General features: G+C 58.2%; 38 protein-coding genes, 3 tRNA genes, 2 pseudogenes and 1 riboswitch (1 of these 44 only partly in view). Of the genes and pseudogenes, 27 read left to right on the top strand and 16 right to left on the bottom strand.

The window, feature by feature from the left end:
* Both M3087_RS07315 and M3087_RS07310 read right to left on the bottom strand, forming a co-directional pair.
* Positions 1-137, bottom strand: partial view of a Fic family protein gene (locus M3087_RS07315; protein WP_249094718.1) — the 5' end (the start) only. The gene continues 673 nt to the left of window position 1, outside the view; the window shows 137 of its 810 coding nt (coding positions 1-137); it begins with the start codon at positions 135-137; the stop codon falls past the left edge of the window.
* A gap of 102 nt (positions 138-239) precedes the next feature.
* Positions 240-323, bottom strand: a tRNA-Leu gene (locus M3087_RS07310).
* 253 nt (positions 324-576) lie between these two features.
* Between M3087_RS07310 and M3087_RS07305 the strand changes: the two genes are divergently transcribed.
* Positions 577-1,686: a mannose-1-phosphate guanylyltransferase gene (locus tag M3087_RS07305; RefSeq protein ID WP_249094716.1), complete on the top strand. Its 1,110-nt coding sequence runs from the start codon at positions 577-579 to the stop codon at positions 1,684-1,686.
* 96 nt (positions 1,687-1,782) lie between these two features.
* On the opposite strand, the gene M3087_RS07300 is transcribed toward M3087_RS07305, so the two are convergent.
* The 3 genes from M3087_RS07300 to M3087_RS07290 all read right to left on the bottom strand — a co-directional run bounded on the left by M3087_RS07300 (position 1,783) and on the right by M3087_RS07290 (position 4,155).
* Complete coding sequence (locus tag M3087_RS07300; protein WP_022383924.1) at positions 1,783-2,190, bottom strand: HIT family protein; 408 nt, start codon at positions 2,188-2,190, stop codon at positions 1,783-1,785.
* A gap of 100 nt (positions 2,191-2,290) precedes the next feature.
* Positions 2,291-2,755, bottom strand: a complete 465-nt coding sequence (gene greA / locus M3087_RS07295) for a transcription elongation factor GreA (protein ID WP_022383925.1) — start codon at positions 2,753-2,755, stop codon at positions 2,291-2,293.
* A 248-nt stretch (positions 2,756-3,003) separates the two neighbouring features.
* Entirely contained in the window at positions 3,004-4,155 is a 1,152-nt protein-coding gene (locus M3087_RS07290) for a TlpA disulfide reductase family protein (protein WP_249094713.1), read from the bottom strand.
* Between the two features lie 290 nt (positions 4,156-4,445).
* Between M3087_RS07290 and pnp the strand changes: the two genes are divergently transcribed.
* Positions 4,446-6,626 (top strand): polyribonucleotide nucleotidyltransferase, encoded by a 2,181-nt coding sequence (pnp, locus tag M3087_RS07285; RefSeq protein WP_022383928.1) that lies wholly within the window; start codon positions 4,446-4,448, stop codon positions 6,624-6,626.
* A gap of 151 nt (positions 6,627-6,777) precedes the next feature.
* On the opposite strand, the gene M3087_RS07280 is transcribed toward pnp, so the two are convergent.
* Together M3087_RS07280 and M3087_RS07275 are read right to left on the bottom strand one after the other, a co-directional pair.
* A tRNA-Asn gene (locus M3087_RS07280) sits at positions 6,778-6,851 on the bottom strand.
* Between the two features lie 12 nt (positions 6,852-6,863).
* Positions 6,864-6,940 (bottom strand) — tRNA-Asn (locus tag M3087_RS07275).
* Positions 6,941-7,020: 80 nt separating this feature from the next.
* On the opposite strand from M3087_RS07275, the gene M3087_RS07270 reads away from it, so the two are divergent.
* The 12 genes and pseudogenes from M3087_RS07270 to M3087_RS07220 all read left to right on the top strand — a co-directional run bounded on the left by M3087_RS07270 (position 7,021) and on the right by M3087_RS07220 (position 22,500).
* On the top strand, positions 7,021-8,007 hold the full coding sequence (locus M3087_RS07270; protein ID WP_106483819.1) for an adenosine kinase: 987 nt from the start codon (positions 7,021-7,023) through the stop codon (positions 8,005-8,007).
* Between the two features lie 58 nt (positions 8,008-8,065).
* Complete coding sequence (locus M3087_RS07265) at positions 8,066-9,754, top strand: S41 family peptidase (RefSeq protein ID WP_249094712.1); 1,689 nt, start codon at positions 8,066-8,068, stop codon at positions 9,752-9,754.
* Between the two features lie 1,682 nt (positions 9,755-11,436).
* On the top strand, positions 11,437-11,691 hold the full coding sequence (locus M3087_RS07260) for a PLDc N-terminal domain-containing protein (RefSeq protein ID WP_249094710.1): 255 nt from the start codon (positions 11,437-11,439) through the stop codon (positions 11,689-11,691).
* A 370-nt stretch (positions 11,692-12,061) separates the two neighbouring features.
* Complete coding sequence (gene rimP, locus M3087_RS07255) at positions 12,062-12,529, top strand: ribosome assembly cofactor RimP (protein WP_022383886.1); 468 nt, start codon at positions 12,062-12,064, stop codon at positions 12,527-12,529.
* A 9-nt stretch (positions 12,530-12,538) separates the two neighbouring features.
* Positions 12,539-13,795 carry a transcription termination factor NusA gene (gene nusA, locus M3087_RS07250; RefSeq protein ID WP_022383887.1) on the top strand — a complete coding sequence of 419 codons (1,257 nt, stop codon included), beginning with the start codon at positions 12,539-12,541 and terminating at the stop codon, positions 13,793-13,795.
* A gap of 144 nt (positions 13,796-13,939) precedes the next feature.
* Positions 13,940-14,396 (top strand): annotated as a pseudogene (locus tag M3087_RS14415) (translation initiation factor IF-2); the annotation flags it as partial.
* A 185-nt stretch (positions 14,397-14,581) separates the two neighbouring features.
* Positions 14,582-16,909 (top strand): annotated as a pseudogene (gene infB, locus M3087_RS07245) (translation initiation factor IF-2); the annotation flags it as partial.
* Positions 16,910-17,033: 124 nt separating this feature from the next.
* Positions 17,034-17,534 (top strand): CvpA family protein, encoded by a 501-nt coding sequence (locus M3087_RS07240; protein WP_022383889.1) that lies wholly within the window; start codon positions 17,034-17,036, stop codon positions 17,532-17,534.
* Between the two features lie 5 nt (positions 17,535-17,539).
* A complete protein-coding gene (gene sufB / locus M3087_RS07235; protein ID WP_106483813.1) occupies positions 17,540-18,991 on the top strand; it encodes a Fe-S cluster assembly protein SufB in 1,452 nt (483 codons plus the stop codon).
* 82 nt (positions 18,992-19,073) lie between these two features.
* Entirely contained in the window at positions 19,074-19,835 is a 762-nt protein-coding gene (sufC, locus tag M3087_RS07230) for a Fe-S cluster assembly ATPase SufC (RefSeq protein WP_022383891.1), read from the top strand.
* 83 nt (positions 19,836-19,918) lie between these two features.
* Positions 19,919-21,262 (top strand): Fe-S cluster assembly protein SufD, encoded by a 1,344-nt coding sequence (gene sufD, locus M3087_RS07225; protein WP_249094706.1) that lies wholly within the window; start codon positions 19,919-19,921, stop codon positions 21,260-21,262.
* Between the two features lie 26 nt (positions 21,263-21,288).
* A complete protein-coding gene (locus tag M3087_RS07220) occupies positions 21,289-22,500 on the top strand; it encodes an aminotransferase class V-fold PLP-dependent enzyme (RefSeq protein ID WP_249094704.1) in 1,212 nt (403 codons plus the stop codon).
* A 367-nt stretch (positions 22,501-22,867) separates the two neighbouring features.
* Here M3087_RS07220 and M3087_RS07215 read toward each other — a convergent pair whose 3' ends face one another.
* Positions 22,868-23,470 (bottom strand): lysine exporter LysO family protein, encoded by a 603-nt coding sequence (locus tag M3087_RS07215; RefSeq protein WP_249094701.1) that lies wholly within the window; start codon positions 23,468-23,470, stop codon positions 22,868-22,870.
* Entirely contained in the window at positions 23,467-23,754 is a 288-nt protein-coding gene (locus tag M3087_RS07210) for a LysO family transporter (RefSeq protein WP_249094699.1), read from the bottom strand. Before M3087_RS07210 ends, M3087_RS07215 begins: the two co-directional genes overlap by 4 nt.
* Positions 23,755-24,042: 288 nt before the next feature.
* Here M3087_RS07210 and M3087_RS07205 point away from each other — a divergent pair, with 288 nt between their 5' ends.
* From M3087_RS07205 to M3087_RS07165, 9 genes are all read left to right on the top strand, one after another.
* Positions 24,043-24,555, top strand: coding sequence for a porin family protein (locus M3087_RS07205; protein WP_249094697.1), 513 nt, complete (start codon positions 24,043-24,045; stop codon positions 24,553-24,555).
* Positions 24,556-24,675: 120 nt separating this feature from the next.
* Positions 24,676-25,278, top strand: coding sequence for a ribonuclease HII (locus M3087_RS07200; protein ID WP_249094694.1), 603 nt, complete (start codon positions 24,676-24,678; stop codon positions 25,276-25,278).
* Between the two features lie 221 nt (positions 25,279-25,499).
* Positions 25,500-27,065, top strand: a complete 1,566-nt coding sequence (locus tag M3087_RS07195) for a cytochrome ubiquinol oxidase subunit I (protein WP_249094693.1) — start codon at positions 25,500-25,502, stop codon at positions 27,063-27,065.
* 102 nt (positions 27,066-27,167) lie between these two features.
* A complete protein-coding gene (locus tag M3087_RS07190) occupies positions 27,168-28,316 on the top strand; it encodes a cytochrome d ubiquinol oxidase subunit II (RefSeq protein ID WP_022383899.1) in 1,149 nt (382 codons plus the stop codon).
* 482 nt (positions 28,317-28,798) lie between these two features.
* Complete coding sequence (locus tag M3087_RS07185) at positions 28,799-31,960, top strand: SusC/RagA family TonB-linked outer membrane protein (RefSeq protein WP_249094692.1); 3,162 nt, start codon at positions 28,799-28,801, stop codon at positions 31,958-31,960.
* 22 nt (positions 31,961-31,982) lie between these two features.
* The gene (locus M3087_RS07180) at positions 31,983-33,512 is read left to right on the top strand and encodes a RagB/SusD family nutrient uptake outer membrane protein (RefSeq protein ID WP_249094691.1); all 1,530 of its coding nucleotides are present in this window, start codon (positions 31,983-31,985) and stop codon (positions 33,510-33,512) included.
* 18 nt (positions 33,513-33,530) lie between these two features.
* Positions 33,531-34,379 (top strand): DUF4843 domain-containing protein, encoded by an 849-nt coding sequence (locus M3087_RS07175; protein ID WP_249094690.1) that lies wholly within the window; start codon positions 33,531-33,533, stop codon positions 34,377-34,379.
* A 13-nt stretch (positions 34,380-34,392) separates the two neighbouring features.
* On the top strand, positions 34,393-35,991 hold the full coding sequence (locus M3087_RS07170) for a PKD-like family lipoprotein (protein WP_249094688.1): 1,599 nt from the start codon (positions 34,393-34,395) through the stop codon (positions 35,989-35,991).
* Between the two features lie 16 nt (positions 35,992-36,007).
* Positions 36,008-37,093, top strand: coding sequence for a thioredoxin family protein (locus M3087_RS07165; RefSeq protein ID WP_022383904.1), 1,086 nt, complete (start codon positions 36,008-36,010; stop codon positions 37,091-37,093).
* A 270-nt stretch (positions 37,094-37,363) separates the two neighbouring features.
* On the opposite strand, the gene M3087_RS07160 is transcribed toward M3087_RS07165, so the two are convergent.
* The gene (locus M3087_RS07160) at positions 37,364-41,740 is read right to left on the bottom strand and encodes a hybrid sensor histidine kinase/response regulator transcription factor (RefSeq protein ID WP_249094685.1); all 4,377 of its coding nucleotides are present in this window, start codon (positions 41,738-41,740) and stop codon (positions 37,364-37,366) included.
* Positions 41,741-42,022: 282 nt separating this feature from the next.
* Here M3087_RS07160 and pelA point away from each other — a divergent pair, with 282 nt between their 5' ends.
* From pelA to arsC, 4 genes are all read left to right on the top strand, one after another.
* The gene (gene pelA, locus M3087_RS07155) at positions 42,023-42,679 is read left to right on the top strand and encodes a pectate lyase (RefSeq protein WP_249094683.1); all 657 of its coding nucleotides are present in this window, start codon (positions 42,023-42,025) and stop codon (positions 42,677-42,679) included.
* A 1,587-nt stretch (positions 42,680-44,266) separates the two neighbouring features.
* The gene (locus M3087_RS07150) at positions 44,267-44,806 is read left to right on the top strand and encodes a helix-turn-helix transcriptional regulator (protein ID WP_249094681.1); all 540 of its coding nucleotides are present in this window, start codon (positions 44,267-44,269) and stop codon (positions 44,804-44,806) included.
* Between the two features lie 115 nt (positions 44,807-44,921).
* A complete protein-coding gene (locus tag M3087_RS07145; protein ID WP_249094680.1) occupies positions 44,922-45,908 on the top strand; it encodes an FAD:protein FMN transferase in 987 nt (328 codons plus the stop codon).
* A 75-nt stretch (positions 45,909-45,983) separates the two neighbouring features.
* Positions 45,984-46,328: an arsenate reductase (glutaredoxin) gene (arsC, locus tag M3087_RS07140; protein ID WP_022385805.1), complete on the top strand. Its 345-nt coding sequence runs from the start codon at positions 45,984-45,986 to the stop codon at positions 46,326-46,328.
* 135 nt (positions 46,329-46,463) lie between these two features.
* Here the strand turns inward: arsC and M3087_RS07135 are convergent, their stop codons facing one another.
* The 6 genes from M3087_RS07135 to M3087_RS07110 form a co-directional block, all read right to left on the bottom strand.
* Positions 46,464-47,954, bottom strand: coding sequence for a DUF5074 domain-containing protein (locus M3087_RS07135; RefSeq protein WP_249094678.1), 1,491 nt, complete (start codon positions 47,952-47,954; stop codon positions 46,464-46,466).
* 63 nt (positions 47,955-48,017) lie between these two features.
* Positions 48,018-49,367, bottom strand: coding sequence for a hypothetical protein (locus M3087_RS07130; RefSeq protein ID WP_022385812.1), 1,350 nt, complete (start codon positions 49,365-49,367; stop codon positions 48,018-48,020).
* A gap of 32 nt (positions 49,368-49,399) precedes the next feature.
* The gene (locus M3087_RS07125; protein WP_249094676.1) at positions 49,400-50,554 is read right to left on the bottom strand and encodes a YncE family protein; all 1,155 of its coding nucleotides are present in this window, start codon (positions 50,552-50,554) and stop codon (positions 49,400-49,402) included.
* 36 nt (positions 50,555-50,590) lie between these two features.
* Positions 50,591-52,606 carry a TonB-dependent receptor gene (locus M3087_RS07120; protein WP_410796918.1) on the bottom strand — a complete coding sequence of 672 codons (2,016 nt, stop codon included), beginning with the start codon at positions 52,604-52,606 and terminating at the stop codon, positions 50,591-50,593.
* A 64-nt stretch (positions 52,607-52,670) separates the two neighbouring features.
* Positions 52,671-52,878, bottom strand: a riboswitch (cobalamin riboswitch).
* A 378-nt stretch (positions 52,879-53,256) separates the two neighbouring features.
* On the bottom strand, positions 53,257-54,450 hold the full coding sequence (locus M3087_RS07115; RefSeq protein WP_249094675.1) for an OmpA family protein: 1,194 nt from the start codon (positions 54,448-54,450) through the stop codon (positions 53,257-53,259).
* A 4-nt stretch (positions 54,451-54,454) separates the two neighbouring features.
* Entirely contained in the window at positions 54,455-57,547 is a 3,093-nt protein-coding gene (locus M3087_RS07110; RefSeq protein ID WP_249094673.1) for a hypothetical protein, read from the bottom strand.
* Between the last annotated feature and the right edge of the window lie 124 nt (positions 57,548-57,671).

Genomic DNA, 57,671 nt, shown 5'->3' with positions numbered 1-57,671 from the left:
GTGGAGCCTTCAATGGCGGTAGAATGGGCAATGAGGGAATAGAGGTAGTACTTCTCATAGTCTACCGCCTCGCTGATACCAAGTTGCTGAAACTTGTGGTATAGCTGTTCAATCTCTTGCCAAATACCTTGTTCCATTGTTTTACTACTGCAATGTTACCCAAAAAGGGACCGTATCGCTTGTGTATACCTGATAAAATAAAAACGGCTGAAAATCGAATGATTAACAGCCGTTCTGTGTACCCAGACCCGGGGTCGAACCGGGATGGATTTTACTCCACTGGTGTTTGAGACCAGCGCGTCTACCGATTCCGCCATCTGGGCATCGTTTTTCAAATGCGTTGCAAAGGTAGTGCTAATTTTCAATTCTGCAAACATTGCAGGCTGTTTTTTGTAAAAAAGATGAAGAAAAGGCATGCTGGAGAGCTGTTTTGCAACATCGGTGATAGGAGGGCTGCCTCCTGCTGTTTATTAAAATTAAGGGGAGTCTTAATGATGTTTTGCAGAAATACTTTGTCAGGAGATGTGAATCGGCCTATCTTTGTTCACAGACTTTGAATCTTAAAAATTGAGAGCTATGACGGAGGAACTCAACAACAACTATTGTGTGATTATGGCCGGTGGCATCGGTAGCCGTTTCTGGCCGAGAAGCAACAAAAAACTCCCCAAGCAATTCCTCGATATCCTCGGGACGGGGCGCACCCTCCTACAGACGACCTACGAAAGGTTCGTCCGCTTTATTCCAAAAGATCATATATTTGTGGTGACCAATGCCGACTATCGCGACCTGGTGATGGAGCAGTTGCCCGGAATCACCGCTGCCAACGTGCTTTGTGAACCGACTTATCGCAACACGGCGCCTGCCGTGACGTGGGCTGCATGCCACCTGCGTGCACTCAATCCCGACGCCTGCATGGTGGTCACCCCGACGGACCAGTGCATCCTGGATGAGGAGCGTTTTGCCGAGGCCATCGGACGTGGACTGGACTATGTGGCGCATGCTGACCGTTTGCTTACCGTAGGTATCCATGCCGATCGGCCTGACACGAACTTCGGTTATATCCAGGTCGACGAACGCCTGGCACGGGACATCTACCGGGTGAAGAGCTTCACCGAGAAGCCGGAGATGGAATTCGCCCGCTTCTTTGTCGAGAGCGGTGAGTTCTATTGGAACTCCGGCCTGTTCCTGTGGAATGCCAATGTCTTCCTGCGTACGATGCTGCGGATTGTGCCCGACCCCGACCTTGTGCCGGAAGTTGCCGAACTGATTGACGGGAAACTGCCTGCCGAAGCTTTTCTAGCCAACGAGCAGCCGTACGTCAACCGGTTCTATGCCACGCTGCCCAACATGTCACTGGAATACGGTGTCCTGGAGCGTTCGGAATGCGTAGATGTGCTCATCGGCGATTTCGGATGGCGCGACATCGGCAGCTGGTCGACACTCTACGAGATGGTGCCCAAGGACCACGAACAGAATGTGGTGCTCGACACGCGTGCGCTGCTCTACGACTGCCGCGACAACCTCGTTTCAGTCCCCGACGGGCATGTGGTCGTGCTCAAGGACCTGGAGGGATACATGGTCGTCGAGGAACATGGGGTGCTTATCATCTGCCGGCGCGACGACGCGGCTGCCATCCGCCAGTTCCGCAACGATGTGCAGGTGAAAATGGGGGAGGAGTATCTCTGACGGGAGAGCGTCTGCCTGACGCCTGACAAGAAACACAAACGGGGCGATGTCTGCGTGACACCGCCCCGTCTGCATGTATGTGGATGAGGAAGAAGGTTACTTGTCTGCCGCCTCCCACTCGTGGCGGATGGCGTCGGCAATGGCTGTGAACTCGTCGGGAGTGAACGTCAGCTTCGGGTTGGAGAAGAGCATGTCCGTCTCCTTCTGCATGGGGATAAGGTGGATGTGTGCATGCGGCACTTCCAGTCCGATGACCGCCTCGCCCACCTTGCGGCAGGGGAAGGCGCGTTGGATGGCGAGCGCCACCTGTCTGGCAAAAAGGTGGATGCCTGCCAGCTCGTCGTCTGTCAGGTCGAAAATGTAGTCCACTTCACGTTTGGGGATGACCAGCGTGTGGCCCTTCACCAGCGGATTGATGTCCAGAAAGGCATAGAAGCGGTCGTTCTCTGCCACTTTGTAGCTCGGTATCTCGCCAGCTACAATCTTGCTGAAGATGCTTGCCATAAATCTCTTGTGTTTTAAGGTTTGTATTGCGTGTTCATCTGGGCGGAAACGAAGAAAGCCGCCCGGCAGGCAAGTGCCCACCGTGACGGCTTTCTGTGTCCTAGAATGAAATGTTGAGTATTTCCAGACTGATTTTCCCTTGCGGAATGGTGATTTCGGCGACGTCACCCACCTTCTTGCCGAGCAGTCCCTGTGCAATCGGGGTGTTGACCGAGATTTTGCCTTCCTTCAGGTTGGCTTCGCTCTCTGACACGATGGTGTATGCCATCTTCATGCCGTTCTTCACGTTCTTGAGTTCGACGCGGCTCAGGATTTGCACCGAGTCGGTCTTCAGCTTCGACGTGTCGATGATTTTGGCGTCGCTGATGATGGCTTTCAGCTGGTTGATTTTCATCTCCAGCAAGCCCTGTGCCTCCTTGGCTGCATCGTATTCGGCGTTCTCCGAGAGGTCGCCTTTGTCGCGTGCTTCGGCGATGGCCGCCGAGATTTTCGGACGCTGGACGGTCTCCAGCTCTTTCAATTCTGCTACGAGGTTCTTGTAGCCTTCTTCTGACATGTAAGCCATTTCTGATTCCTCCTATTTTTAAGTTTGTATTGAATAAGCGGGCAAAATAAAAAAGAATCCCGGCATTGTGCATGCCGGAACTCTTCATTGTATTCATAGTTTCGTAAATGACGTTGGCAAAGGTAAGCTTTTATTTGATACGTGGCAAGCCTGCAAGTATGCTATGTAACATATTTTGTCCGATTGGCAACCGACGGGTGACAACGATGTGACAGTATGTGGGGCTGGAATGGCTGTCGTGCGGCGGCTCAATTGCCCAGCTGCTTTCTGATTTCCGCCTCCAGGTCTTTCACGTTTTCCTGACGCGCGCTCAGCTCGTTGGCGCGATTGACGAGGTAGTAGGTCGGCAGACGTCCGACGTTGTAGAGCTGGAGGTAGGTGGAGTAGGTGCCGCGGGGGTCGCGTACGCAAATCCACGGCAGGTTGTCGGCTGCCGTCTTCCAGTAATGTTCGTTCTCGTCGAGCGACACCTGGAAGATTTCGAAGCCGCTGCCCTTGTACTTGTCATAGAGTTCGCGAAGCATCATGTTGCGTGCCGGCGACTCCTCGTTACCGTAGATGGTGAAGTCGAGCATGACAACCTTCCCCTTGAGGTCGGTCAGGCGGCGCTCGTGTCCGTTCTGGTCCTTGAGGGCGATGTCGATAACTCCTGCCTCATTGATTTTGTCTGACGGAAGTGCGATTTCCTTCCGTCGGGGCGCACGTGTCGAGCGCATGCCCCGCAGTGCCAGGTTGCGCAGGTTGGTCGTGCGGATGGAGTGGGGGTAGAGCTGTTCGAAGCTGGTTGCCACGGCACCGAAGCAGCGCACGTCGTCGGCATTGCCCAGCGGGTCAAGGATGAGCGTATTGTTCACCCGCTGGAAGAGGGCAAAGTAGGCATAGAGCGTGTTGGGAGCGCTGAAGATGTAGTTGGCTTTCACGTCGTTCTTATACCGTGTCACCATTGCCTCGATGCTGTCCTGTATCTGATACGGGGCCAGCGTACGTCCGCTGTAGAGACGGTCGATGTCTGCCTGGAGCTTGATTTGCTTCACGGCAAGTTCCTTGATTTTCCGGTTTGTCTCGCCCTCGATGGTGTATCCCGTGGGCATGTCCTTCAGGTCGGCTTCCACGCGGATGGTCTCGGTGGAGTCTACGGCAAGGTTGATGATGTTCCCTTCCACGCGCAGGCGGTAAAACTCAGGATACTGCGGCCGGCGTCCCTTGAGGGTGAACGTCCCCTGCTTGCCCAGCTCCACGGAGTCGATGGGCGTGATGGCGGAGATGCCTGCCTCCTCTAGGTAGAGCGTCTTGTCGTCAGCTCCCGTGATTTGTCCCGTTATGGTGAAGTGCGGCTCCTGTTCGCAGGCAGACAGAACGGCCAGCAGACAGAGCAATGGAAGAATGCTTTTGTTTTTCATATCTTTAAGTAATTTGCCGCTGCAAATATATAACACATAATTAGAATAATGCGTATCTTTGCGGCAATTTATAAACTCCCTTCTTTCCGTCGGTTGTCGGCGGACGGGCATTCGCCGATGGGCGGAGGCTTTTCCTCACGTTTTGCTGCCGACGCGTCGGCACCGTCGTACGGACTGGTCACCACGCTCGTACAGACAAGCCGTTACTGTGGTACAGGCCTGTCGGTGACGGACTCTGTCCGGAGGAGGAGCTTCATGAGACGACTTACATACAGATTTAAAAACGTTATATGATTAACCCAATTGTTAAGACTATCGAGCTGCCTGATGGAAGAACCATCACGCTCGAAACGGGAAAGCTTGCAAAGCAGGCCGACGGTGCGGTAATGCTCCGCATGGGAAATACGATGTTGTTGGCGACTGTTTGTGCAGCAAAGGATGCAGTTCCCGGTACAGATTTCATGCCTCTTCAGGTAGAGTACAAAGAGAAGTATTCGGCATTCGGCCGTTTCCCCGGAGGCTTCACCCGCCGCGAAGGAAAGGCTTCCGACTATGAGATTCTCACCTGTCGTCTGGTGGACCGCGCCTTGCGCCCCCTCTTCCCCGACAACTACCACGCTGAGGTATACGTGAACATCATACTCTTCTCGGCAGACGGTGTGGACATGCCCGACGCTTTGGCTGGTCTGGCTGCCTCTGCAGCGCTTGCCGTTTCGGATATACCGTTCGGAGGCCCCATTTCCGAAGTCCGCGTGGCTCGCATCGACGGACAGTTTGTAATCGACCCCACTTTCCAGCAACTTGAGAATGCCGACATGGACATCATGGTGGCTGCCACCTACGACAACATCATGATGGTCGAAGGCGAGATGAAGGAAGTCTCGGAAGCAGACCTGCTCGAGGCCATGCGTGTGGCTCACGAGGCCATCAAGAGCCACTGTAAGGCACAGATGGAGCTGATGGAGGAAGTCGGCACGACCGTGAAGCGCGAATATTGCCACGAAGAGAACGACGAAGACCTCCGCAAGGCTGTGCACGATGCCTGCTACGAAAAGGCTTATGCCGTGGCTGCCAGTGGCAATGCCAACAAGCATGCCCGCCAGGACGCCTTCGATGCCATCTGCGAAGAGTTCAAGGCACAATACACCGAGGAAGAGCTTGAAGAGAAGGCTCCCCTCATCGACCGCTACTACCACGACGTGGAGAAAGAGGCCATGCGCCGCTGCATCCTCGATGAAGGCAAGCGTCTCGACGGACGTAAGACCAACGAAATCCGCCCCATCTGGTGTGAAGTCAGCCCGCTGCCCGGTCCTCACGGTTCGTCCATCTTTACCCGTGGCGAGACTCAGTCGCTGAGCACCGTCACCCTGGGTACCAAGTCCGATGAGAAAATCATCGACGATGTGCTCAATCAGGGCCGCGAGCGTTTCCTGCTCCACTACAATTTCCCTCCCTTCTCTACCGGTGAAGCCAAGGCTCAGCGTGGCGTCGGCCGTCGTGAAATCGGTCACGGTCACCTGGCATGGCGTGCGCTCAAGAGCATGATTCCCCAAGACTATCCTTACTGCATCCGTGTGGTATCCGACATCCTCGAATCGAACGGTTCGTCGTCGATGGCAACGGTATGTGCCGGAACACTGGCGCTGATGGATGCGGGTGTGCCCATCAAGAAGCCTGTGTCGGGTATTGCCATGGGACTTATCAAGAACCCCGGCGAAGACAAGTATGCCGTCCTCTCCGACATCCTCGGTGATGAGGACCACTTGGGCGACATGGACTTCAAGGTGACGGGAACACGGGATGGTATCACTGCCACACAGATGGATATCAAGGTCGACGGTCTCTCGTTCGACATCCTGGAACGTGCGCTCAACCAGGCTAAGGAAGGCCGCATGTACATCCTCGACAAACTGACCGACTGCATCGCCGAGCCGCGTCCCGACTTGAAGCCGCATGCTCCGCGCATCGAGACCATGATTATCCCGAAAGAGTTCATCGGTGCTGTCATTGGCCCGGGCGGAAAGATTATCCAGGGCATGCAGGAGGAGACCGGAGCCACCATCAACATCGACGAGGTCGACGGGGTGGGCCGCATCGAGATTGCAGGTACCAACAAGGCTTGTATCGACAGTGCGTTGGCAAAAATCAAGGCCATCGTGGCAATCCCCGAGGTGGGCGAAGTCTACAAGGGCAAGGTACGCTCCATCATGCCTTACGGTGCATTTGTCGAGTTCCTTCCCGGCAAGGACGGCTTGCTTCACATCTCCGAGATGGATTGGCGTCGCCTGGACACCGTGGAAGAGACGGGCTTGAAAGAGGGTGATGAAATTGACGTGAAGTTGCTTGACATCGACCAGAAGACGGGCAAATTCAAGCTCTCGCACAAGGTGCTCATGCCGAAGCCCGAAGGATACGCCGAGCGTCCGGCACGTCCGCGTCCCGAACGTCGTCCGCGTCGCGAAGACAGATAAGGTCCATACCTATATATAAAGGAAGGGAGCATGCTCCTGCCGATGAGGCGGAGGGTGCTCCCTTTGCTGTATCCGTATGCCAGCTCCGGACTCCGGCATCCGGCAGAACGGATGGAAAACAAAAAAGGCCTGCATCATGCAGACCTTTTTGCGCTTCAAGATGGGCTTGAACCAACGACCCCCTGATTAACAGTCAGGTGCTCTAACCAACTGAGCTATTGAAGCAATTTATTTATGTGGCGCTTCAGGATGGGCTTGAACCAACGACCCCCTGATTAACAGTCAGGTGCTCTAACCAACTGAGCTACTGAAGCAGGCTTTTCTTTCGAATTGCGGTGCAAAGGTAATGGCTATTATTGGAATATGCAATATCTTTGCCAAAAAATTTTCATCTATGGATAAAATAATCGGAATAGGCAACGCACTGGTCGATGCGTTGGCAACCATCGGGAGCGATGACCTGCTCCACGAAATCGGATTGCCCAAAGGGGGCATGCAGCCCGTCGGGGCGGAAACACTGGAACGCATCAACCGCATCTTTGCTCACACCACACGGAAGTTCACCACCGGAGGGGCCGTCTGCAACTCGGTGATGGCAATGGCACACCTGGGCATGAGGCCCGGAGTGGTCGGGATGGTCGGACGCGACAGCTTCGGCGACTTCTTCAGGCAGAGCTTCCGCGAGGCAGGCGTCGACGTACGCCTGAAAGACGGCGACCTGCCCACGGGGGTGGCATCCACCTTCATCACCCCTGACGGGCAACGCACCTTCGGCACCTACCTGGGAGCTGCCGGAGCCATGACCCCCGACGACCTTTCGGAAGAAACCTTCCGGGGCTATGACATCCTCTTCGTCGAAGGCTACCTGGTGCAGAACCACGCCTTCGTGCAGCGAGCCATGGAGCTGGGACACGCCGCAGGGATGAAAATCTGCCTCGATATGGCAAGTTACAACATCGTCGAGGCGGACCGTGACTTCCTCCGCTTGCTCGTGGACCGCTACGTTGACATCCTGTTTGCCAACGAGGATGAGGCGCGCGCCTTCACCTGTCTGCCGGAGCAGGAAGCCATCGACGACCTGGCACGCCGTTGCGAGGTTGCCGTTGTCAAGGTCGGGCCGCGCGGCGCCTACATCCGTCGGGGTGAAGAGCAGGTACACGTCCCGGCAAAGGAAGTGCCCGAGGTGGTGGACACCAATGCCGCCGGAGACTACTTCGCTGCCGGATTCCTCTACGGCTACGTCCGCCGGCTCCCCCTGCTGACCTGCGGACGCATCGGGTCGGAACTGTCGGGCGGCATCATCCGCGTGGTCGGCACGAAGCTGTCCGAAGAGGAGTGGAACGAAATAAAGTTAAATATTGAAGCCATCTTGTCGGAATAGCCCCCTTCCGCCCTACATTTGTAGCGACTTGTCAACTATCCATTAAAACCATTCAAACATGAAACTGACGCACAAGAAACTGCTGGTGGTCTGCGGGCTGCTCGTGCTCGTAGGCACCTTCTTCAGTTTTAAGCGTGATACGCGCAACTTCGAGATTACCAAAAACCTCGACATCTTCAACTCTGTCTTCCGCGAACTGGACCTCTGCTACGTCGACACCGTCGACCCGGGGAAGTCTGTCGAGGACGGCATCAACTACATGCTCGCCCAACTGGACCCCTACACTGTCTACTACCCCGAGAGCAAGAACGAGGAACTGAAGATGATGACTACCGGCAAGTTCGCCGGCATCGGCTCCATCATCCGCTTCCACAAGAAGAAGAACCACGTCGTCATCGATGCCCCGTATGAAGGCATGGCGGCACAGAAGGCGGGACTGAAGCCGGGCGATGTCCTCCTTGAAATCGACGGGGAGGACCTGACGGGCAAGTCCACCGAGGCTGTGAGCAACCTCCTGCGCGGAGAACCCGGCACCAGCTTCATGCTCAAGTACGGACGCCCCGGTGTGGATGCCCCGCAAACGGTGAAGATAACCCGTGAGAACGTCCAGACGCCCGCCGTCCCCTATTACGGCTTCCTTGCCGGCAGCCGGACGGGATACATCGTCCTGAGCAGCTTTTTCGAAGGCTGTGCCCGCGACGTGCGCCGCGCCTTTATCGCGTTGAAGGACCAGGGCATGACCTCGCTCGTGCTTGACCTCCGCGGCAATCCCGGCGGACTGATGAACGAGGCGGTCGACATCCTGAGCATGTTCATCCCCAAGGGGACCGAGGTTGTCTCGACCAAGGGCAAGCTCAAGCAGGCGTCGTCAGTGAGCAAGACGGGGCGCGAACCCCTTGACCTCGACATGCCCATCGCCGTCCTGGTAAATGGCAACTCCGCGTCGGCTTCAGAGATTGTGGCAGGCTCGCTGCAGGACCTCGACCGCGCCGTCATCATCGGCGAACGCACCTTCGGCAAGGGACTGGTGCAGGTCATCCGCGACCTCCCGTACGGCGGTAGTCTCAAGGTGACCACCTCGAAATACTACATCCCCAGCGGACGCTGCGTGCAGGCTATCAACTACAGCCAGCGGGCGGCAGACGGACGTCCGGAACGCATCCCCGACAGCCTGACCCACGTCTTCCACACGGCAGGCGGACGGCTGGTGCGTGACGGCGGAGGCGTTACCCCCGACATCACGGTCAAGGGCGACAGTCTCCCCACGATGCTCTTCTACCTGGCGAACGACGACGTCCTCTTCGACTACGCCACCGACTTCTGTCTGAAGCACCCCACCATCGCCGCCCCCGAGGAGTTTGAAATCACTGACGCCGACTACGCCGCCTTCAAGGCATTCGTGAAGAAGGCAGGCTTCGAGTACGACCGCGGCAGTGAGAAGGCGTTCAAAGCGCTCAAGGAGATTGCCACTATCGAAGGCTACACCGAGGACGCACAGGCGGAATTTGCCGCGCTGGAGAAGAAGCTCACGCACAACCTCGACCGTGACCTCGACCACTTCGCCAAGGACATCAAGATGCTCATTGCCGACGAGATTGTCCAGCGTTACTATTACCAGCGGGGCACCATCATCCAGCAGCTCAAGGATGACAGCGACGTGCGCCGTGCCCGCGAGATACTGGCCTCGCCCGCAGAATACAAGAAGATACTTTCACCGACGGCGACAGCCGTAGCGATGAACCGTTGACAGGCTTCCGCCGACGCTTGCCTCCCGGTTCGTCCCGTTCTACAGGCAGTTCCGTCGGTTGCCGTCCGTTGACGGAAGAAATCCGCCCCATCCGCAGTCCCTTCCCTTCGGGGAAAGTCCGGATGGGGCTTTTTCTTTTTGTCACCCGTTTCCCGGTTCCTTGTTTTCAGCGGACGCGTCCGCACCACCCACCGTACCGACCCATCCGCACGGTCGTAGTCGTTCGTCCGTACGAAATAGGGCACCTGTTTTCATTTTTTTTACTCCTTGGTTATCGTCTCTTTTCACCGATATGGATAGAGATGTTTTCGATGCCCGGACGGTATGCAAGTATGTTGGGGAGTGCCCGTTTCTCTGTCCTCCTTTCCATAGGCTTAACCTGAATGGTTCCTTGGACTGTCTAGTGCGCGAGGGACGATTGGGAAATTGCATCATGCGTCGGGTCATGTGCAGCCGGTTCCTTGTTGCCAAGCCTGTGTAGGTTCTTGTAAAAGAAAGTAGGGCATTCTGTCAAAGTGTCAAAATGTCAAATGAATCGCTTGAGATGGGTCTTCCTTTGCATCTCAATGCGGTTTGGTGGATTTTTTGGGATTTTCAGGCTATTTGCGAAATACACAACGATGCGTCACGGCACATTTATGTGTCAAAAAGTGTTCTTGTAGCTGTAAATGTAATCAGTGAGGGATGACAACAAACGTATTTCCTTTCTAAATCACATTTGGGGAAATAGCTGCCGCGTCCACAAACTAGGAGTGAAAGAGAATGAAAGACTGTTTAATTCCACAAAATAATGTATTTGAAGTGTAAAACACAAATCTTTGATGGACGAAACAATATTGTTTGATGGCCCAAACAATATTGTTTCGCATTCCAAACACAAGTGTTTGACGAGTCAAACAATATTGTTTGAGAGTTAAAATATCATTTGTACATTCAATTTAATAAAAATGAATACGGATTGTAGAATGTAAATGTTAAGCAGATTTAGTGTTTCTCGCTGGAATACCCGATTTTTTAAAAATGTGAGTTAGGAAGAAAGTGGATATTGGCTGATTTTGTCAAGGATTTAACCTAAAATAGCATGAAAGTGTCAGGGTGGAAGCAATGTGTCGCTGGAAGATGATGGATGTTAATGAGCGTGAAAAGCACGTCGTTCTACTAGGTTAGTCTTGTCGCGCTGTGCGGTTTGTCTTATTTTCGTCCAAAAATGCATAACGGTTATTCAAAAGAGTCCGTATGAAAAAGAAATATATTATTTTTTTGCTTCTTAGCTTATGCTTGCTTTCGTCATGCTCGACGATACTTGAGCTGATAACAGGAGATTATAAATGCATATATCCTGATTGCAATGAACGGGCGACAGAAAACTCTGTATATTGTCCCCGTCATAAGCCTTACTACCTGAAATGACGGTAGTCTTATATTCGTGTGTCTTGTTCTGTCTGCTGCTAAGGCGGTGTGGTGTCTGGCATGTGGCTGACTGTAAGTCAGGAAAAATGATGTCATATAAGGCGTTTAAGTGTGTGTATTGCATTGATAATTTGTATTATATATGTTGTATAACATAGTCCTGAAACTTGTATAACAGGTAGAACGTGCTTATATTTATCCGCAAAAATGAATGCATACAGCAGTTGTGTGAGCAAACAAGTCGAATATCCACCACTTTAAAATAAGACAATATGGATTTAATGACACCTGATGTCCAGCTCTATCTTTGGGCTTGGCTTAATTGGCTATTGCTGGTTATAGATGCAGCTTTTGTTCTCTACGCCATCGTTCAGCTCCTGCAAGATAAGACATGGAGCTCGATAGCAAAATGGATATGGGCTGTCGTCATTGTAGGGATGAATCTCCTCGGTGTGCTGCTCTACTTGTTGTTTGGGAGGGGAAAGGGCAAGTACGTCTGTAAGGAAGACAATCTTCCGGTAGCATAGAGACGTTTCCGGCATCCGGATGGTGTGTGTCCGGATGTCGGGAACATCCGTTTCTGTCACCTTTCCGTCATGCACTTTGTGAAAAAGTGGATAAATTACAAATAATATTCCGTAAACCTTTGGAAACGCTGCACAATTTCTCTATCTTTGCATCCGAATTAAGATGAAACGTGAGGGGCTTGATAAAAGCTCCTTTTTTATTTTAAAAACTGAAGTTTCGCAGATGCCCGACGCGTCGGTTGACAGGAAGGCGGTGAGTGGAGACGATTGCTCCGTGGAAGAACGGGGCTGCCGGAACAACTCGTCGCAGGGACCTGCCGGGGATGCCCCGGGTTGGCGATAGCTGAATTAAAAACAAACAGTGAACTGAATGATAGACAAAAACCTTGTCCGTAACATCGTGGAAGAGTGGCTCGACGGAAAAGACTATTTCCTGGTCGATGTGAACGTCAGCCCGGATGACAAAATCGTTGTTGAAATTGACCATGCCGAGGGTGTGTGGATCGAAGACTGCGTGCAGCTGAGCCGTTTCATCGAGTCAAGGCTCAATCGTGAAGAAGAAGACTTTGAACTCGAAGTGGGTTCCGCCGGTATCGGGCAACCCTTCAAGGTGCTGCAGCAATACATCAACCACATCGGAATGGATGTCGAGGTGCTCACACTCGCCGGAGAGAAACACTGCGGTGTGCTCAAGGAAGCCGACGAGGAACATTTCGTGGTCTGTGTCCCGAAACGTGTGAAGCTGGAAGGACAGAAACGCGCCAAAACGGTGGAGGAAGACATGACGTTCACCTACCCGGAAGTAAAATATACCAAATACCTAATAAGTTTTAAATAACGCTATATTATGGCTAAGAAAGAGGAAACAGTCAGCTTGATTGATACATTTTCGGAATTTAAAGAGTTGAAGAACATCGACCGAACCACGATGGTCAGCGTCCTGGAGGAAAGCTTCCGCAGCGTGATTGCCAAGATGTTCGGGACGGATGAGAACTACGACGTGATCGTGAACCCCGACAAGGGGGACTTCGAAATCTGGCGCAACCGCGAGGTCGTGGCAGACGAGGACCTGACGAACCCGAATATGCAAATCTCCCTCACTGAGGCACGCAAGATCGACGCTTCCTATGAGATTGGCGAGGAAGTGACCGACGAGGTCATCTTTGCCAAGTTCGGACGGCGTGCCATCCTGAACCTGCGCCAGACACTTGCATCGAAGATCCTGGAGCTGGAGAAGGATAGCCTGTATAACAAGTATATTGAAAAGGTGGGCCAGGTCGTCAGCGCTGAGGTCTATCAGATATGGAAGAAAGAGATGCTGCTGCTCGATGATGAGGGCAACGAACTTCTGCTGCCCAAGACCGAACAGATCCCCAGCGACTTCTATCGCAAGGGCGAGACCGTACGCGCAGTCGTGGCACGGGTGGACAACACCAACAACAACCCGAAAATCATCCTGAGCCGCACGTCGCCCGTCTTCCTGCAACGGCTGTTCGAGATGGAAGTCCCCGAAATCAACGACGGACTCATCACCATCAAACGTATCGCACGCATCCCCGGTGAACGCGCCAAGATTGCCGTCGAATCTTACGACGAGCGCATCGACCCGGTCGGCGCCTGTGTGGGTGTGAAAGGTTCCCGCATCCACGGCATCGTGCGTGAGCTGCGCAACGAGAACATCGACGTCATCAACTACACCGCCAACATCTCGCTCTTCATCCAGCGTGCGCTGAGCCCCGCCGTCGTCTCTTCCATCCGTCTCGACGAGGAGAACAAGCGTGCCGAGGTGTTCCTCAAACCCGAGGAGGTCTCCCTCGCCATCGGAAAGGGCGGCATGAACATCAAGCTTGCCAGCATGCTGACGGAGTACACCATCGACGTTTATCGCGAGCTCGACGGTGCAGCCGACGAGGAAGACATCTACCTGGATGAGTTCCGCGATGAAATCGACGAGTGGGTCATCGACGCCATCAAGGGCATCGGCATCGACACTGCCAAGGGCGTGCTCAACGCTCCGCGCGAGATGCTCATCGAGAAAGCCGACCTGGAGGAAGACACGGTCGACGAAGTATTGAGAATATTAAAGGCCGAATTTGAAGAGTAAGTCGTCCCGGGCCGGTTGAGTCCTTTGGTTCTTTTTTCATGGAATGAGTTGGAGGATGCGGGCTCAGGACATCGCCCGGGCAATGGCAGACAGGAAACAACTCATCGACTTGAGAAACTTGACGAACTTACAAACTAAAAACGTATGACTATAAGACTAAATAAAGTAACAAGAGATTTAAACGTAGGACTGACGACGGTTGTCGAATTCCTCCAGAAGAAAGGATTCGAGGTGGAGGCCACCCCGAATACGCAGATTACGAAAGAGCAGTACGAACTCCTCGTACAGGAGTTCCGCAAGGACAAGAAGCTGCGCATCGAGTCTGAGAAATTCAGCCAGGAACGACAAAGCAAGGAACGTGGACGCGGTGCCTCCATCTCCATCGACGGTTTCGACGAGCCCAAGAAAGAGCCCGAACGGAAAGCCAAAGAGGATGAGGTGGTCAAGACCGTCGTGCCCGAGGACGTGCGCCCGAAATTCAAGCCCGTGGGGAAAATCGACCTCGATGCCCTCAACCGACGCAAGAAGCCGGCACAACCCGTCGTCGAGAAGACTGTAGAGAAAAACATAACCGAAAAGACCGAGGAGAAGAAGGCTGCCCAACAGCCTGCTCCGGAGAAAGCCGCTGGGACTGCCGAGCCCAAGGACGAAGCGAAAGCCGCCAAGCCCATACGCCCGGAAGCAGCCTCTGCTGCCGACAAACCGGCTCCCGTCAAAACCGAAAAAGCAGATACCCAGGTGGCTGAGAAAGTAGAAGAAAAGAAAGGCGGACAAGAAGACGACGGCGTGTTCAAGATACGCCCTACTGAGTTCGTCTCGAAAATCAACGTGGTGGGGCAGATCGACCTCGACGCGTTGAACCAATCGACCCGTCCGCGGAAAAAGTCGAAAGAGGAACGGCGCAAAGAGCGCGAGGAAAAGGAAAAGCAGCGTCAGGAACAGAAGAAACAGATGAAGGACGCCATCATCAAGGAGATACGCAAGACCGACGACAAGTCGAGCCGTGCGGACAAGAACGACTCCGACGAGGATGGCAAGCGGAAGAAGAAGCGCAGCCGCATCAACAAGGAGAAGGTCGACATCAACGCCGTCGACCAGTCTTCGCGTGGTGAAGGACGCAGCGGAAAAGGCGGCGGAGGTGAGAAGTCGAAAGACCGTGACCGCCGTGGCAAGGACCGCAACCGCAAATCGTCATCGTTCGCCAAACCTGAAGTGAGCGACGAAGATGTGGCAAAACAGGTGAAAGAGACCCTGGCACGACTCACAAGCAAGGGAAAGAACAAGACATCCAAATACCGCAAGGAGAAGCGCGAGAACGCCATCAACCGTCAGCAGGAACTGGAGGACCAGGAAAGAGCAGAGAGCAAGGTGCTCAAGCTCACTGAGTTCGTGACTGCCAACGAGCTTGCCAACATGATGGACGTCCCTGTGACGCAGGTCATCGGCACGTGTATGAGTGTGGGCATCATGGTGTCCATCAACCAGCGTCTCGACGCGGAAACCATCAACCTGGTGGCGGAGGAGTTCGGCTTCCAGACCGAGTATGTCAGTGCTGAAGTGGCACAGGCGGTGGTCGAGGAGGAAGATCGTGCCGAAGACCTCCAGCCGCGTGCGCCGATTGTCACCGTCATGGGTCACGTCGACCACGGAAAGACATCGTTGCTCGACTACATCCGCAAGTCGAACGTCATCGCAGGCGAGGCTGGCGGCATCACGCAGCACATCGGTGCCTACAACGTGAAGTTGGAAGACGGACGCCGCATCACCTTCCTCGACACTCCGGGTCACGAGGCATTTACGGCCATGCGTGCACGTGGTGCCAAGGTGACCGACATCGCCATCATCATCGTGGCTGCCGACGACAACGTCATGCCGCAGACCAAGGAGGCCATCAACCATGCTATGGCTGCCGGTGTGCCCATCGTCTTTGCCATCAACAAGATAGATAAACCCGCCGCCAACCCGGACAAAATCAAGGAGGAACTTGCCAACATGAACTTCCTCGTGGAGGAATGGGGCGGAAAGTACCAGTCGCAGGACATCTCCGCCAAGAAGGGCATCGGCGTGCACGAGCTGCTCGAGAAGGTGCTGCTCGAGGCCGAACTGCTCGAACTGAAGGCGAACCCCAACCGCCGGGCTACCGGTTCCATCATCGAGTCGACGCTCGACAAGGGACGGGGTTACGTGGCAACGGTGCTCGTGGCGAACGGTACGCTCAAGGTGGGCGACATCGTGCTTGCCGGAACCAACTATGGCAAGGTGAAGGCGATGTTCAACGAACGCAACCAGCGCATCCAGCAGGCAGGTCCTTCCGAGCCTGCACTCATCCTCGGACTGAACGGTGCCCCGACAGCCGGAGACACCTTCCACGTCATCGAGACCGAGCAGGAGGCGCGCGAGATTGCCAGCAAGCGTGAGCAACTCCAGCGCGAGCAGGGACTCCGCACACAGAAGATGCTTACGCTCGACGAAGTGGGACGCCGCTTGGCACTGGGCGATTTCCACGAGTTGAACGTCATCGTCAAGGGCGACGTCGACGGCTCCATCGAGGCGTTGAGCGACTCGCTCATCAAGCTCTCCACCGAGCAGATTCAGGTGAACGTCATCCACAAGGCGGTGGGCCAGATTTCGGAATCGGACGTCAGCCTTGCCGCTGCCTCGGACGCCATCATCATCGGCTTCCAGGTGCGTCCGTCAATGGCTGCCCGCAAGCAGGCGGAGCAGGAGGGAGTCGACATCCGTCTCTACTCCATCATCTATGATGCCATCGAGGATGTGAAGGCGGCGATGGAAGGCATGCTGGCACCCGAGGTCAAGGAGGAAATCACCGCTACCATCGAAGTGCGCGAGGTGTTCAAGATTACCAAGGTCGGCACCGTAGCCGGAGCATGGGTACGCGAAGGCAAGGTGAAACGTACCGACAAGGCACGTCTCATCCGCGACGGTATCGTCATCTACACCGGAGCCATCAACGCCCTGAAGCGTTTCAAGGACGACGTGAAGGAGGTGCCGGTCAACTTCGAGTGCGGTATCAGCCTGATGAACTACAACGACATCAAGGTGGGCGACATCATCGAGTCCTACCAGGAAATCGAGGTGAAGCAGACACTCTGACCTGTGGAATAAGAAAGCAAACGAAACACGGCTGCCCCTGCGGGCAGTGACAATCATATGAAATGTGCCAATTGCCAGACCGCCCTTTCGGTTTGTGTGATTGGCACATTGTTGTTATAAAGGAATGGAAACGATTGACATATTCATAGTGGTGGTGCTGGGCATCGGACTGGTGTCGGGACTCGCCAAAGGCTTCATCAAGCAGGCATGCGGACTGGTAGGCCTGATAGCCGGACTGCTGGTGGCGCGTGCACTGTATGCCGCTGTCGGCGAACAGCTGGCGCCTCACATCGGGACATCCGTCAGTGTGGCGCAAATCATCTCGTTCATCATCATCTGGGCGGTCATCCCCGCACTGCTCATGCTGGCAGGGGCTGCACTGACCCGGGCGTTGGAGGCTGCCCATCTGGGCATCGTCAACCGGATGCTGGGCGCGGTGACCGGCATGGTGCTCCACCTCTTGTTCCTTGGTGTGCTCATCAAGGTGGTGGAGTACATCGACCCTGACGAGAAGATGCTCACCCCCGAAGTGAAGGAACAGTCGGTATTCTACCATCCTGTGGGAGAAACGGCCGGGCTCTTCTTCCCGGCTATCAAACAAGTTACAGAACAATTAATCAAGTAAGAATTATGCAAGACGAACCGAACAAGCTGGTGAAGGAACTGGCTGCCGAGAAGTACAAGTACGGCTTCACGACGGATGTCCACACCGACATCATCGAGCGGGGACTCAACGAGGAGGTCATAAGGCTCATCTCCGAGAAGAAGGGGGAGCCTGACTGGCTGCTGGAGTTCCGCCTGAATGCGTTCCGTCACTGGCAGACGATGGAGATGCCCCGGTGGGCACATCTGGATATTCCTGAGATTGACTACCAGGCTATCTCATACTACGCTGCCCCGAAGACCAGGAAAGACGGACCCAAGAGCATGGATGAGGTCGACCCCGAGTTGATAAAGACGTTCAACAAGCTGGGCATCCCCCTGGAGGAACAGATGGCGCTCAGCGGAGTGGCGGTCGACGCCGTGATGGACTCCGTGTCGGTGAAGACCACCTATAAGGACGCACTCATCGAGAAGGGCATCATCTTCTGCTCCATCAGCGAGGCAGTGCGCGAACACCCTGACCTGGTGAAGAAGTACCTCGGCTCCGTGGTGCCCTACCGCGACAACTTCTTCGCTGCCCTCAATTCCGCCGTGTTCAGCGACGGCTCATTTGTCTACATCCCCAAGGGCGTACGCTGCCCGATGGAACTATCCACCTACTTCCGTATCAATGCCGCCAACACGGGGCAGTTCGAACGTACGCTCATCGTGGCGGACGACGACAGCTACGTGTCCTACCTTGAGGGATGTACCGCCCCCATGCGCGACGAGAACCAGCTCCATGCCGCCATCGTGGAAATTGTGGTGATGGACCGTGCCGAGGTGAAGTACAGCACCGTGCAGAACTGGTACCCCGGCGATGCCGAGGGCAAGGGCGGAGTCTATAACTTCGTGACCAAGCGGGGCAACTGCAAGGGCGTGGACAGCAAGCTGTCCTGGACGCAGGTGGAGACAGGCTCGGCCATCACGTGGAAGTACCCCAGCTGCATCCTGACGGGCGACAACTCGCAGGCGGAGTTCTACTCCGTGGCCGTGACGAACAACTTCCAGCAGGCGGACACCGGCACGAAGATGATACACCTCGGGCGGAACACCCGGAGCACCATCATCAGCAAGGGTATCTCTGCCGGACGCAGCCAAAACTCCTACCGCGGACTGGTCCGTGTGGCTGCCAAGGCGGACGGGGCGCGCAACTACAGCCAGTGCGACTCGTTGCTGCTGGGCGACAAGTGCGGCGCACACACCTTCCCCTACATGGACATCCACAACGAGACAGCTGTCGTGGAGCACGAAGCCACCACGTCGAAGATATCAGAAGACCAGCTCTTCTACTGCACCCAGCGCGGCATCCCGACGGAGGACGCCGTGGGACTCATCGTGAATGGATATGCCAAGGAGGTCATCAACAAGCTCCCGATGGAGTTTGCCGTCGAGGCACAGAAGCTGCTGGCAGTCTCGCTCGAAGGCAGCGTCGGCTGAACGCGGACGCCGCCGCCTGCTGGCTGCCTCCCGGCGACGAATGAACCTAAACGAATGAATCACATAATAACCTCAGACAGATATGCTTGAAATAAAAGATTTGCATGCCACCATCAATGGCAAAGAGATATTGAAAGGCATCAACCTCACCGTGAAGACCGGAGAGGTGCACGCCATCATGGGCCCTAACGGCTCGGGTAAGAGTACGCTGAGCAACGTCCTCGTGGGACATCCCGCCTACGAGGTGACCAAAGGCTCGGTGACGTTCAACGGGAAGGACCTCCTCGCGCTCAGTCCCGAAGACCGCAGCCACGAGGGGCTGTTCCTTTCGTTCCAGTATCCCGTGGAGATTCCCGGCGTGAGCATGGTCAACTTCATGCGTGCGGCCGTAAATGAGAAACGGAAGTACATGGGGCAGGAACCCCTCAGTGCAAGCGAGTTCCTCAAACTCATGCGCGAGAAGCGTGCCGTGGTCGAGCTGGACAACAAGCTCGCGAACCGTTCGGTGAACGAAGGCTTCTCCGGCGGCGAGAAGAAGCGTAACGAAATCTTCCAGATGGCGATGCTGGAGCCGAAGCTGAGCATCCTCGACGAGACGGACTCGGGGCTCGACATCGACGCGCTGCGGATCGTAGCCGAGGGCGTCAACAAGCTCAAGACACCGGAGACGAGCTGCATCGTCATCACCCACTACCAGCGTCTGCTGGACTACATCAAGCCGGACATCGTCCACGTGCTCTACAAGGGACGCATCGTCAAGACCGCCGGACCCGAGCTCGCGCTTGAACTCGAAGAGCGGGGCTACGACTGGATCAAGGCGGAAGCGGACACTGCAGACCGCTGACCGGGAACGGCTGACCGGCAGACGCACAGCCGACGTCCGCGTCAGCCGTAGCTGAAGAATCATACATAAACCCTATCAAGACAATGAAAGCAGAACAACAATACATCGACCTGTACACCCAGTGCGAAGCGATGATCGCACGCCACAGCTCGGAGGTGATGAACAAGCCCCGCGCCAAGGCGTTCGCCGACTTCCGGAGCCTGGGATTCCCCACGCGGAAAGTGGAGAAGTACAAGTACACCGACGTGGCGAAGCTCTTCGAGCCGGACTATGGCTTGAACCTGAACCGCCTCGACATACCCGTCGACTCCAGCGAAGTGTTCAAGTGCGACGTGCCGAACATGAGTACCTCGCTCTACTTCATGCTCAACGACGGCTTCGACAGCCGTGACCTGCCGAAGGCAACCCTCCCCGCCGGCGTGTGGGCAGGCAGCCTCAAGGAGTTCTCCACCCTGCACCCGGAGCTGGCGGAGGCACACTACGGACGCCTCGCCGACACCGCACGCGACGCTGTGACCGCCCTCAACACCATGCTCGCACAGGACGGCTTCGTGCTCTATGTGCCCAAGGGGGTGGTCGTGGAGCGACCTATCCAACTCATCAACATGCTCCGTTCCAACGTCGACTTCATGGTCAACCGGCGGGTGCTCATCATCCTGGAAGAAGGCGCACAGGCGCGTCTGCTGGCGTGCGACCATGCCATGGACCGTGTGAAGTTCCTTGCCACCCAGGTGGTGGAGGTCTTCGTCGGCGAGAATGCCGTCTTCGACTTCTATGAGCTGGAGGAGACCCACAACAACACCGTGCGCTTCAGCAACCTCTATGTCCATCAGGCGGCAGGCAGCAATGTCCTGCTCAACGGGATGACCCTCCACAACGGCATCACCCGCAACACCACCGAGGTGGCGCTCGACGGACGGGGCGCCGAGGTGAAGATGCTCGGCATGGCTATCGGCGACAAACAGCAGCAAGTGGACAACAACACCTTCATCGACCACCGGGTGAGCGACTGCACCAGCACCGAGCTCTACAAGTATGTGCTCGACGACAGTGCCGTCGGGGCGTTTGCCGGCAAAGTGCTCGTCCGTGAAGGCGCACAGCGCACCTCCTCGCAGCAGACCAACCGGAACCTCTGCGCCACCCGCGAGGCACGCATGTACACCCAGCCGCAGCTGGAGATTTACGCCGACGACGTGAAGTGCAGCCACGGGGCTACCGTGGGCCAGCTCGACGACAACGCCCTCTTCTACATGCGTCAGCGGGGCATCGCCGAGCGAGAGGCACGCCTGCTGCTCATGTTTGCCTTCGTCAATGAGGTCATCGACGAGATACGTCTCGACGCACTCAAGGACCGCCTGCACCTGCTCGTGGAGAAACGCTTCCGCGGCGAGCTCAACAAGTGCCAGGGGTGCGCCATGTGCAAGTGAGACCCCGCTTAAACACCGACTACACTATGGATATACAAAAGATACGGGAAGACTTCCCCATCCTCAGCCGTACGGTCTACGGCAAGCCGCTCGTCTATTTCGACAACGGCGCCACCACGCAGAAACCACGCTGCGTGGTCGATGCCATTGCCGAGGAGTACTACTCGGTCAATGCCAACGTGCACCGCGGCGTCCACTTCCTCTCCCAGCAGGCGACCGAGCTGCACGAAGGGGCACGCGAGACCGTCCGCAAGTTCATCAACGCCCGCTCCACGAGCGAGATTGTCTTCACACGCGGAACCACCGAGAGCATCAACCTCCTGGCTTCGTCGTTCGGTGAAGCCTTCCTCCGCGAGGGCGACGAGGTCATCGTCTCCGTCATGGAGCACCACAGCGACATCGTCCCCTGGCAGCTCCTGCGCGACCGTCGGGGCATCGTCATCCGCGTCATCCCCATGACCGACCGCGGCGAGCTCCTGACCGACGAGTATGCCGCGCTCTTCAACGAGCGCACCCGTCTGGTGTGCGTCACCCACGTGTCGAACGTCCTGGGGACGGTCAATCCCGTGCGCGAGATGATAGCCACGGCACATGCCCGCGGCGTGCCCGTACTCGTCGACGGGGCGCAGGCTGTGCCGCACATGGCGGTCGACGTGCAGGCGCTCGACGCGGACTTCTATGCCTTCAGCGGGCACAAGGTCTACGGCCCGACGGGCGTGGGCGTGCTCTACGGCAAGGAGGAGTGGCTCGACCGGCTGCCGCCCTACCAGGGAGGAGGGGAGATGATACAGCATGTCAGCTTTGAGCGGACGACGTTCAACGAGCTGCCCTACAAGTTCGAGGCAGGTACGCCCGACTACATCGGCACGCACGCTCTGGCACGGGCGCTCGACTATGTGTCCGCCCTGGGCATGGACCAGATTGATGCCTACGAGCAGGAACTGACGCGCTATGCCACGGAACGGCTGCGCTCCATCGAGGGCATGCGCATCTTCGGCGAAGCCCCTCACAAGGGGAGCGTCATCTCCTTCCTCGTCGGCAACATCCATCACTTCGACCTCGGCACGTTGCTCGACCGTCTCGGCATCGCCGTCCGCACCGGGCACCACTGTGCGCAGCCGCTGATGCAACGGCTGGGCATCGAGGGGACGGTCCGCGCTTCCTTCAGCTTCTACAACACGAAGGAGGAGGTCGACACCCTCGTCGCCGGCATCGAGCGCGTGCGGCACATGTTCTGACAGTACCCCCGTCGGCGCGCAACCGTGCGTCCGCCGGACAAGCATAGAGGCACGAAGACACTGAGGACAGGGCTTGACCCCTGTTTCCCCGGTGTCTCCGTGCCTCTCTCTTTTGCGGGTACGGCAGTGCCCGTCTGTTGAAAAATCGGAAAATCCCTTGCACGCTTCCGGCTCCGGAAAGGGCGTTTTGCAGACGTCTGACTGTCAACAGGTTGTAAACGACCTGTTCCGAGCTTCGTACGGACGCGTCGGTACGAGCGTGCGGACACGTCCGTACGGTGCTGCGGACGCGTCCGTACGAACGTGGCGACAGGTCCGCACCGCAGGCGGCTTCCGCTGGAAGAAAATTTGTAAGGCTTTTTCGGCGTCACCCCAGCGAGCAGAAGAAGGTCACGAGGAAGGGGACACTGAAGTCGACCACCATGCCGTGGTAGATGGAGACCACCGCCAGTTCGTCGCCACACGTGCGGGTGATGACGGGCAGGGTCGTGTCCGCCGTCGTCGCTCCGCCTGCCGCAATGGGGGCGAGGCTTCCGAACCAACGTGCCAGCAGGGGCGCGCCCAGCAGGGTGAGCAGCTCACGGATGATGTTTGACAGCAGGGCGACCGTGCCCAGTTCAGCCCCTTTGCTGCCCGTGATGAGTATGCCCGAAAGGGAGTAGTAGCCGAAGCCCGCGCCTACCGCCATGCCTTCCGCCACGGAGTGGGGTGTGAGGAGGCTCGCCAGGGCGCATGCCGTCAGGGTGCCGCCGATGGTGCAGAGCGGGAGCAGGGCGAGGCGGGGGTTGAGCCGGCGGAAGCGGGAGAGGGCGGAAGGGTCGTGCCCGATGCTGAAGCCCACCGCTGCCATGAGCAGGCAGAGCGCGGTGAAGCTGACGTCGGCAAGCGACCATGCCGTCGGCAGGCCCGTACTGCGCCCGACGACGATGCCCAGGACGAAGAACCCGATGATGAGGAGACTGCCTTTCATGAGCCGTGTTCCTCCTTTCTTCCCTTCCGGCGGACGTAGCGCAGGAGCAGGGCTGCCGCCACCGCGCTGCCCAGGGTCGCTGCCGTGGAGAGGAGCAGTGCCTCGCCTCCCAGCCGGGGGAGGGCGTCGATGAGCTGACGGTTGCTGCCCGCCTCCCATCCGAGGAGGAAGAGCAGGAGCCAGATGAGCAGGTTGACGGTGCCCTGTATGCCCGGCACCCGGCGTCGGCTGAGCAGGCAGCCTGCAATCATGCCTGCCAGCATGCATCCGATGACTGTGAACATGATGGTCTTGTCTGAAGTGTGTCGATGAGGCTGCAAAATTACGACTTTTCTTGGCAAATGCCGTGCCTTCGCCCCTTTGGAGGGCTGTCTCCGGTGTGTCCCGGTTGCCCTACGGAAGGGCCGGCTTAACCAATATTAACTGATTGCATGTCCGTAAGCGTATAAAAATACTTACTTTTGATTTCATCCGGCACGTATGTCGGAAGGCAAGCGGCTGACGGACGGACGTGTTCCCGGCACGGAAGCTCCGCACGGTCTTGATTATTAACCCTTTAAAACGAAATGATTATGAAAAAGTTATTTCTGACGCTTTGTCTTTGCGTGATGGCTGTCTGCGCCAGCGCACAGAACTTTACGGTTTGGTATGGTATGAACTATGCCAACATCAACACATCAGGTGTAAACCCTGACTCAGAGATGAAATTTCTTAACTTCGGAATGGACTATACTGCTCCGATGACCGACATGTTCGACTGGTCGGCAGGCGTTGCCTTCACGACCAAGGGCTGTGACGGCTGGGACCCGGGTTTCATTGAAGTGAACGCCGACGCTATCTGGAACTTCGCCGACTACGGAGAAGGCAAGGTGGGCTTGCTTGCCGGTCCGACACTCGCCCTCATGGTGCTCGACGATGACATGAAGAGTACGAACACCGTGAATCTGGGCATCGATGTGGGCGCGAAGGCGAACTACCGCGAGTTCTCCCTCAAGCTGGGCTATGAGTTCGGTCTGACCAACTGCATCAAGGATGTGGACAGCAAGCTCAACGGCTTCTTCATCCGTTTGGGATACAGCTTCTGACAATTGATAATTGACAATTGACAATTGCCCTGCGGGTGGATTTCCTGTGTCCTGCTCGTGCAAGGCGTAATTGTCAATTGTCCATTGTCAATTGTCAATTAAAAAAGTCTCTTTCCTGCCATGCTATTACCTTATTATAATAGAGACCTGGTCGAAGCAGGCTGCGACGAAGCCGGACGCGGATGTCTGGCGGGTGCGGTCTATGCCGCGGCAGTGATTCTGCCGACGGACTTCGAGAACGAGTGGCTCAATGACTCCAAGCAGCTCACCGAGCACCGGCGTTATGCCCTGCGCGAAGTCATCGAGCGCGAAGCCGTGGCGTGGGCAGTGGGCGTGGTGTCGCCCGAGGAAATCGACGAACTGAACATCCTCCGTGCCTCCTTTCTCGCCATGCACCGCGCACTCGACGGGCTGTCCGTCCGTCCCCAGCACCTGCTCATCGACGGCAACCGCTTCATGCCCTACGGCGACACGCCCCACACTACGGTGGTGAAGGGCGACGGGAAGTACATGTCCATCGCCGCGGCGTCCATCCTTGCCAAGACCTACCGCGACGACTACATGAACCGTCTCCACGAGCAGTACCCCGTGTATGCCTGGGACCGCAACAAGGGTTACCCCACCAAGGCACACCGTGCCGCCATCCGTCAGTACGGACCCTCCCCCTACCACCGCCGCACCTTCAACCTCCTGGGCGACGCCCAGCTCTCGCTTGACCTCTGAATGCCGGCGTGCCCTCTCCGTTTTTACAAAACCGGATTCCCCCTTCTCGTCATTTACCTGCACGGAATCATCCGCTTTTTCCCCTCTTTTTCCGCTGAAATGTCAATGCGGCAGAATTATTTTGCCTCAGGAGCGTAAATTTTTCCCGGATTCTTGGAGCAGTTACATATTAATACTTATTTTTGTTCCAACAATAAGTTTAACCTAATCTTTCATTAAGCATGTTAGAACAAATCAACACTTCTCTGATCGACTGGTCACGGGCGCAGTTCGCCCTGACGGCGATGTACCACTGGCTGTTCGTGCCACTCACACTGGGGCTGGCATTGCTGATGGGCATCATGGAAACACTCTATGTCAGAACGGGCAATGAGTTCTGGAAACACACGACCAAGTTCTGGATGAAACTCTTCGGCATCAACTTCGTCATCGGTGTCGCTACGGGACTGATTCTGGAGTTTGAGTTCGGAACCAACTGGAGCAACTACTCCTGGTTTGTGGGCGATATCTTCGGAGCGCCGCTTGCCATCGAGGGCATCCTCGCCTTCTTCCTCGAAGCCACCTTCGTCGCCATCATGTTCTTCGGATGGGGACGCGTGAGCAAACGTCTCCACCTTGTCTCGACGTGGCTGACGGGTGCCGGTGCCGCCATCTCCGCCTGGTGGATTCTGGTGGCAAACTCATGGATGCAGAACCCGGTGGGCATGACGTTCAATCCCGACACGATGCGCAACGAGATGCAGTCCGCAGGCAGTTTCTGGGAAGTGGCGTTCTCTGACGTGGCTGTGGTCAAGTTCTGCCACACCGTGTTGAGCGGCTGGGTGCTCGGTGCCGTGTTTGTGGTCGGCATCTCCTGCTGGTTCCTGCTGAAGAAGCGTCACGAGCGCATGGCGTTGTCGAGCATCAAGATTGCTTCCGCCTTCGGACTCTTCTCCGCGCTGGTGGTTGCTTTCACGGGCGACACCTCGGGCTATCACGTGGCACAGAAGCAGCCCATGAAGCTGGCTGCCATCGAGGGACTCTACAATGGCGGCACGGAGCAGGGACTCACCGCCATCGGTCTGCTCAATCCCGCCAAGGAACGTTATGACGACGGCAAGGAACCTTTCCTCTTCGAAATCAAGATACCCTACGCGCTGTCCTTCCTCTCCACCCGCAGCCTGGACGGCTATGTCCCCGGCATCAACGAGGTCATTGCCGGCGGATACACCCAGCCGGACGGGACGGTGGCTCTCTCGGCTGCCGAGAAGATGGCTGCCGGACGCGAAGCTCTCAGCGCACTCGACGCCTACCGCACTGCCAAGCAGAACGGCGACCAGCAGGCGGCAGACTCCATCCTGCCCCGTCTGCAGAGCAATGTGAAATACCTGGGCTACGGCTACATCAACGAACCCGCCGAGCTGGTGCCCAACGTGCCCCTCAACTTCTACGCCTTCCGTGTCATGGTGGGGCTGGGGTGCTACTTCATCCTGTTCTTTGCCGTGGTGTTCTTCCTCGCCTATAAGAACCGTCTTGCCTCCATGCGCTGGATGCAGTGGATTGCCCTCTTCACCATCATCCTGGGCCATCTCGCCGGTCAGGCAGGCTGGATTGTGGCAGAGACCGGACGCCAGCCGTGGGCGATTCAGGACCTTCTGCCGGTGAATGCCGCCATCTCGTCGGTGCCGACCTACTCCGTGCAGACCACCTTCTTCCTCTTCCTCGCCGTGTTCACCATCCTGCTGATAGCCGGCATCAGCATTTCGCTGCGCATCATCCGCAAGGGTCCGGAGGGCATGGAGGACTGAGTATTCACACACATATCTACAAACCGTTCAGCCGGCTCCGGCACCTAGGTGGTCCCCGCAGGACCTGCCGCCGGTGCCCGGTTGTCCAATCAAACAATATCAATGGAAACATATAGCTTACTTCAACATTATTGGTGGTTCCTCATCTCCCTGTTGGGCGGACTGCTGGTGTTCCTGCTCTTTGTCCAGGGCGGCAACTCCCTGATATTCCAGTTGGGCAAAACCGACGAAGAGCGTGCATTGCTCATCAATGCCACGGGCCGTAAGTGGGAGTTCACCTTCACCACACTGGTCACTTTTGGCGGCGCCTTCTTCGCTTCCTTCCCCCTGTTCTACAGCACCAGCTTCGGCGGTGCCTACTGGGCGTGGATGATTATCCTGTTCAGCTTCGTGCTCCAGGCGGTGTCCTATGAGTTTCAGGCGAGCCTGGGCAACCTGCTCGGCAAGAAGACCTACCAGTGCTTCCTCGTGCTCAACGGCATCCTGGGTCCGCTGTTGCTCGGTGCCGCCGTCGCTACCTTTTTCACGGGCTCGAACTTCATCGTCGACAAGGGCAACATGAGCGACCTCTCCATGCCCGTCATCAGCCGTTGGGCGAACGGATGGCATGGCATCGACATCCTGTTCAACATCTGGAACTGGGTGCTCGGCATCGCCGTCTACTACCTCTCGCGTGTCCTTGGCGGACTCTACTTCCTCAACCGCATTGCCGACGACACCGTCATCGCCCGTTGCCGCCGCCGTCTGTTCGGCGACGCGCTCGCCTTCCTGGTGTTCTTCCTGGCTTTCGTCATCCGGACACTTGTCAGCGCAGGCTTCGCCGTGGACCCCACGACCCAGGAAGTCTACATGGAGCCGCTGAAGTACCTGAACAACTTCCTCGCGATGCCTGCCGTGCTGGCAGTGTTCCTCGTGGGAGTGGTGCTGGTGCTGTGGGGCATCGTCAAGGGCGTGTTCTCACGGACGCCCCGTCAGAGCATCTGGTTCGCCGGCATCGGCACGGTGCTCACGGTGACCGCCCTGTTGCTCTGCGCAGGCTACAACAACACTGCCTACTATCCTTCAGTGGCAGACCTGCAAAGCTCGCTTACCATCGCCAACAGCTGCTCCAGCCCCTTCACGCTGGAAGTGATGGCGTACGTGTCCATCCTCATCCCCTTCGTGCTGGCGTATATCTTCTATGCCTGGCGTGCCCTGGAGCGCAAGCCCATCACACGTGAGGAGCTGAAGAACGATGACCACGCCTATTAAGCGCATTTTTCGACTTAGCTAGATCTCTTAGAATAAGACGCGGGTGGCACCCTGGTACGGTATTCCGTATCCGGGGATGCCACCCGCTTTATTTGTGCCCGGCGGACGACGGCTGCGGCGGTAGTGTCACTTTTGCTCACCCGGGATGACAAATGGTTGTGGTTTCTAACTTTTATGAGTAAGTTTATTTTGAAATATAAAGTAAACTATTGTTTTTTATTCTTGAATCGTTATCTTTGTCGCCGCTAGAAGATTAATGAATATAAACTGTATATTATTTATGTAGAAATAGATATAAAAACAGTTTATAAAGAAGGAATATCTTTTTACCGGTCCGCAGACGCGTTTCTACGGATATTCCCCGAGCCGGTTCCGAGAGAGTCTTCCGCTTCCTGCCCAACACAGACACACGCACAAACACAAGGGCCGTATGAAAGCTTGAGCCTACATCGGTCTAACTAAAATAACAAATGAAGACTAGCATGAAAAAGTTCGCCTTAACAACTCATTCATCACGAAGCTTCTTCTCCCAACATTGGTCGCATGCCGTGAAGCCCGGTTGCCTCGCCATGGCCTTGTTGGTGGCTTCAGCGCTTCCCGCGATGGCGCAGACTCCCGCGGGAGGAGGTAAACAACAGACAACGGAGAGCCAGACACCGGAGAAGAAAGTCATTTACAGGGGCGTAGTCATCGACGACACCGATGCCCCGTTGCCGGGCGTCAGCGTGACGCTCCCCCACAGCAAAGGCACGGGCGTGACTACCGACGTCAACGGACGTTTTGAAATCTCTGTCCCCGAGAGCGTACACAACCTCGTGTTCTCCTACATCGGCATGAAGACGCAGACCGTGCGTGTGAAGGGCATTACCAAGGACATCACCGTCCGCCTGGAGTCGGACGCGGTCAACCTGAAGGAAGCCGTCGTGACGGGTATCTACACCCGTAATGCCGAGAGCTTCACCGGCTCCATGGCGACCTACACGAACAAGGAACTCAAGCAAGTCGGAAACCTGAACGTGCTCCAGAGCCTCCAGGCACTCGACCCGGCGTTCGTCATCACGGACAACAACCTCCGCGGTGCGGACCCGAACGCCACGCTGGACATCAGCATCCGCGGTACGACGAACCTGACCGACCTGGAGTCGGACTACGAATATGACCCCAACCAGCCGCTCTTCATCCTCGACGGTTTCGAGAGCGACCTGACGACCATCACCAACCTCAACATCGACCGCGTGGCAAGCATCACCATCCTGAAGGATGCCGCCTCCACCGCCATCTACGGTTCGAAGGCAGCCAACGGCGTTGTGGTAGTCGAGACTGTGAAGCCCGAGCCGGGCAAGCTGCGCTTCTCCTACAGCGGCAACTACCAGGTGGCATGGGCGGACCTGACGGACTATAACATGATGAACGCGCGTGAGAAGCTCGCCTACGAGAAGCTTGCCGGACGCTATGCTTCGGGTGACTACAACCTCGATGCGAACGGCGAAATCATCGACGAGGATCAGCGCCAGATTTACTACAACCGCCTCAAGCTGGTCGAGCAGGGACTCGACTCCTACTGGCTCAATGAGCCGCTGCGCACCGCCTTCACCCAGACGCACAACATCTACGTCGACGGCGGTGACTCAGCCTTCCTCTACGGTGTGGGCGTGAACTACAGCAACACGCAGGGTGTCATGAAGGGTTCGGGCAAGGATGCGCTCAACGGAAACATCCGCCTGACCTACCGTGTGGACCGCCTCTCGTTCTCGAATAATACGAACCTCAACTATAACACGAGCGACACCGAGCCGGTGGCATTCCGCAACTTCGTCAACGCCAACCCCTACTATTCGAAATACAACGAGAACGGTGAGATCACCAAGTACTTCGAGCGTACGGCAACCCTGAGCGGCTATGAGTACGCCTACAACCCCTTGTGGGACTTCAACCAGAAGAGCTACAACCGGACGAACACCTTCTCGCTGAACAACAACTTCCAGGTCGAGTGGCGCATCCTGGAAGAACTGCGCCTGCGTGGCCGCTTCGGTGTGACCATCGCGCAGAACGAGTCGACCGTCTTCCATTCGCCCGAAGAGACAATGTTCGCCGAGACCGACCGCCTGGAGCGCGGAACGTATGCGAAGAACAGCTCGCGCGACACGTCCTATGACGGTACCCTCGACCTGACCTACGGACGCACCTTCGGCAACCACATGCTCAACCTGATCGGCGGTATGCAGTTCACCGAGTCCAACTCCGACGCGGAGGCATTCTCTGCCCTGGGCTACATGTCCGACCAGTATTCCAACCCGAACTTCTCGATGGGTTACCCCGACGGTGGCAAGCCCAGCTCCACGGTGGTGAAGTCGCGTACGGCAAGCTACTACTTCAACTTGAACTACGGCTACGACATGCGTTACCTCGTCGACTTGAACCTCCGTACCGACGGTGCTTCGGTGTTCGGCATCAACAACCCCTTCTCGACCACCTGGTCCTTCGGTCTGGGATGGAACGTGCACAACGAGAAGTTCCTTGCTGACTCGGACGTAATCAGCTACATGAAGCTCCGCTACTCACTCGGTAACCCCGGTAACAGCAACCTCGACGCCAAGCGTGCCAACACGGTCTACAACTATTACACGGCGTTCCAGAACCCCTTCGGTCTTGCCGCACTCGTCAGCCAGTGGGGTAACAAGGACCTCGAATGGCAGCGTACGCTCGACCAGAACATCGGTATCGACCTGGCTTTCATGGACGACCGCCTGCGCTTCACCTTCGACTACTTCACGAAGACGACTGACCCGTTGCTGCTCTCCATCTCCCTGCCTCCCTCGACCGGTACGACGACCAGCCCGATGAACATCGGAACGATGCACAACGAGGGCTTCACCTGGCAGGCAACCTACTTCGTGCTCCGTGGCAACGACTACAACTGGAGCCTCACTGCCAACATGAACCACGTGAAGACCAGCTACGACGACATGGGCAACTACCTGGAGTACCTCAACGAACAGGGCCGTGACGAAGAGGCGTACACCCTCCGCCGTTACTACGATGGCGCCAGCCCCACGGCGTTGTGGGCGGTGCGTTCGGCAGGTATCGACCCGATGACCGGTAACGAGGTCTTCATCAAGAAAGACGGAAGCTACACCTTCGAGTGGGACACTGCCGACGAGGTTGTCTGTGGTGACACCACGCCCGACGTGGAAGGCACCTTCGGCACCTCGGCATACTGGAAGGGCTTCTCGATGAACCTCATCTTCTCCTACCGCTACGGCGGACAGGCCTTCCGCCAGACGCTGTTTGACAAGGTGGAGAACATCTCCGAGTCTGACCTGATGTACAACCAGGACAAGCGTGCCTACTACGACCGTTGGCAGAAGCCCGGCGACCATGCCAAGTTCAAGCGCATCGACGACCTCTCGGAGTCGCACATGACGAGCCGCTTCATCGAGGACGAGAACACGCTGAAGCTCACCACGCTCTCCTTCGGCTATGAGAACCAGACGGCTCCCTGGCTGAAGACCATCGGTGCCTCTTCCTTCAACGTCCGCCTGTCGATGAACGACCTCTTCTACCTGTCGACCATCAAGGAAGAGCGCGGTCTGGACTACCCCTTCCAGCGCTCGGTGATGATGTCGTTGGGCCTTAGCTTTTAACCCCTAAAACCAGTGAATCAATATGAACTACAAGAATATCATCAAATGTCTGTTCGTGGCTGGCACCCTGTCCGTGTCGACTTCGTCCTGCTCCGACTGGCTTGAGGTGGACATGGAAGACAGCATCCTGGAGACCACCCTCTTTTCCACGAACGAAGGCTTCCTCACCGCGCTCAACGGTGTCTACTCATCGCTCAACAACTCGTCGCTCTACGGCGGTACGCTGGGCATGGTCGGCATCGACATCATGGCGCAGTACTACAACGTGCCCAACGTCATCAACCAGCACAACTACTATTACTGGAGCGGCTACAACTACTCCGACAACAACTTCGACAACGCGTCGAACTCCCTGTGGAGCAACATGTACTCGCTCATTGCCAACGTAAACCTCCTGCTGGAGAAGTGCGACGAGCCGGATGCCGCCATCCTGGACCGCTACTATCCGTTGGTGAAGGGTGAGGCGCTCGCCCTGCGCGGCATGATGCACTTTGATCTGCTGCGCTTCTACGGACCCATCTATTCCGACGCGACGGCTTCGCAGGAGTGCCTGCCCTATCAGGAGGACAGCCGCCGCACCGTGCAGCCCCTGATTTCAGCCGAAGAGTTCCTCAACCGGGTTATCCGCGACCTCGACGCAGCCGCCGAGCTGTTGAAGGAGTGCGACCCCGTCCTGACCGAAGGTGTGAAGGACGGCGTGTTGAGCGACGACGGACTGGACAGCTACGACTGGTCCTACCGCCAGCTCCGCCTGAACTACTACGCCGTGCAGGCGCTCCGGGCACGTGCCTACCTGTGGAAGGGGGACAAGGCGACGGCATACGACATTGCCAAGAACGAGGTCATCGCCAAGAGCGAGACCGAGCAGCTTGACGTCTTCCCGTGGATGGACCGCACCACCGTTCAGGAGACCATCGAGAACTCCCGTCCCGACTATGTGTTCTCTGACGAGGTGATGTTCAGCCTCTACAACATGAGCCGCGACAACCTCTATGACAACTACTTCAGCGCGTCGGTGAATGCCAACAACCGCCTCTGCTTCGTCGGCTCGTCGGAGACCGGCAGCGACTCGAAGCTCGCCTCGTTCTACGACGACACCAACGACATCCGCCGCCGCATGTGGAGCTTCCAGGAGGGAGAGACCTCGGGCGACAACGCCATCTGCTTCGTGAAGTTCCAGGACTTCAGCGTTAGCTCGGAGAGCGGTGACACACTGACCTACCGCTACATGACCCCGCTCATCCGCAAGAGCGAGATGTACCTCATCGCTGCCGAATGTACGGACGACATCACCGAGGCTGCCACGCTCATCAACACGGTGCGCAACGTGCGCGGTGCCGTCTCCCTCGACGTGACTCCCGACAACAAGCAGGAGCTCATCACCCGCGAATTTGCCCGTGAGGTCGTGGGCGAAGGACAACTGTTCTTCTACTACAAGCGACTGGGCATGACCTCGATTATCTCCGGAACGTCAGCGAGCGGTTCCGCCTCCATGAGCGTGGACAGCTATGTCATACCGCTGCCGAGCGACGAAGAAGACTTGCGTAACTAACCATTAAGAACGACGAATATGAAGAAACTGATTTATACACTTTGCTGCCTGTTAGGATTGGCTTCGTTCGCGGCGTGTGAGAAGGACATGCCTGCCTATGAGGGAAAAGACGGGCTTTACTTTGACGTGCAGTACACCAACGTGCCCCACTTCACCAATCCGGACATGTGGGCACACCAGCTCTACACCTGGGTGCGCTTCGTTTCCATGCCCGAAGGTGCCACCGACACGACGCTGAGTCTGAAGGTGAATGCCGTGGGCGAGGCACGCGACTACGACCGTGTGTTCAATGTGGCTGTGGTTGCCGACAGCACGACGGCTGTGGCTGACCAGGAATACAAGGACCTCTCCGAGCAGTGTGTCATCAAGGCGGGGGAGACCTCGGGCCTTGTCAACGTGACCATCCTGCGCTCCGACCGCGTGGCAGAGGAGACGGTACAGCTGCAGCTGACGCTCGTGCCCAACGAGTACTTCGACCTGCCGTTCACCTACATCACGGAGATTCCGGGACGCTACACCGAGGGCATGACGGACTTCTACAACAACCCCGACCCCCGCGTGCACAACATCTTCATCTCCGACATCATGACCCAGCCGACCATCTGGCCGTTGAACTTCGGAGAATTCTCGCGTGAGAAGATGGAGCTGATTCTCCGCCTTTACCCCGACGTGACCTACGACGATTTCAGCGCACTGGTGACCGTGCCTTTCATCATGCAGAACATCATCAACGAGATTGTCTCGAACTACCTCGTGGAGCAGTTCCGTGCCGGGAACCCCATCACGGACGCCGACGGGACGCTCATGTGGTTTAGCAATGTGCCTTGGGAGGAAAGCTCCATGCCGGGCGATGTTGTCCTTGATTAACTAAGAAACGATTATGAAGAACTATATTTATCCCTGCTTGCTGGCAGCCGCTGCCAGCCTTGCCTCGTGTGTCGACGACAAGGGCAGCTACACCCTTTCGCCCATCAACGAGGTAGAGATTACACTGAGTAACGAAGACGGCTACGTAGCCTATCTCGCGGGTGACCCCGTACACATCTCTGCCGATGTCACCGGAACGATGGCGGAGACCAACGAGCCCTCGCGCTACGCTTACCACTGGTATGTGAAGATTATCACCAACCTGTCGAGCATGGCGTCCGAGACGATAGACCTGAGCGAGGAACGCGAATTCGACTACGTTGCCGACGGCTCCCTGCTGCCGGGCAGCTACACGCTCTATCTGGAGGTGACCGACCTGGAGACGGGGCTGAAGACCATCCAGCAAAGCTCGCTCGCCGTCCTCTCCCAGATGACGACGGGTTACCTCGTGCTCGGCGAGAGCACCGACGGCACGGTCAAGATGGACATGATTACCACGATGGCGGAAGACACCATCCTGCTGGAGGACGTCTTCACCGACCCCAACATCAGAGAGCCCGAGTCGCTCGTCTTCATCGGACAGACGCGCTACGGCGAATACCAGAACCTGTGGCTGACCGCCGCCGACCAGTCGTACTCGCTGACCAACGGCTCCTACTTCGAGCTGCTGGAGGACAACACGCTTGACTCGAAGATGCTGACCACCTTCGACGTGAAGCGCCCGATGCGTGTCATCGACATGTTCCCCCGCTATGACGCCAGCTACGGTTGCCGAGGCGACTCTAAGCGCGGATACATCACCGACGACGCCATCTACGTCACCTCGATGATGTCGAACGACCAGATTTTCGGTAACCCCATCAACCGCTACAGCAACACGAGCACCGAACTGTTCACGCCCTACCGGCTGGCTTTCGTGGTTAACGGAGCCTACATGTCGTCGCTCTTCCTCAACGCCATCTTCTATGACATGGACAGCCAGGCCTTCGTCGGTCCGAACAGCAACAGCCCGACGAGTGCGACCTACTGCCGGAAGCTCCAGGCGAGCGCAAGCGCAGCCTTCGAGTGGGACCAGAGCAAGTATCCCGACAACCGCCGCCTCGTCTTCGGACAGAACGGCAACGCCGGCTACTCGTATGTGGTCCTGACCGACGACCAGAACAAGTGGTACGCCTATTCGTTCAAGCCGTCGAGCACCACTTCCCCCTCCCAGTGGTTCAGCACGGAGATTGACCAGAGCGTGGCTACCGACTTTGCACAGGCGAGCCACTATGCCTTCTCCGACGACGAGACCGAGATGGTCTATGCCGTGGGTTCGAAGCTCTACGGGTACGACCTGGAGCGTAACATCGGCCGCCTGCTGAAGGACTACGGCAGCGAAATCATCCTCCTCGACCGCGATGCCGAGTCGACCACCGCCCGCAACAAGTTCTACATCGCTGTCTCCGCAGGCGACGGCAAGAGCACCCTCAGCTGGTTCACCATCGCGTCCGACCCGAACGACATCCCGTTTGAGGAGGATGAGGACATGGTATGGGAAATCAACTCCACCGTGAAGGGTATCCAGTGGAAGAGTGCCGGAGACCTTGCCGACGAATCAGGATATTATTGATAACAACTCAACAACAATGAAAAAGCTATTCATCACTCTCTTTACTGCCTTGCTGGCCATCCCCGGCCTGGCACAGACCAACTTCCGCCCGCTCACGCTCGACCAGGCAGTAGAGCAGGCAAAGAAGGAAAACAAGCTCGTGTTCGTCGACTTCTACACCGACTGGTGCGGCCCCTGCCGCGTGATGGCGAACACCGTCTTCCCGCAGAAGAAGGTGGGCGACTACTTCAACGCCCGTTTCGTCTGCATCAAGCTCAATGCCGAGAAGGAGGGCAAGGCGGACGCCGCCACCTACCAGGTGAAGGCATACCCGACCTTCCTCGTGCTCGACACGGACAAGAAGGTGAAGCTCGACATCAAGGGCTCCATGACCGCGGACAACTTCATCTCGAAGATTGAGAGCGAACTCAACCCCGAGCTTTCGCCCGAAGCCATGAAGAAGCGCTACGATGCCGGCGAACGTACCCCCGAGCTGGTCAACGCCTATGCCTTCCACTTCATGGAGGAAGGCAAGGAGGAAGAGGGCTTCCGCATCGTCAACGCCTATTTTGACTCGCTGACGGACGCACAGCGGCTCGCTCCCGAGAACTTCTTCCTCTTCTCGCGCTACACCATCCGTCTCGATGACCCGAAGGCAGACTTCCTCGTGGCACACCGCAGCGAGTTTGATCCCGCCGTCCGTGCCCGTGCCGAGGAGCACGCCCAGAAGCTCTATCACGCCGGGCTGGTGAGCTACCTCTCCGGCTTCCAGTTTGCCGAAGGGAAGTATGACGCTGCCGCCTACGGTGCCCTGAAGCAGTCCATCATCGACTGCGGACTGGACAAGACCTATCCGTATGCTCCGCTCTTCGCCCTCATCGAGTGCTATGCCCAGGGCGACAAGGCTGCCTACTTTGCCTTGCTGAAGGAGAAGCAGCCCGAGATGAACGAGAACGACTTCAACCTCGTGTTGCTCAACTTCTCCCGTCTCTTCCCCGCTGCCACGACCGACAAGGCGCTGCTGGCAGAAGGAGCCAAGTACATTCGTTCGATTCTCCCCGGTCTGAAGCCGTCGACCATCATGATGATGGGACAGCTCCTCCAGAGTCTGGAAGGGAAATAACACGCTGCTTCCGCCACCCGGCGGAACACGGCTAAACGATTGAAAAAGGGTGTATCAAGGTGAGCCGACGCTCATCCTTGGTACACCCTCTCTTTGTGCATGTGCCCTGAGGCTCGTCCTGGCAGGGGACAAGCAAGCTACAAGCCGGGGATAGATGGACCAAAGTATAATACTTAGACCCCCTAAGTATAATACTTAGGCTGCCAAAGTATAATACTTTGGTCTGTTTATCCCCGGTTTGTATCGTGTCTCTCCCGCACCCCGTGAGTATCAGGAGCGTGCTTCCTCGTTCTTCATCTTCCGATACTCCGACGGGGACATGCCGTAGACCTGCTTGAAGCACTTGCTGAAGTAGTGTGAGTCGTAGAAGCCGGTGAGGAAGGCTATCTCCGTCATCGTCTGGTTGCCCGTCTCCAGCAGTTCGGCGGCTTTGCGGAAGCGCAGGTCGCGTATCAGCTCTACGGGCGACAATCCTGTGAGCGCCTTTGTCTTCTTGAACAGCACCGAGCGGCTGACGCCCATCTCGCGTGCCAGGCTCTCCACGTTCAGCTCGGGCGAGCCGAGGTGCGAGCCGATGTGGTCTGTCATCCGGTCGATGAATGCCTGTTCGGCCGGGGGCAGGGTGCTGTCGGGAGCGGTGTCGTCGGGGGTAGCGTCCGTCTCGGGGTAGATGAACTGCGAGCGGTACAGCTCCTGCAGGCGGCGTCTGCCACGGACGATGTTGTCCGCCTGTGCCCGGAGCACCTTCGAGCTGAACGGCTTCGGGACGTATGCTTCCACGCCCAGGTTGAGGCTCTCCACCTCGCCCTCGGCGCTCGACTCGTTGGTCAGCAGGATGACCGGGATGTGGCTGGTGGCGGGATTGCGGCGGAGCATCTTGAACATCTCCGTCCCGCTGAGCACCGGCATGTGGATGTCGCTGATGACGAGGTCCGGGTTGTGGCTCACCGCACAGAGGAAGCCCTCCTCGCCGTTGGCTGCCGTCAGGGTGCGGTAGCCGGTCGAGAAGGTGGACTCGAGGAAGCCGCGCAGCTCGGCATTGTCCTCGACGATGAGCAGGAGCGGACGGGTGGCGTCGGCGTCTTCTCCGGACGTGTCGGAAGCGGGGACTGCCGGTTCGTCGGTGTCATCGCCGTCCTCGAGGATGAACTCCGTGTCGGGGCCGAAGTGGTCCCTGCCCTTGGGCAGCTCCACGGTGAAGGTCGAGCCGTTGTTCACGCTGCTGGTCACGCTGATGTGTCCGTGGTGCAGCTCGACCAGCTCCTTGATGAGCGACAGTCCGATGCCCGTCGTCGGCACACGGGATGCCTGCCGCTGCACGAAGCTCTCGAAGCGGTCGAAGAGGTGGGGTTGCCGTTCCTCGGGGATGCCGTAGCCCTGGTCGATGACACGGACGGTGATGTGTTCCCCGTGCTCCTCGACGGCGACCGTGATGCGTTTCCCGCGCGGGGAGTACTTGAAGGCGTTTGAAAGGAGGTTGAAGAAGACGCTTTCCAGCTTGTCGGCGTCCGCCCAGACCGTGAGCGAGGGAGCCTTCATCTGCAGCTCTAGCCGGGTGTCCTCGCTCTCGGCAAGTCCGGCGAACGAGCGCAGGAGCTGTTCGAAGAAGGCGCGCAGCTCCACGCGGCGCACCGTCAGGTGCATCTTGCCGCTGGTCACCTTCTGGAAGTCGAGTATCTGGTTGATGAGGCGGATGCTGCGGCGGGTGTTCTTCTGCATGATTTCCAGGTTCTGGCGCACCTGGGGCGAGAGCTCCGGCTGTTCGAGGACGTTCTCCAACGGCGACACGACGAGGGTAAACGGCGTACGCATCTCGTGGACGATGTTCGTGAAGAAGTCGGTCTTCACCTTGGCGAGCTTCTGCTCGAGGAGCATGCGCTGCTTCAGCTTGTAGTGTCCCAGCACGATGGCGCCTGCCCCCGTCGTCGCGGCAAGGAAGAGGACGATGGCGAGCGCGATGCCTCCCGGCGAGCCCCAGAACGAGGGCAGCACACGGATGTGGAGGCAGCTCTCGTTGTCCATCCAGCGTCCGTCGCTGTTCGTGGAGCGCACGCGGAAGGTGTAGTCGCCCGGCGGGATGTTCGTGTAGACCGCCTTCGGCTCGTTGCCCACATAGTGCCAGTCGTCGAAGCCGTCGAGCTTGTAGGCGTATTGCAGGCGGTCGGGGAAGTTCATGTCGAGTGCCCGGAAGAGGAGGTTGAACGAGTTGCGGTCGTGGCTGAGCGTCACCGTCCGGTTGTTGCCGAAGGCGTAGGGCTGTCCGTTGGCGTCGGTCACGGGACTGTCGTTTGCCGAGAAGGCGGTCAGCACGATGTTGGGCTTGAACGTGTCCTTCTCGATGTCACCCGGACGGAAGGCGAGCAGTCCGCGGTCGGTGGCGAAGATGAGCCTGCCGTGCCCGTCGTCGGCAGCATCGTTGTCCGAGAAGGTGAGGGGAGAGGGGAAGAAGCGGTCGTCGAAGGTGTCGAACGTCCGTGCCTGCGGGTCGAACTTGCACAGCCCGCCCTCCGTGGCGAGCCACAGGCAGCCGTTGCCGTCCTCCTGCATCGTGTAGAGCACGTCGGAGGGCAGCCCGTCGCGTGTGGTGTAGTTCGCGAGGGTCCCGTCGGGAGAGAGGCGGAAGAGCCCCTTGCCGAAGGTGGCGAGGTTGAGCGTGCCGTCTCCGGAACGGTAGATGAAGAAGACGGAGTTGGTGTTGAAGGCGCCCCGTTTTGCCGCCAGCGTATGCAGGTCCTCAAAGACGACCGACTCGGGCGCGTTCTGTTCGGGACGGAAGCGCAGCAGCCCCTGTGTCGTGGCAATCCAGATGTGTCCCCGTCCGTCTTCGCACAGGCAGCGTATCTGGCGGAAAGCGGCAGGATAGTGCGTCAGCCGGTGTCCCGGGTGGAAGAAGACGGTCTGCCCCTCCGCCCCGCGTCCGACGGCGTTGAGTCCGTTCCCTGCCGTGCCGACCCAGATGCGTCCGTTGCTGTCCTCCAGCAGGAAGGTCACGCGGTTGTCGCTGAGCGATGCCGGGTCGTCCGTCCGGTGGACAAACCGCTCTACCCGGTAACGCCCTCCGGCGAGTGGTGTCGCCTTGAAGAGGCCGCTCCCGTCGGTGCCTATCCAGATGTTCCCTTCCCGGTCCTCCAGGATGGCGTTGGCACGTCCCACGGGACTCCGCTGCGGCGTGACGGTCCCCTGTGCGGAGAAGTAGCCCCGGAAGCGGCGCGTGCGTGTGTCGAAGAGATGGATGGTGCTGTCCTGTGCGCCCATCCACAGGTTGCCCCGGCTGTCGGCACAGAGTCCGCGCGTACGGTTGGCGTTGCTGTAGAGGTCGGTGGGGTCGGGCGAGAGCAGGTCGAAATGGTTGCTCTTGAACGTGAGCTTCAGCACGCCCTTGTTCGCCCTGCCCAGCCAGAGGTTGCGTTGCTTGTCGACATAGAGGGAGGACGGCTCGGTGAAGTCGGGCATGCCCTGGGTGGCAGGCAGGATGAGGGGGAACAGCTCGTGGTTCTCCATGTCATAGTAGTTGAGCGCCTTGTCGGGCGCATAGAACCAGATGCGCTGGTTGCGGTCCTCGAAGATGGAGATTTTGTTGCGGGTGTCGATGGTGCGGCGGTGGCGGTCCAGCAGACGGAAGCGGCGCTGGCTCTCCTTGTCCGGCTCCAGGCAGGTGATGAACGAGTTGTCGAGGTAGGTCACCCAGATGTTCTTGTCCTGGTCGACGTAGCAGTCGCCGATATGGTTGCTCTCCAACCGTCGCGGGGCAGGCTGTGAGGCGGAGTAGTGGAGTGCCCGCCCCGACTCCAGGTCGTGGAGGAAGAAGCCGTCGCTCCCGGTCATGTAGAGCGACTTCGTGTCGGTGTATGCCTTGATGCGGACGATGTTGTCCGTCGTGGCGAGGCGGATGAGCGAGTGCTGCCGCTCCCTGTTCCGGTAGATGTAGACCTTGCCGTGGTCGCTGCCTATCTGGAACAGGTTGAGCCGCTTGCGCATGCTGTAGTAGCGGTCGTCCGTCCCCAGGGGATGGCGGGTGAGCTTGCCCGTCTGCTCGTCATAGTCGAGGAACTCCCGCCGGGAGAGAATCCAGACGTGGTGCTCGCGGTCGTTCGAGACCATGACGATGTCCGTGTCGTCGCCCGGCGGATAGTCGAGCACCGTCTCATAGTCGAGCACCGTCTCATAGTCGAGCTGTTCGCCCTCGCCGTAGCGGGCACGCACCAGCCGTCCGTTGTCCAGGTGAAGCCAGATGTCGCCGTTGGGCAGGAGCTGGAGACTCTTGACCGTCCCCAGCGAGTCGGGCAGGGGGAAGAACCGGCGCGTGTAGGGGTTGAAGCGGACGGTCCTCCGGTTGTCGTTGGTGAGCCAGATGTAGCGGCGGCTGTCCTCCCGCAGCGAGGTGATGAGGTTGTTGGCAATCCCGATGCTGTCGCTGTCCTCCAGGCGGTAGTTGGTGAAGTGCGCCCCGTCGAAGCGGCTGAACCCGTTCGAGGTGCCGAACCACAGGTAGCCTTGCTTGTCCTGGATGGTGACGTTGATGGTCTGCTGAGGCAGTCCGTTGGTGGTATCATAGAGGGTGGGGACGTAGGAACCTTGTGCACCGGCAGGCATCGTGCCGGCAAGGACGGACAAGGTCAGGAGCAGGAAGGTTAACAGTCGTCTCATGGGGATGAGTAGTTGTCGGGAAGCCGTGCCGAACCCATTCCGGCGGAAACGGGACGCGGATACCTGCCGTCGGCAACTTGGAAACAACTAAGCCGGCTTCACCCGCATCCCCTGCTCCCGCAGGATGAGTACCGCGCTGTGCAGGCACAGCCTCGTCGGTGTCTTTAGATGTGTTTGTCCACAAATCTACACATAAAAAACACAAAAATACCCCATTTTGCCTGCGATATTAATGTATTTTTGTAAATGTAAATGACTTTGGATACTTAACAACCGACGTATATGAAAACACAAATCCTTTCCCTCCTCTGTTGCCTGTTCGCCTGGCTGCTGCCCGTGCAGGCACAAGACAGTCCCGACATCCGGAATTTCTCCTGGAAGAAAGTAGCCGACCGCATGCCCGACGAGTGGTATGGCAGTCAGCAGGCACGCGCCTCGTTTGACAAAGGCATCGGCTGCATCCTCAAGACCCAGATCCGTGTCGACGGCAAGCCGACGGTCTGGTGTGCCCAGCACGACGAGCACACCTTTGCCCCGGCTCCTGCACGTGCCTACGAACTGGCTTCGTTCAGCGGTGCAGAGTCCGCCTCCATCGTGGCGCTGCTCATGTCCATTCCCCATCCTTCGCCCGAGATTGTCGCAGCTGTCAAGGGAGCCGTGGCGTGGTTTGAGACCTATGCCGTGAAGGACATCCGGGTGGAACGCGTTCCGGACGGCAGTCCCAAGGGCGACGCCCGTGTTGTCTCCGCCCCGGGCAATGTCCTTTGGGCACGTTTCTATGACCTCGAAACCGGCAAGCCCTTCTTCTGCGGACGCGACGGGGTGAAACATGCCACCCTTGCCGAGATTGAAAAGGAACGCCGTGGCGGTTATTCCTGGTACACCAATGCCCCGCAACGCGTCCTTGACCGCTATGCAAAGTGGATTTCGGGCATTTGACCCAAATCTACCCACAAGAAAATGCAAATCTACACAGCCGGACCCCCTGCCGCTCACTACCTTTGCATCGTCAAAACAGAAGAATAAGAGAAAGACTTATTCAAACATATACAACCAAGGATCAGTTATAACATTAGGCTTATATTTCTATCTAGTTAAGAGCCGGCTCGTCCGGCATCTTTCCTTTACATTCCAAAAATGTGGGTGAAAAGTACAATGCGTGTGGGGCAGTGATGCCGTGCACGCATTATTTTTTATGTACGCTCGGTCCCTGTATCAGCATGCAACCAATGCCCGTGAAATGCTTGACAAAGTCCTTCAAAAGCCACTTTTGCGCTAACGCGTACTTTCCCAATTCCGCTCAAACCAGAAGCCAACTGCTAACAGATGTTACCGAAAATCGCGGAATCAGCCTTTGATTTTAGAAAACTATACATTCCGTTCTCGGAATATTGGCAAAACGTGCCCGCAACAATATTGTTTCGCGAGCCAAACTATATTGTTTGAGACATGAAACAATATAGTTTCCGCCTCCAAACAATATTGTTTGAGGTGTCGAAGTCAAATATTTGGAGAACGAAGTGTTTGAATTCCGGGTTTCGTCTTCCAGAAGGTGGAACGGGAGACTGATTTTGAAACTATTAAAAAGAGTGCGGTTGAGTGCATCCCCTATGCATGAGGCTGCTCTCTCTAAATCTTCCCTATCCAAATAACAGGAAAATCCCCCTTCCCGAATCAATGTGTATTTTGCGAAACGCTCCAGAATCCTTTCTTTGCGCGCTCACTCGTCCTTTGGCGTAAGCATTGCCCCTGTAGAGCCCTTCATTTGACATTTTGTCAAACGCGCCTGGTCCAATCCTGATTGTTTGCCCTGCATTTATACATGGTGGTGGACAATGAATCGTTCGAAATGCGTTTGAACGGTTGTTGAACATGGTTTGAATGGTTGTTGATTGGTTGTTGGACGTTGCATTGGACCGGTCTGGTCGCCCGGTCCAATAAGGGAATGCCGATTGATTTTCTTCTCAATCCTTATAGTGACCTCGTGTTATCAGAGCTGGTGAATTCAGTGTTGTTTGACGCATTACCGCAAAAACACCAAGTGAAATGGCGCAAAAACACCAAGTGAAATGCCACAAAAACACCAAGTAGCGGAAGCACGGGGTGTCCCTTGCCAATCCCGTGACTTTTGGTTTCTTTTGTGGCAGAAACTCCTAAACCTTGCGCCATGAAACAAACTCTTTTCCCGCTCTCCCTGCTGGTCGCACTCCTCTTCGTGGGAATCGGGTGTGACCGACGTCCGTTCAAGGACGATCCCGCCTTCGATGACAAGGTGCTCATCCTCGAAAACAATCCCGAACTGTTGCTCGTCCGCATGACAAAGGACTTCCTTGCCGACCGTCCCATCACCGATGAAGCCTCGGCTACCGATTTTCTCGTCCGCACGCTGGCACAGGTCTATACCGTCTATGGAACAGTGCCCGACAGGGAACGGCTGGAACAGTGCCTTGCCATCTTCCGTTCCGCCCGCAAGGCACAGCAACAGCTCGAGACGCTCTACCTGCTCGCCGACATCCACCGGCGGGTGTGGCAGTGTTGCTCTTTGCCGGGCTTGTGGTGCAGACGTGGCGGTACCGACGGGAGAGGCACCGCCATGCATCGCTCCGGCAAAGCGTCGGTGAACGGGAACGCTTCGAGACGGCAAGCGAGGAGATGAAGGAACTGGTCCGCTGCGACTTGCAGCTCTTCAGGGAGTTGATGGCGCGGCGGAGCCTCCGTCAGGAGAAGGGACAGGAGGCGAAGCAGGTGTCCGACCGTTCTGCCCCATCGGAGGATGCCGATGTCCCGTTTACCCGTTGGGACCTGTTCTACCGCCACATCGATTTCCTCTTCGACGGGTGCTACACGCAGCTCGTCCGCCTCTACCCTTCGCTGACGGAGAAGGAGGTGCAGCTCTGCTGCCTGTTGACGGCCGGCTTCCGTACCGACGAGATAGCCGGTGTGTGGATGCAGAGCGTCTTTTCCGTCCACAAGTGCAAGACGGATGTCCGCAAGAAGCTGGGTGTCCCCGACGGCGGAGACATCACGGCTTTCCTGCGTCAGGAAGTGCAGGAATCCGCCCGTTGAGGCGCAATATTCCGCCGTCCGTTTGCCTGCGTCTCAGAATCTGCCTACCTTTACCACGGATAAGCGGAAGAATTGCCGCCGACCACTGTTATTGAACCCAATCAGAATCGTTCCAATGAAACTACTTGCATCCCTTCTGCTGCTGATAGCCGTGTGTGCCTGCACACCGCCGCGGCAGTACCGTGTCACCGAAGGACACACCCACACTTACTATCGCATCACCTACAACTACGACCGTACGCTGGACGACGAGATACGGGGTGAGATCCGCCGTTTCTACCATTCGCTCAACCCCTTCGACTCGCTCTCGATCGTCAGCGCCGTCAACACCAACCGCAACATGGAGGTCGACTCCATCTTCATCCATGCCTTCCGGGTGGCGGAGGAGGTGTCGCGGCAGACCGACGGCATGTTCGACATCACCTGCGCTCCGCTCATCAATGCCTGGGGCTTCGGCTTCAAGAACATGGGGGAGGTCACGCCTGCAATGATTGACAGCCTGAAGACCTTCGTGGGCTATGAGAAGGTACGCCTGGAAGGCAACCGGGTGGTGAAGGACGACCCGCGCCTCCTGCTCAACTTCTCCGCAGTGGGCGACGGGTGCATCTGCGACCTGATTGCCGCACGCCTCGACAGCCTCGGTGTCGAAGACTATCTCGTGGACATAGGCGGCGAAATGACCGCCAAGGGAAGGAATGCCAAGGGGCTGCCCTGGCACATTGGCATCAACCGTCCCGTCGACGACTCCACGCAGCTGAATACGGACATCGAGCAGGTCATCGAGCTGGGCGAGCGCGTAGGCCTTGCCACCTCGGGCGACTACCGCAACTTCTACATCAAGGACGGCAAGAAGTACGCCCACACCATCAATCCCAAGACCGGATATCCCGCCGGGGGCGACATCCTGAGTGCGACCATCATCGCGCGGGACTGCATCGTAGCCGACGCCTATGCCACGGCATGCATGGCGCTGGGACGGGAGGGAGCCAAGGCGCTCCACGCACGTCATCCCGAGCTGGAGTACTTCTTTATCTACGCCGACAGTACGGGTGCCTACCGCACCGAGTATTCGCCCGGCATGGAGAAATACCTGGTCAAATGAGGCGGGAGTGTGGCAGTTTGCCGACTTATGCGTATCTTTGCCGCTGACGTTTCACTCATAAAACCTAGACGCACTATGATTACCATTTTTCACAATCCGCGGTGCAGCAAGAGCTGTGCTGCCATGACCTATCTCAAGGAGAAGGGTGAAGAACTGAATGTGGTGAACTACCTCGACGGGAGTGTCACCGAGGAACAACTGCGCGACGTCCTGCGTAAGCTGGGAGTACCTGCCAAGAGCATTGTCCGCACAGGAGAGGCGCTCTGGAAGGAACGCTTCGCCGGGCTGAAGCTGAGCGAGGACGAGCTGATTCGCGTGATGGTGGAGAATCCCCGCCTCATCGAACGTCCCATCGTCATCAAGGGCGACAAGGCAGTCGTGGCACGTCCCACTGCCGACCGCATCGACGAGATACTTTGACGGACACCGGACGGAGCTTATTCCTCCGGGTGGCCGGTAATGCCGGAACGGGCGTGTGTCGTAGTGCTTTCATGCACACAGACACACGCCCGTTCTTTGTTTATCTGTTTCCCCGTTGTGGTGTGGGGAGTGGCATCAGCCGACGTTCAGCTTCATCTCCTTCTCGGCACGGACGCCGTTCGAGAGGACTACGAGCGTGAACGTGAAGGTGCCCTTCCGGTTTCCTGCTTCCACCTTCAGGCGGTGTCCGTCCACGGTCAGCTTGGCGGGGAAGTTCGCCGGGGCCTGCACGCTGAACTGCATGTCGAGCGGCATGTTGTCGTCATCCTTCACGTAGTCGTTCAGGTCGAACTCTCCGCTGTGGCCTGCCGTCAGTCCCATGTTGTCGGCGGTGAACTCCGGCTTGCAGGCATCCTCGAACACGGGCAGTGCCGGGAACCAGAAGTACTTGTCGTCCCAGTTCTCCTGCTTGTTCACGGTGCTCCACTCCGAGCCCAGCCCGTTGTCGCCCTTGAGCGGCAGACGGAGCACCTCCTTGCCGTCGGCATCGAGCACGCACACCCAGTTGTAGGCATAGTTCACGCCATAGCCGCTTTGTTTCAGTGTCACTACCAGCTCGTCGGTCCAGGGGTCTACACGGACGCCGGTGCCGTAGAACATCAGCTCATCGCCCTTCTCGGTCTGTCCGGTCTCGAAGACAGGCTTGGCTGTCCCGCTGTCCACCTCATATTTGTACAGTATGCTGCCGCTGCTGACCATGCCGCCGCCACCAATCCAGTAGAGCACGTTGTGATGGGTCGAGGCGCAGAGGCTGCCTGCCCTCCATGCTCCCCACGGACTGCCGATGGCGGCTTCGTCGGGGTAGGGGCGTGTGGTCTGTTGCATGGTCTCGGGGTTGATGACGAGGAAGCCGTCCTTCCCTGCCACCCAGATGCGTCCGTCGAGGCTGCGGGTCAGTGCGTAGAACTTCCCGTCGATGCGTTGGAGCACCTGGTCGGTCACGGGGTCGACCACGCACAAGCCTTCCTTCTGTGTCACCACGAACACCTTGCCGGCTGCCAGGCGCATGTCGCCGGTCTGGCTGCTGATGCCCTCCAGCTGACGGGTGATGGTGAGGGAGGGGATGTCGAACACGGCGATGCCCCGGTTGTGTCCCACGTAGGCTTTCCGGTCGGTCAGTCCCACGAAGGCGCGTCCGTCTCCTCCGATTTCCGTGAAGACGGCTTTCCTCTTCAGTGTCCGGGCATCAGCCACCACGAGGCGGTTGCCCTGCTTGGAGGTGAAGTAGAAGTTGTCGCCCCAGATGGCACCGAACTGGGTGGTCACGCCGAAGGTCTCCCCGTCATTGGCTGCCCGGTAAGCCCGGTAGACAGGTTCGAGGGTGGTGTATCCGGTGCGCTTGAAGCGGTTCACCGTGCCGTTGTCGTGCCCGAACCAGTCTTCGTTGACAATCCAGAAGCCCTCGGCGCGATGGCCGGCATGCGGGTCGGGGTTCGCAGGCTCTGCGGGAGTGGGGTCTTCGGTCGGAGTGTTGCGGATAGGGTTGTCGTCGTCGCTACATCCCGTCCAGGCAAAGGTTGTGCACAGGATGAGCAGTGTGCACGCCAGTTTCGATTGTTTCTTCATTGTATGTTCTTTTGATGGTTTATGATTCAGTCAGCAGGAGCGCACGGTGTGTCCGTCCGCCAGTTAATGTCCCGAGGCGATGGAGACGCCCAGCAGGTGCAGGTCTTCCACCCCTAGCACCTCGGTGGAGCATTCGCCCAGCCAGCCGTTCTCCTGGTTCACGCCCGAATAAATCTTGATGAAGTCCACGCCGGGAAGCTTGACACGCTGACCGTAGCTGTTCACTGCCCAGTCGATGTCGATGGCGGAGTCGTCGTCGCCGTTGGGGGCGTTGTCGGCGTACCCGTAGCGGAAGCGGTAGAGCACATAGTACATGCCGCCCACGGTCTCTTCGGTGGCTTCGTTGATGCCGTTCTGCGGAAGACAGGTGCCGCGGAAGGTGAGCTTGTCGCCCTGATACCACAGGGGGAAGTAGGGTTGCTTGTGGTACTGGTTCTTCACCTTGTAGCCCGAGTGTCCCTGATTGTCCTCCCAGCGGATGTAGGTATCCCACTCGGCAGTCGAGGCAGGCTCCTTCGACGGACGGTAATAGGTAATCTCATAGTTGCGGTAGAGGTTCACGTCGTTCTTGTTGTCTCTGGCAAGCTGGTACCACGGTTCCCGGGTGACGTCCTCGTGGGCGCTTCCGGCAATCTCGTACCATTCGTCGTCGTCGGGGTATCCGTTGTGGTTCTTGTCGTAGGCGACCATGATGACACCCGGCTCGCAGCTGCCGCCGATCGGTGCATTGGGGCGCGGGTTGGCGGCTGCCTGGAAAGCGTTGGCAAGCACGCGGAAGTCGCGCAGCCCTGCCTTGTTCTCGATGGTGTGGTCAAAGCCCACCACGACGTAGCCGCCAAAGCCGCCAAGCGAAATCATCCCCTTGCGGTTGTTGCCGATGCTGCGGAGCACCTTTTCGTTCATGGTCTTCTGTGTGTCGCCTTCCTCGTATTCGGGCAGGGTGTTGGTGAACTGTCCCACGGCGGGCAGGAAGTCGAACACCTTGGTGATGTATGGAGTCTTGGGGGTGGAGTCACCCGGGGTCTCCGGTTCATCGGGATTGTCGGGTCGTTCGAGGGACACGCTGACGTTGACCGGGTAGCTGTAGCTGATATTCCCCTGGCTGACGGTCAGCACCAGTTCGTATTCGCCGATTTCGGAGAACATGTACTCCAGTCGCTTGCCGCCGGGGATGCTCTCGCCGTTGAGCGTCCAGGCATAGGTCAGCCCGAAGTCCGAGACCGTCTGCACGTCGATGCGCAGCAGTTCGTCGACATAAAGGTGGAAGCCGCCTTCAGGTTCTGTGATGGTGACATCCGTCTGTTGCAGCACGTAGGGTGCCGGTTCGTCCTCGCTACAGGAGGTCACGGCAACTGTCAGGAGGACGCCCGAGAGGGCGGCGGTCCACAGTGCCGGTCTGAAGATTCTATTCATAGTTTACAGGTTATTGAGTGATTTGTCCGTATTCAGTTCCCGACGTCCTCCAGCGGTACGGTGGTGAAGGCGAAGTGTGCCGGGATGTCGCCCGTGGTGACCTTCCACCGCAGCTTCCCGGCGGGCGAGAAGCAGTAGAGCGTGCCGGGGGTGACGTAGTCCTTGGCGTCGCAGACATAGACGTCGCGCGTCTCCGGGTCGACCGCCACCCCGTAGGGTATCTTGATTTGCCGGTCCGCCCCGTCGGTGATGAAGTTGCGCGTCACCACCTCCTGCCGTCCCACGTCGTAGAGGGTATAGGAGACGGTGTTGCTCTGCGTCACGTAGCTCCACTCCACGGCGGTCATGTAGAGCGAGTCGCCCACCAGGCACATCTCGCTGGCAGGGATGTCCAGGCGGCGGGTCACGCGGTCGGTCTGCGTGTCGACCACATAGACGTCCGCCTTCACATCGTAGTAGTCGCCGCGCGACGAGACGTAGATGCGCCCGTAGCGGTCGAGCGCCATCCTGTGCAGGTTGATGGCGACGTCGATGGTGTGGTCCACGGCGAACGTCCGCAGGTCCACCACGGACACGGTCGTGTCGTAGTTCGGATAGCGGTAGCCGCCGGAGTTGGCGACGTAGAGCTTCCCGCCGGTAATGACCATCTCCTCGGGCTGGTAGCCGACGACGACCTCCCGGGTGATTTTCAGGCTCGTGGTGTCCACCTCGACAACCTTGCCCGGACGGGCGTTCGGGTCAATCTGCACGGGGCCGGCATACGAGCTGATGTACGCCTTGCCGTCGTGGAAAACGATGTAGCGGCAGTTGAGCACGTCGATGCTGCCCACGTGCCGCCCCGTGTGCACGTCCATCACCTCGACGTAGTGCGAGCAGTTGATGACGGCGTAGAGCTTGCTGCCGTAGATGGCGATGTCGTTGCCCACATCGCCCAGCTCCTTGACAATCCCCGGGTTGCGCGTGGGGTAGATGTTGCGCTGGTACTTGCCGGTCCCGGCGTCGAAGAAGTCGAGCGACGCCTTGTTGCTGCCCATGTTGCCCTCGTTGAGGAGGAAGAATCCACGGATGTGCCGGTGCTGCACCGGCTGGAGCTGCTCTTCCTCGCTGTGGAGGAAGGGAATGTCGCCCCGGCAGCCTGCCAGCAGGCAGAGCAGGAGCAACATGCTGTAAGTCGTTATCTGTTTCATGTTCCTATCGGTCTGTTCGGTAAAGTTCGTCCGGGGTCAGAACGCATACTGCACGATGGCCTTGACGTTCGTGCCCGGCATGGGGTAGCTCATCACCACCTCGTACTGTTGGTTGAAGAGGTTGTTCACCTCCAGCGTGCACTTCAGCGTGCCCCGGTGCAGCGGGATGTTCCGCGCCACGGAGAAGTCGCTCGTGTACCACGGCAGGACGTAGTTCGCCGGGATGTTCGCCCGCGACGAATAGCGTTCGCCGGTATAGATGAAGCTGTAGTTCGCCTCCCAGCGCCGCCAGTTTGCCTGGAGCGTTGCCGACCCGCTGTTGCGCGGGATGTAGGGAATCTGTCCGCCGTAGTAGGAGTCGTCGGGGTCGGTGAAGTCCTGTGCGCGTTGGAAGGTGTAGTTCAGGCGCGACGTCAGCGAGACACCGCCCGGCAGCAGCCAGTCGGCCTGTGCCGCCACGTCGATGCCGCGTATCTCCACCTTGCCCAGGTTGACCATCGTCCAGCGGAAGAAGTTCGACGTGGGCATGGCGACAATCTTGTCCTCCACCTCGTTATAGTAGACGTCCGCCTGTGCCTCCACGCGGCGCAGCCAACGGCCGCTGAACGTGCGTGCATAGGTCGCGCCGACGTTGTACTGGCTGGTGAACTCCGGGTTGAGGCTGACGTTGCCGATGAACGTGTAGTACAGGTCGTTGAGGGTCGGCATGCGGAAGATGCGCTTGTAGAAGGCGCGTGCGGTCCACTCGTCCGTCAGGCGCCATGCCAGCACGGCAGTGGGGGTCCACTCGTGGCGGTCTTCAGCGGAAGCGGAGCCACTCTTCACCCGCTCGGTGATGAACGTGCCCAGCACGCTCGCCTGCAGGTCCACCCGTCCCACGCGGAGCGAGGTCGCGGCAGCCACCAGTCCCGTGTGCCGGCGCGGATAGACGAAGTCCACCAGGTCGGCGTTGAGGGCGTTCATCTGGTAGTCCGCCGAGAGGCTGACGTCCCAGCGGTCCGTCAGGGCATAGCGTTGGGCGGCGGAGAGGTACAGCTCCCGCTGGTGGTAGTGGTTGTTGATGTACATCAGTGCCGCGTCGCGGTTGGGGTCGGCGAGGTAGTGCAGGTAGTCGTAGGCATATTTGGCATTGAGCAGCAGGCTGTAGCGTGCGAAGTCCTGCTTGTAGGTCCCCTGGGCGAAGGCGTTCATGTCCCACTGACGGTCCTCGTGGCTGAACTTGTTCTTCACCACGGCGCCCGGGTAGCCGCGCTCGGAGCGGTAGAAGTACGCCTTCGTCCGCCAGTAGCCCCGTGGCAGGGAGCCGAAGAGCCCCCCTTCGAGCCGCACCGCCTGCACGTCGCCGTTGCGCCGCACCGCCGTGGTGTCATAGCTGTCGGCAACGCGGTAGGTGAAGCGGTAGCGCCCCGTGGTGTAGAGGTATTCGCCGCTGAGCGACGTGCTCAGCCGGTCGGAGAGTTTGCGGTCCCACACGAGGGCGGGATTGACGGTGCCGAAGGAGCCGCCCTTGAGCGTCGCCTTCAGGTGTTGCCGCTCGCCCTCGCGGAAGAAGGGCGTCCGCGTCTGCAAGTAGATGCTCCCGGCGGAGCTGAAGTCCTTGGCGGGCTGGAAGATGGCGCTCTTCTGTCCGTTGTAGAGCGTCACCGCCTCCATGTTGTCGAGCGAGAAGCGTCCCAGGTCCACCACGCCGTTCTGCGCGTTGCCCAGCTCGATGCCGTCGTAGAACACGCCCACATGGTTCGTCCCCATGCTGCGGATGTTCACGGTCTTGAGTCCGCCCACCCCTCCGTAGTCCTTGATTTGCACGCCGGAGAAGTAGCGGATGGCATCGGCGACACTGTGCGCACCCAGGCGTTGCAGTCCGTCGCCGGCCAGCCGCTGTGCCGGGATGACCTCCTTCACAGGCGTCTGTGCCTCGATGACCACTTCGTCGAGCCGTTGCAGGCTGTCGAGGCGGCTCTGTGCCCGTGCCGACGGAAGCAGCCACGTGCCCGTCACGAGAAATACACACAACCGTCCGGCAGCACGTTTCATCGTAGTCTGCCTACACATAGTCCAAATGTTCTAAAAAGTACGAATAAGTTCTAGCGCGACATCCGTCTATCCCCGGAGCCCGGATGGCTGAATGAATGATGGCAGGTCTTCTGACTGACTCCCGTCTTGAAGCCTTCCCGACGCACGGTGCATCAGTGGCAGTGAGTAATTATCAAGACGTTTGAAATGGAGCTTCACAGCAGCGGGACTGTTCGGGACTTTCACCCGATTCCCTTTTAATCCTCTGCCCGTGTGCCTGGGCAGCAGGAACCAATTCGACGGCAAAGATAGGGCTTTTTCGGGAAGGACAAAGCAGAAAGAAGGAAGATTTTTTGCAACGAGTTTTCCAGCCCGGATAAATACGTTCGTACGGACGTGTCGTTACCGTCGTACGGACACGTCGCCACGAGCGTGCGGACACGTCCGTACGACGCTGCGGACGCGTCCGTACGAAGCTCTTAAAATGGGTATTGATACACAGGGACTTGCAAAAGCGTCCCGATGGACGGGAGAGAAAAAACTCCGCGTCCCATTTTCAAAAAAGTTTTCCGGTAACGGATGGACCCGTCCAACGGGCGTGGACCGGGCGACCCGACCGGTCGCCCCTGCATCCACCGCCTGGCGGCTGGCGGTCCAACACCGCACGGCGCATTGTCAATGGTCCATTGTCAATTGTCCATTGGAAGGTGGTCCCAATATTCGTCGTTGGTTATCAGTTCGACGAGGATTTTGCGGTCGCCCTCACGCACGCGGTCGGACGTTTCCGGGGCGGCATGGGCTATCTTCTTGCTGACGCCGCATGCCTTCAGCATCTGTGCCGGGACGCCGCGTTCCGTCAGTGCCTGTACGACGGCACGCGCACGGCGTTCGGACAGGGCGGCGTTGTATGCCAGCGAGCCGCGGGCGTCGGTGCACCCCGTGATGAGGTAGCGCCGCGAGGTATCGGCACACAGGATGCGTGCGATGCGGTCGAGCACCGCCGCCGATGCCGGTGTGATGTCGGCACGGTCGAAGTCGAAGTAGATGCCGGCGAAGAGCTCGCCGAGGTCCATACGTGCCGGGACCTCCTTGACGCGTTCCACGATGACGGGCTTCTCGATGACCTTCTCCACGATGCGGTCGACATAACGCACCTCCGGCGCCGGACGCTTCCGTTTGCCGCCGATGCGCCACAGCAGGCGCACGTTGCCTTGCCAGGCATTGGCGACGCGGCGGTAGGGCATGACGAGGTAGTCAGCCTGCAGCCCGAGTCCCAGCCGGTCGTTGAGCCAGAGGTTCACGCCTGCTCCCACCGAGAGGGGCAGGAGGTGACGGCGGTCGCTGCCCTCCTTGTCGAAGTCGTTGGCGAGGTCCCACTTCATCTCTTCGGCGTTGAGGCGTTCCAGCCCGTTGTAGCCGACGGTGAAGTTCTTGTACAGGTAGTTCGCCCCGGCACGCAGGAAGGGGTCGATGTAGGGCGAGCGGAAGTATTCGCCCAGCCGCCACTGCAGGCCCATCCCTGCCATGGCGGTCCAGCGTTTCTCCTTGCCGCCGCGGACGGGGTCTGCGGTGAAGTCGGCGTTGCCCTGCAGGTCCAGGAAGAAGTGGGAGTTCAGTTCGCGGGCAAGGTACAGGTGTCCGCCGAAGAGGACGTCGCGCTTGTCCGTGTCGATGCGGTAGCCGCCGTTGCTGCCGGGACTGAAGCCGGTGACGTTGAAGCGCGTCAGTTGCATTCCGTGGATGCCGACGCCGATTTCCCAGGCCTTGCGGTGCCGGGAGATGCTGTCGCACCCGTCCGCCTGCTGTGCCACGGCAGGGAGGGCGGTGCACAGCAGGAGGAAGGTCAGGACAGCGGAAAGGGTAGGTATGAGTAGTCTGTTCATAGGGTTATTCTTCATAGGTTACAGTGACTTCGGGGAGGGTGTATGCCGGTTGGTAGGGCTCGACACGATAGGTGCCTTCCTCCGTCCCCGGGCGGAGGTAGCCCTGTGTGAACCCCTTGAACTGGTGATAGCTATCGTACTTGATGTAGATGGTCGAGTTCAGGTACGGGGTGAGCACCTTGAACGTGGGTTCGTCGGCGGACGAACGGTTGTTCGTGCTGGACGCTTCCTGCGTGCCTGCCGACGAGCTGAAGTTAAAGGAGACATACGCCATCTTGAGCTTCCGCGCTTCCTTCTCGGTGTACAGGATGGGTTCGATGAAGTCCGAGCCGTCGGGACGCTGGGTGTACCGGGTCGACGACTTGTAGAGGCGCGTCAGGTCCATGTGGGAGAAGTCCAGTTCCCCTTCCGCTGACAGGAACACCGTGGGGGTCTCACCACTCTTCGTCTTCAGCTTGAGCGATTTCAGACGGGGACCCAGCTGGTAGGGCGGCAGCAGCGCCACGCCGTTCCACTGGAATTTCTCCCCGTAGTAGGCTTCGCGGTTCTTGACCGTCAGGTAGACATCCGTCCCGTCCCAGTACTCCTTCTGGCTGTTCTTCTGGTTGGCAGGGTTCTCCTGTACGTAGCGGTAGGGGTAGCAGTTGTAGATGTAGCTGCCGGAGCTGGACGACGTTGAGTTGCTGCAGTAAACCGGACGGTCGGCGAGCAGGCTGCGGGGGTCGTCCTTGTCGGCAACACGGAAGGTCTCCGGGTGCAGGCTGCCCGAGTTGGGCAAGTAGGAGGGGAGGTTCTGCCACTCGTCGTCCGGGTTGATGCGCCGCTGGATGCGGAAGCTCATGTTCAGCTGGTAGTCCACAGACGGTGTCTTGCTTTGGGGCACCATCCGCATGTGTACCCGGTTGGGGACGTAGGTGTTCCGGGCGGACTCCTGCGCCGGCTTGCCTGCGAGGGTCACCGAGCGGGTCGTCCCCCAGCGGCTGTCGAGCTCCTGGATTTCCGGCAGGTCTTCCCGAGGAACGATGAACTCTCCCTGCTCGTTGCTGGTGTACTCCTTCCCGGGGTCGATGCCCGGCAGCCCCTGTACCTTGGCATGAGGCGCCAGCTGCCCCCGCTCGTCGTATACCTTATATAATACACCGCCGTCGGTCGTGCGCACATACTCGCCGAACTCCGACTGGGAGTACTGTGCGATGACGTTGGGTACGCCCTGGATGATGGTCACCTCGGCTCCCGGCTTGCCTGGTTCACCTGGACGACCGTCTTTGCCGTCCTTCCCGTCCGCGCCGTCGGCACCCCGCAGGAACTCGTAGAAGTCGTCGAGCGAGTTACGCTCACAGTCCCACTTGCTGCCGTCGCGGTGGTCGGTCAGTGCTTCCGGTGTCCCGCACCGCTTGGCGAGGTCCGCCTTCCACAGCTCGTAGGCAGAGAGTCCGTTCGCACCGTCCTTGCCGTCTAGTCCGTCGCGCCCGTTGGTGCCGTCCACACCGTCGCGTCCGGCGAGGAAGTTGAAGAAGTCCGCCTCGGTGTTCCGTTCCGCGGGCCATTTCGTGCCCGGAGTCTTGGGGTCGTCCACCTGTCCGGTGGCAATGGTTTCCTTCCACAGCTCGTAGGCAGACTTGCCGTTGATGCCGTCGCGTCCGTCATGTCCGTCCGCACCCGAAAGGTAGGCATAGAAGTCCGCCATCGTGGTGCGGTCCTTGCTCCACGGCTGACCCTCCTTGTCATGTACCTTTCCGCTCTTCACGTCCTGCTGCCAGAGCTCATACGCCGACGCTCCGGCAGCCCCGTCGTTGCCGTTCTGTCCGCGGGCAGCGATACCTGTGTCGGTAGTCCCGATGAACCAGTTGCCATTGTCGCCGATGTGGGGCGAGACTCCGTCGCGTCCGTTCTGTCCGTCTCGTCCGTTCGTGCCGTTGGTGCCGTCACGTCCGTCTTTGCCGTCGGCTCCGTCGCGTCCGTCCTTTCCCTTCTCTCCCGGGTCACCTTTCTCGCCTTTCTCTCCCCGGACGCCCTGTGCGGCGATGCCCGTGTCGGTGTCGCCGATCCACCAGTGTCCGTCGCGGATGAAGGGCGTCCGTCCGTCGGTGCCATCGCGCCCGTCACGTCCGTTCGCTCCATCCTTTCCGTCTCGTCCGTCCTTTCCCTTCTCTCCCGGGTCACCCTTTTCGCCTTTCTCTCCACGGACGCCTTGTGCGGCGATGCCCGTGTCGGTGTCGCCTATCCACCAGTGCCCGTCGCGGATGACGGGGGTCCGTCCGTCGGTGCCGTCGCGCCCGTCACGTCCGTCTTTGCCTTTCGCAGCCACGCCGGTGTCGGTCGTTCCCACCCACCAGTTTCCGTTCGTACCGACGTAGGGGGACAGTCCGTCCTTGCCGTCGCGTCCGTTCGTACCGTTGTCTCCCTTCGGTCCCTGCGCGGTGACTCCGGTATCCGTCGAGCCGACGAACCAGTGTCCGTTGGTGCCCACGTGGGGTGTGATGCCGTTGGCGCCGTCGCGCCCCTTCAGGAAGAGGAAGAAGTCATTCATCGACGTCTGGTCCTTGGGCCAGTCGGTGGCACCCTGTCCGACGAGCTGTCGCCACTGCTCGTAAGCCGAGAGGCCGTCCTTGCCGTCCAGTCCGTCGCGTCCATCACGCCCGTCCCTGCCCGTCGCCTTCACGCCGGTGTCCGTAGCGCCGATGAACCAGTTGCCGTTGCTGCCCACGTGAGGTGTCTGTCCGTCGCGTCCGCTGATAAAGTCCCAGAAGTCCGCCTCGCTGTTCTTCGAGGCAGGCCACGTCTGTGACCCGTCGTGCGGGTTGACGACCGTACCCTGTGCGATGAGCTGCTTCCACAGCTCGTAGGCAGACTGTCCGTCCGCTCCCCGGTCGCCCTTCTCGCCCTTGACGAAGACGAAGAAGTCCGCAGGGGTCGTCCGGTCCCCGGGCCAGTTGATACGTCCCGCTTTCACCTCCTCTTTCCAAAGGTCATAAGCGGACTTGCCGTCCGGTCCCTGCGGACCCTGCGGCAGTTCGAAACCGATGCTTGTGCAAGCTGTCGCCAGCAGGCACAGGAGCATCCATCCATAAGTGATAAGTCTGATTCTGATGTGCATAGTGGTGTTTGATTAGGTGGACGGAACGCCTCTGCGGAGGGCACTCCCTCACGTGTTCCGTCCCGATTATATTCGGACGCAAAAATCGGAACTTTCGTCCGTTCGGCTGTTTCCTATCCTCCGG

The sequence above is a fragment of the Mediterranea sp. ET5 genome (assembly GCF_023337025.1).
GTDB lineage: Bacteria > Bacteroidota > Bacteroidia > Bacteroidales > Bacteroidaceae > Phocaeicola_A.
Note: the sequence above shows the minus strand (reverse complement) of the source record. Positions and strands in the feature narration are given on the sequence as shown.

Bases quoted from the DNA above. Each gene is read 5' to 3' on its own strand.
- M3087_RS07200 (WP_249094694.1), top strand. From the start codon at position 24,676: ATGCTATTACCTTATTATAATAGAGACCTGGTCGAAGCAGGCTGCGAC.
- M3087_RS07115 (WP_249094675.1), bottom strand. From the start codon at position 54,450: ATGAACAGACTACTCATACCTACCCTTTCCGCTGTCCTGACCTTCCTC.
- M3087_RS07220 (WP_249094704.1), top strand. From the start codon at position 21,289: ATGGATATACAAAAGATACGGGAAGACTTCCCCATCCTCAGCCGTACG.
- M3087_RS07265 (WP_249094712.1), top strand. From the start codon at position 8,066: ATGAAACTGACGCACAAGAAACTGCTGGTGGTCTGCGGGCTGCTCGTG.
- M3087_RS07190 (WP_022383899.1), top strand. From the start codon at position 27,168: ATGGAAACATATAGCTTACTTCAACATTATTGGTGGTTCCTCATCTCC.
- M3087_RS07205 (WP_249094697.1), top strand. From the start codon at position 24,043: ATGAAAAAGTTATTTCTGACGCTTTGTCTTTGCGTGATGGCTGTCTGC.
- M3087_RS07110 (WP_249094673.1), bottom strand. From the start codon at position 57,547: ATGCACATCAGAATCAGACTTATCACTTATGGATGGATGCTCCTGTGC.
- M3087_RS07120 (WP_410796918.1), bottom strand. From the start codon at position 52,606: ATGTGTAGGCAGACTACGATGAAACGTGCTGCCGGACGGTTGTGTGTA.
- sufC (WP_022383891.1), top strand. From the start codon at position 19,074: ATGCTTGAAATAAAAGATTTGCATGCCACCATCAATGGCAAAGAGATA.
- M3087_RS07215 (WP_249094701.1), bottom strand. From the start codon at position 23,470: ATGAAAGGCAGTCTCCTCATCATCGGGTTCTTCGTCCTGGGCATCGTC.
- M3087_RS07170 (WP_249094688.1), top strand. From the start codon at position 34,393: ATGAAGAACTATATTTATCCCTGCTTGCTGGCAGCCGCTGCCAGCCTT.
- pnp (WP_022383928.1), top strand. From the start codon at position 4,446: ATGATTAACCCAATTGTTAAGACTATCGAGCTGCCTGATGGAAGAACC.
- M3087_RS07125 (WP_249094676.1), bottom strand. From the start codon at position 50,554: ATGAAACAGATAACGACTTACAGCATGTTGCTCCTGCTCTGCCTGCTG.
- M3087_RS07130 (WP_022385812.1), bottom strand. From the start codon at position 49,367: ATGAATAGAATCTTCAGACCGGCACTGTGGACCGCCGCCCTCTCGGGC.
- arsC (WP_022385805.1), top strand. From the start codon at position 45,984: ATGATTACCATTTTTCACAATCCGCGGTGCAGCAAGAGCTGTGCTGCC.
- M3087_RS07290 (WP_249094713.1), bottom strand. From the start codon at position 4,155: ATGAAAAACAAAAGCATTCTTCCATTGCTCTGTCTGCTGGCCGTTCTG.
- sufD (WP_249094706.1), top strand. From the start codon at position 19,919: ATGAAAGCAGAACAACAATACATCGACCTGTACACCCAGTGCGAAGCG.
- M3087_RS07240 (WP_022383889.1), top strand. From the start codon at position 17,034: ATGGAAACGATTGACATATTCATAGTGGTGGTGCTGGGCATCGGACTG.
- greA (WP_022383925.1), bottom strand. From the start codon at position 2,755: ATGGCTTACATGTCAGAAGAAGGCTACAAGAACCTCGTAGCAGAATTG.
- M3087_RS07300 (WP_022383924.1), bottom strand. From the start codon at position 2,190: ATGGCAAGCATCTTCAGCAAGATTGTAGCTGGCGAGATACCGAGCTAC.
- M3087_RS07270 (WP_106483819.1), top strand. From the start codon at position 7,021: ATGGATAAAATAATCGGAATAGGCAACGCACTGGTCGATGCGTTGGCA.
- M3087_RS07260 (WP_249094710.1), top strand. From the start codon at position 11,437: ATGGATTTAATGACACCTGATGTCCAGCTCTATCTTTGGGCTTGGCTT.
- nusA (WP_022383887.1), top strand. From the start codon at position 12,539: ATGGCTAAGAAAGAGGAAACAGTCAGCTTGATTGATACATTTTCGGAA.
- M3087_RS07165 (WP_022383904.1), top strand. From the start codon at position 36,008: ATGAAAAAGCTATTCATCACTCTCTTTACTGCCTTGCTGGCCATCCCC.
- M3087_RS07210 (WP_249094699.1), bottom strand. From the start codon at position 23,754: ATGTTCACAGTCATCGGATGCATGCTGGCAGGCATGATTGCAGGCTGC.
- M3087_RS07180 (WP_249094691.1), top strand. From the start codon at position 31,983: ATGAACTACAAGAATATCATCAAATGTCTGTTCGTGGCTGGCACCCTG.
- rimP (WP_022383886.1), top strand. From the start codon at position 12,062: ATGATAGACAAAAACCTTGTCCGTAACATCGTGGAAGAGTGGCTCGAC.
- M3087_RS07185 (WP_249094692.1), top strand. From the start codon at position 28,799: ATGAAAAAGTTCGCCTTAACAACTCATTCATCACGAAGCTTCTTCTCC.
- M3087_RS07135 (WP_249094678.1), bottom strand. From the start codon at position 47,954: ATGAAGAAACAATCGAAACTGGCGTGCACACTGCTCATCCTGTGCACA.
- M3087_RS07305 (WP_249094716.1), top strand. From the start codon at position 577: ATGACGGAGGAACTCAACAACAACTATTGTGTGATTATGGCCGGTGGC.
- pelA (WP_249094683.1), top strand. From the start codon at position 42,023: ATGAAAACACAAATCCTTTCCCTCCTCTGTTGCCTGTTCGCCTGGCTG.
- M3087_RS07145 (WP_249094680.1), top strand. From the start codon at position 44,922: ATGAAACTACTTGCATCCCTTCTGCTGCTGATAGCCGTGTGTGCCTGC.
- M3087_RS07160 (WP_249094685.1), bottom strand. From the start codon at position 41,740: ATGAGACGACTGTTAACCTTCCTGCTCCTGACCTTGTCCGTCCTTGCC.
- sufB (WP_106483813.1), top strand. From the start codon at position 17,540: ATGCAAGACGAACCGAACAAGCTGGTGAAGGAACTGGCTGCCGAGAAG.
- M3087_RS07175 (WP_249094690.1), top strand. From the start codon at position 33,531: ATGAAGAAACTGATTTATACACTTTGCTGCCTGTTAGGATTGGCTTCG.
- M3087_RS07195 (WP_249094693.1), top strand. From the start codon at position 25,500: ATGTTAGAACAAATCAACACTTCTCTGATCGACTGGTCACGGGCGCAG.